The organism is Sinomicrobium endophyticum, assembly GCF_052983315.1.
Window position 1 is genome coordinate 57,672 of the sequence record NZ_JBRKIS010000069.1, and the last position, 57,671, is coordinate 115,342.

The following is a 57,671-nucleotide window of genomic DNA, read 5'->3' on the forward strand; positions in this document are numbered from 1 at the left end:
GAGGTAGTGGTATTGCCGCTTCCGGAGGTTTTGATATCCAGACTGCCGGAGATAAAAGCCTGATGCGCTTACTGCACAACGGCAATGTGGGCATAGGGACCATTACACCCGATGCCAGGTTGGCGGTAAACGGGATAATACACGGCAAAGAGGTCAAAGTTGACCTTAACGGCTGGAGCGACTTTGTCTTTGAAGAGAATTATGTCCTACCGACTTTAGAAGAAGTAGAACAACACATTAAAGAAAAAGGGCATTTAAAGGACATTCCCAGTACTAAGGAAGTAGAGAAAAATGGAATATTCCTGGGGGAGATGGATGCTAAATTGTTGCAGAAGATTGAAGAACTGACTTTGTATGCTATTCAGCAGCAAAAAAGAATGGATATACAACAAAAACAAATAGAAACGATCCTGGAAGAAAACCAACAGCTCCGTAAAGAAATCGATGCACTTAAAAAGCCGTAATATGAGAAATATATTCAAAAAAATATCAGAATATGTTCCCTCCCCCCGGGAGAGGGCCAGGGTGGGGGTATTATTCCTTTTACTCCCTTTTACTTTTTATGCCCAGACCAACACATTTCCCGCTTCGGGGAATGCAGGGATAGGAACAACGAACCCGCAGGGAGGATTACATATAAAGGATGAGAACGGACTGTTGATTGAAACATCAGGCTTCCCTGCCAGAATTCGTATGACGGATGGTTTTACCAATACTAATACAAAGGATGATCTTCTGTTTGAATCTGACGGGGCTTTTTTGTTTAAGCTGGATCAAAATGGTAACGGAATAAGCAATATTCCCGGCTTCGGAATTTTTGACAAGGATAATAAGATCATATTCTTTGCCAGGGATAATGGTAATGTAGGTATAGGCACGGTTACTCCGGATGCCAAATTCACCGTAAAAGGCAATATCCATACCCGGGAGGTCAAAGTAGACCTGGCAGGAGCCGTGGCCCCGGATTATGTATTTAAAGAAGAGTACCATTTACGTTCCCTGGAAGAAGTACAGGCCCATATTAAAGAAAAGGGGCATTTGCCGGGAATACCTTCGGCAAAAGAAATGGAGGAAGAGGGGATTAATCTCAAGGAGATGAATTTGAGGTTGCTGGAGAAGGTGGAGGAGTTGACGTTGTATGTGATAGAGTTAAAAGAAGAAATAAATTACTTGAAAGGAAAAGTAAAATGAAAGAATGTATTGCTTTAATCCTTATTAATGCGAGTCAAGAGCTGAATTTTTATTTTAATTAAAAATCAGGGGGTTCTGGTTTTTTTGAACTAAAACGAAGTCGATTTTATCTCTTATAAATCATTGATAATCAATAGTTTTTTTCAACCCTTGATTCGTATAAATCACGAACAAATTACTCATAAACAAATAATATGGAAACTAAATTAGTAAGTCAAAATATTTTTCTGTTGGCATTGTTTATTTTTTTTGAAATTGGTAATGCTCAAAACTATGAAAGTCAAAAATTTGTGCCAATAAGTCCGGAGGCGGCAGCGTTATCTAAAATGGTAAACTATCCGATAAACTACAATACAGGAATTCCTAATATTAATATCTCTTTTCATGAGATTTCAGTTGGGAACTTAAAACTGCCCATTGTATTGAATTATCATGCAGGAGGATTTAAAATTAATGAGAAGGCGACTAGGGTTGGTTTGGGGTGGTCTTTAAGTTGTGATCTACAAATCACAAGGTCGATTAACGGAAAGGATGACTTAGATCCACAGGGAGGGTATATTAATAATAATCTTGTAAAATCGCATAAAACAGATGGTTCCAATGCGTATCCTTTTTATAGTAGTTTAACGAATTATGACAATGCATATGATTTGGCTATAGGAGAAAAGGACGCCATGCCAGATAAGTTTAATTATAAACTCTTAAATAAGTCTGGATCCTTTTATTTTCAAAAAAATAATAGTGGAAACAATTATACTATTGTTCCTGTTCCTTATGACAATATAAAAATAACATGGAATGAGTCCAGTAGTACATTTACAATTGTAGATACCGATGGAACTGTTTACTCTTTTGGAGTACCGGGTGCGGTTTATTATAATGATTTGACCCATAGTCTGGATAATTTGGAAGCTGTTAAAAGGGAATATACAAATAATGCAGTAACATCTTGGAAGTGCGATAAAATTGTAAGTACGAACAATACAGATGTTATTGAGTTTAAGTATACGAGTAAATTAGCAGATGATATTATTGGTTATAATGATAAAGTGGAGTTTTTTAACAACACCTTCCCATGTTCTACCGGTAAACCTGTTTATGGATCGAACGAGTATCCTTTGAATTCTACTTCTGATTATAATGCTGGAAGTAACATGGTTGCAAATATTCCTTTTTATCAAATATCTTCGCCAAAATATATCAAATACTTTTGGAATAAAACAGAGCTACATGTACCTTATATAGATAATCAAGGGGTTGTCGATGAGATTTTTAGTTCTAATACGCCTTTAAGCAAATCAAGAAGTACAGTGTATGGACTTTCTTTATCGGAAATTATATTTAGAGGGGGGAAAGTTACTTTTAGTGGATCTGATCAATTGAATTTTATTAGAGTTTTAAATGATAAAAACATAGAAGTAAAATCATTAAGCTTATTTCAAAGTAAGAAAACCACTTATATAGATGGCACACCTACCGATGGGACACGATATCTGGATTCTTTGCACGTTAAGAATGGTATTGATGCTTTTCAAAGGTATAGCCTTTTATATACTTCAAAGTTTGATTATGGAAACCATTTAAAAGGGCATGATGCTTGGGGATATCTCAATCATAAAACCAGAGTGGTTAACCGGTATGTTAATGATTATTTAAGTATTCCAGAAAAAACAATTATTCAGAATAAGTTTTATAACCCTGATGAATCTTGCGCTGTCATTACACCGAACGTTGAAATTGAGATCGGAGGGCATGACAATTGGGCAGAAATGCCTAATGAAAATAATATAAAACAAGGTCTTTTAAAGCAAATAATATACCCAACAGGCGGGGTTGTAGATTTTGATTTTGAATCAAATAAATATCAAGAACATTTTTCTAGTAATAAATCAACGACATATAGCCAAAAACTTCCACAAATCGGAGGAGGGCTCCGCATCCGTAGTATAAATTATTTGGATGAAGAATCAAATTTTATAAAACAAAAGTATTATCGTTATGGGGACCTTGAAGAAGGTACCGGAATTTTAATGACCCATCCGGAACAGACAAGTAAGGTTAATTCCTATTATTTTGGTGTAGAGAGTTATGAGCAAAAAATATATTATTTAGAGGCGTGGAATGGACAATCCTCTTGTTCTGATCCAAACTGTCTTGACGAACTAGCAATAGAAACTAAAACGACATATCAGCCTTCATCTGCATTGAATTATACTTACCCTAATGGAGCGCCTATTTACTATACCAAAGTTACGGAATATCAACAAGATTTAGGAGACCAGACAGGTAAAACAGTTTATAGTTTTTATGATCCTACTTATTTTGAACCATTTCAAAATGACAGGAACCTTATTCCCAATACTAATATTCCTTACCTGAAAACTGATTGGTTTATGGGAGTACAAAAATCAATAGAATCTTATAAATACGATTCCGAAGATGGATATAGTCCCGTTAATAAAAAATCCTTTGAGTATACGAGGTATAACTTACAAAATCAATTAAAAGTAGCTTATGTTTTCCCAAAAAGTACATTCAAAATAGTTGGGGGAAATAGTACGGTTAGTCAAAGAGAATTATATAGCCACTATTACTATGATATTATTTCAGGGCAATATGGTATACCAATAGGAAAGTTACTATTGTCGAAGGAAACCGATACTATTTTTGAAGATACAGGAGTAATTACAATTGTTAAAGATTATCAGTACAATAAATTACCTTATTTGAACCCTACAAGTATAACCACTACAAATTCAAAAGACGAACCAATAAAAACTAATTATAAATACGCCTATGATTTTGATGGGGTTTATGACCAGATGGAAAATGCTAATATGGTAACCCAATTAGTTGAAGAAACCAGTATCAATACATCGAAAAACAGAGAGTTGTCTTGGAGAAAAATACACTATGAATATATAAATGAGGGTTCGGGATTTTTTGCTCCTAAAACAATACAAAGTTCTTTTAAAGGACAGTCATTGACAACTGATTTAATATATAATAAATATGATCTGTATGGCAATGTGCTGGAAATCATTGATAAAGTAGGTGCATCTACGTCCTATTTATGGGGGTATAAAGGGATGTATCCTGTGGCGGAACTTAAAAATGTACCGTATCAAAATATTTCTAGCTCGTTTACCTCCAATAATACTTTAGAAAACCCTTCAAGCGAAGCCTCCATTTTATCTGTTTTAGAGAGTTTAAGAAATACCTACAACAGCTCCAATCAAATGATAAATACTTACACTTACAAGAGGCAAGTCGGAGTTACAAGTATAACGGGACCAAACGGGGATGCTATGTATTATAAGTATGACCCAATTGGTAGATTGGTAAAACAAATTGATAACGATGGAAATATACTTAATACATATAAGTATCATACAGCTGATTATTTAGTAAACCAACCCCTGTTTTACTATAATTATCCAATAATGCGTACAATTAATAACGCTCATATTTGTAACGCAGATTTATCTTATAATAATATAGTGCCTGGAGGTACGTATGCCTATAGTTCAGATGTTATTGCAAATAACAATGCAGAATATTACCTAGATACTTTAGAGGATAGTTCGTCTGATTGTACTGGGGAAACTAATGGGGTGGTTTCTATTGAACTGTCATATGGCTACTTGGATTATTCAGGATATTATAATGAACCTGTATACAATACTCATCCAACAAAGGTGGAGTTAGATCTTATAAAAGATAATTCTATTGTAGCTACTCAAAAATTAACTCCTTATCATACGTACAACGATGTAGAAACCACTTCCAATTTACTTGTGAAAGAAGGGGAGTATCAATTAAGTTTTAGGATCAATGCTAACGTGAAATACGACTTGGGTTTTATTACAGATTTTTCAATAACTAACATTGAGATGGGTACAACTGAGTATATTAGTTCAGGTGATAGTTTTTATTTTGAGAATGGGAAACATTATAAAATTAATGTGGCCAACTTCAGATAAATTTTCAATATGCTAAAAATAATAAAATGAAAAAAATATTTATACTCTTGTTTTTATTGCCATTAACTATAATGTCGCAATCTGATGATAAAAACTATATAAAACAGACAGCCTATCAAGTAAAAACTACCGATGGAATTCATAAAGCGGGGACAACAACAGATTTACTACCCGATGACATAGTAGAAACAGTCAATTATTTTGATGGATTAGGCAGAGCTGTTCAGTCTGTTAATCAGAGAGCTGGAGGGCAGAATCAAGATGTTATTACTCATATTGAGTATGACGAATATGGAAGACAAATAAAAGAGTTTTTACCTTATGTTTCGTCTGCTAATGGAGGGATGTTTAGAACAGATGCTTTAAACAATACAAATAGTTTTTATAATACTTCAAAGTACGGAAATACATCAAACCCGTTTTCCGAAAAGGTATTTGAAACCTCTCCTGTCAATAGAATAATAGCACAAGCAGCACCAGGGAATGACTGGGAAAAAAAGACAGGTGGAAATAGTTGTTTTGATTCAAGTTCAAGTTATTATAACTCAACAGTATGTGTAGAATATAGAAATTCAGTTTATAATAATGTACCTTCAGGTTATGGAGGATGTTATGATCCAGATTATTGGGGTTATGATGAACCCGGATGTGTTGGTATAAGAGTGTCTTATCCTTTACCCCCTTCGCCCATAGAAAGTGATAATTATGGTCATACCATTCAGTTTGATAATCAGGTGAATTTAGGAAATGTGGTCCGCCGTTTTGAGGTCAATTTAAGTTTAGAGAATAATATATATATTCCCACGCTTACCGGAGGAAACATTTATTATAATGCAGAAACTCTTTATAAAACCATAATCAAAGATGAGAATTGGATAGGTGGCACTAACCATACGATCGAAGAGTTTAAGGACAAACAGGGGCATGTAGTACTAAAACGTACCTATGCCGATGTCTCGGGAGTGTCAACGCCGCATGATACTTACTATATATACGACGATTATGGAAACTTAACCTACGTGTTACCTCCTAACGCCATGGAGGTAATAGCCCCAGGCAATATACAGAGTTCCATCAATTCATCAGCCACGGTAGAAAACGGAAGTAGTCTTACGTTAACAGCTTCTAATTCTATTATTTTGTCAGATGGTTTTCATGCCCAATCAGGAAGTATTTTTACAGCTGCAATTGATAATACCCAATCGAAAATTTTAGATGAGCTCTGTTACCAATACATATATGATAGCAGAAACAGATTGGTAGAGAAGAAGTTGCCGGGAAAAGGTTGGGAGTATATTGTGTACAATATGCTGGACCGGCCTGTACTAACGCAGGATACCAAACTACAAGTCCAGAACAAATGGCTGTTTACCAAATACGATGTTTTTGGCAGGGTGGCCTATACAGGCACGCTAAACCATACGGGGAGCAGGACAGCCTTGCAAAACTCGGCCAATAACATTACCACATACGACCAATACGAGGTCAGGACACCTACGGCGAACACCTATGCGGGCACCCCGGTTTATTACAGCAATGAGGCGATCCCAAAGGGGCTTAATGATGAGATTCTTACGATCAACTACTATGACAACTACACTTTTGACCTTGCCGGGTTAACGGTACCCACTACGGTATTGGGACAAACCGTAGATACGCGGACCAAAACCCTGGCTACAGGGAGTAAGACAAGAGTATTGGGTACTAACCATTGGATCACCACGATCAGCGCCTATGATAAAAAAGGGAGGCTGATCTACACCGCTACCAAAAACCCTTACCTGAACACAACCGATATTGTAGAAAGCAAACTGGACTTTGCCGGGAAGGTATTGGAGACCAGAACCACCCATACCAAAGGAAGCAATGCTGCCATAGTTACGATAGACAAGTTCGAATACGACCATATGGGCAGGTTGCTTGTCCAAACCCAAAAAATAAACAACCAGTCGGAGGAGCTTATTGCAGAAAATGTGTATGATGAGTTGGGGCAGTTGGAGCAGAAAAAGGTAGGAAACACCCAAAGTAATCCCCTACAGACTACAGATTACAAGTATAATGTAAGAGGTTGGCTTACGGACATTAACGACGTGGACAATCCTGGAGACCGGCTGTTCAACTTCCAGATCAACTATAACATCAGCCGAAGCGGAACAGTCGCCCCATTGTTTAACGGTAACATAGCAGAAACGTATTGGAAAACGGCCAATGACAATACCATGCGGCGTTATGCTTATACCTATGATGCCTTGAACCGAATTACTTCCGGGAAGTTTAACGGCGGCGGGCAAACAGATCGTTATACGGTAAAGGATATTGCCTATGATAAGAACGGGAACATCATGAAGTTACAGCGAACCGGAGCTATTGTAGCAACCCCGGTACAAAGTAATGCTGCCAACTTCGGTCCAATGGATAACCTGACCTACGAGTATAATGCAGGTAACATAGGGAACAAATTACTCAAGGTAACGGATAGTGCCAACAAGACCTATGGATTTAAAGACGGGACCAATACCAATAACGATTATACCTATGATACCAACGGCAATTTGCTGACGGATGCCAACAAGGGAATCACCGGGGTTACTTATAACTATTTAAACTTGCCGACTCAGATCAGTTTCGGAAGCAATAAAATTGCTTATATTTACGATGCTTTGGGGATCAAATTGAAGAAGGAAGTTACCCAGGGAAGTTCTGTGACACGGACGGAGTATGCCGGGAATTACATTTATGAGAACGGTTCTTTGGCATTTTTTAGTCATCCGGAGGGATATGTAACTAAGGAGAACAATACCTATAAGTATGTGTACCAGTATAAAGATCACTTAGGTAACGCACGACTGTCCTATGCTAACATTGGAACAACAAGCTCCCCGCAACTGGAAATCATCGAGGAGAATAACTATTACCCATTCGGGCTTGAGCACAAAGGGTACAATAATGTCGTGAATGGACCGGAAAATAACTACAAAACATTCCAAGATCAAGAATTTACAGAAAACCTTGGTTTAAATATGCACGAATTTACTTTTAGGATGTATGACCCAGTGATTGGTAGATTTGCTGCAATTGACCCTATTGCTGATAGCTATCCTCATAACGGAACTTATAATTTCTCTGAAAATAGACCAATTGATGGAATTGAATTAGAAGGATTAGAATATGTTTCGCGCATCCATCTTATGGATGGAGATAAACATATCGCAACATTGGATATTAATTACTATCAAATGACAGAAGAACAAATTGAAGCGGCAGGAGGCACTTATCAAGGAGTGTATAATGCGGCTTCATATGGACCAGAGGGAAAAGGAGTAAAACATACATACTTTAATGTCGGTGAAACAGAGAACGAGTTGTATCAAAATGGCAATATAAGATGGGATTTTGGTGATGATAAAACTCGACACGGTTTATATTCTGGAGCGGGTTCAATAACAGATTATAGAGGTGGTGATAATTATGATTTTTCTTTCCAACCTATTGATTTAGCAGATGCAATAGCTAAAGAACACGATATAAACTATGCAAATGTTGCAGGGTCTAATTATAAAGGGTTTGCAGAAGATACAAGGACTTTAGGAGCAGATAACATAATGGTTAATAAAGTCAATGGTGTTTTAGGTTCTTCTGCACCATTAGCACGACAATTTGGCTTGGAAACCCCTTTTCGAGGTGGGTTTTCAGGAGAAATGTATAGTGCATTAGCCGGGCAAAGTGGGTTTATAGGAACTTTAGCGAATTATAAAGGATGGAAAACCAGTAGAATGCAAAGCTTAGGCTTAAGTCCTGACAAACCTCAGGATATGGCGAAAGTATCTATCTTAAAAACAGGAGATTTTTTACGTTATTCTGCTAATAGAGGTTTTGGAAGAGCAGCTATTATTAGAGCTGCGGAGAAAAGCCGCCTTAAAAATCAACAATAATGAAGAAGATATTATTTATATTGTTGCTAACTGTTTTATTTGGCAGTTGTAAGGACATAGAAATTACAAAAGAATATATTAAGAATGATTATTGGGACGATCATAATAATGCTATACAAATCAATAAAATGAAGGTAATAGATAGTACATTAAATGTTCTTGATCCTGATTTTGAAATAGAGCCAAATCATTCAAATATTGTTAATAAAATAGAAATGGACAGTTCTTTTTACGCTTCTTACGCAGGGTTGAATGCTTTTGCCTTAAATAAACCAAAGTTAAAAGGGAAAATTTATTTTAATAAAGATAATGGTTGGAAATGGTCATTCAATGGGCAAAAAAAAGAAATCATAGGTGAGTTGGAAAATGATACTTGGTACAAATTTTCAAGATTAACCAACGATGCTTATTATCTCTACGTTTATATTGACAGCACAGGAATAGCACATAAATATGGTGTTAATCTTGCAAATTATTAAAGAGAAGTAAAATCAAAGACCACTCTTCGGGGTGGTTTTTTTATGCAATAGATTTAAGTTTTACGTTTTTGATAAGGGCATCGAGGGTATAGAGAATATCCCGCTCTCCGAAGTGTCATATGCTATGCATTCTATGTTAAAAACCAAATAAAATATAATTAATTTTATGATGTAAATTTATATGTATCCACATATGGGGTTCCTTTATTGACAACAGGATGCTGAAAGCTTTCCAAGACGCTGGTGTAGATATAAAATATGAAAAAGTCGATTATAATAGTCTTTCAAAAGAAGATTTAGAAAAATTTACAACTACTAACGGAGGAACAAGTATTAGAGTAAGAGGACAGTAAAAAACAAAAAATATTATTATTATGGATGTTCACGAAATATCAGAAAAAATAGAAACAAAAAAGGACTTTGAAGAGTTTTTAAAGTTTTTAAAATTAGATTTTGAAACTAATAAGGCTGAATGGGAAAACGCTACTTTAAAAGATTTTTTAGAATCGTTACAAGCTTATACAGAAGATGTAGAGGGTTATTTTAATAATATGAATATACCTTTTGATGAAAAAAAGCCTACTTGGAAAATCTTCGCTCAACTGCTTTTAGGAGCCAAGGTTTATGAATAATGAAATTAAATTAGAGAAAGAGCCACAGCGAAAGTTGTGGTTTTTTTATTCGTAACCCACTCAACGAAGTGTTCCGGGCTCTGAATGTCTCTGACTCCCGCTCTTCGAAGTGTTGTATGCTTGCGAAGTTTGCAACTTCGCAGCCCACTGCACATCCATGACAGGCCAAATGCGTTGCGCTCCTCTCTGAGGGGCTTCCAAAACGGTGTTTCATAAGGTTGAACCACATTTTTGTAACTTGTTTAAAGCCTTTTGATTGACCAGGTCATTGCGGAAATAAATGAAGTAAGACTTGTGAGAAATTGGGATACACCTCAGAGAGGCGTTTTTCGTTTTTTTCTTTTTATCGAAGGTTTGAGCTGCGAAGTTGCAAACTTCGCAGAGCAGGTCTCCAGCATCATTCAATCCTAGGTTTCCAGTTGCAGGTGGTGGTATTTCTAGTTTTTCTGAAGCCTCTACATATGGGATTAAATCATATAAAGATCTTATACAGCTTGTCAAAGGTAAAGGATTACAGGCTCACCATTTAATTGAACAGAGATTTGCTAGTCTTCTTGGTCGTACACCTGGAAGTATGGAAGCTATTGCACTCACTAAAGTTGAGCATCAAGTTTTTACGAATGCTTGGAGAGCTAGAATTGGCTATAATGGGTCTAATGCCGCAGTAACCACTAGTACAGCAACTAGAGCACAAGTTGAAGGAGCTGCACGAGAAATTTATAAGAATTATCCTGAAATATAAAAAGCATTAGGTTTATGAAAATAATGTATCATTTAGCCCTAGATTGGACAGATGAAAGAATTAGAGTAATGAATTCGTTTAATCTCTATCCAAAAAAGGGGTTTACAGCAATTCAGATAGAAGAAGATAAATATCTAAAACTGAAATCCCATTTGAAAAAATGGGGAGATATAGGTGTTAGATACCCTGAATTTACAAATAAAGAGTTAAAAGAGTCTTTAGTTTCTGCAAAGATTAACGCTCATACACATGGATATCCAATGCCAGATATGGATTTTGGATATTTAGATTTAACTTATGATTTAAGTGATTATTGCGAAATCTGTGGAATAGGAAAAAAACAAAAAGATGCTTTTAGGTTAAAGAATATACCCAAAAAAGGTAAAAAAAAGCTTTTTAGCATTGGTTGGGTTTTTGATGAATATTTTGTTGAGAGAGAGCTTTATAATGAGGTGTTCAGGCCATTAGGCATTAAAAGTCGAGAAGTACTGAAATACACAGAAGATATTCCTTTTGAAGATACTGTACAATTAGTTTTAGAAGAAACAGAAGAACTATTAAATTTAGAAGACAACCCTATAGAGCGATGTGGTAAATGTGGTAGATGGAAGTATCAACCTATGCCTCAAGGCTTTTATCCCAAGTATAAAAATATTATTGCGCCAATGTTTAAGAGTAAAGATTATTTTGGCACAGGGACAGAAGCACGTAAAAGAATATTTGTGTCTCAAGAATTGAGAGAAATACTCATAGAAAAGAAAATCGATAGTCCAAAATGGTATACCCCAACCAAATAGAGTTATAAGAATTCTTAAACTACCTCCGCTCTACTAAGTGTAATCGGTTCTGCGAACGTCTCCGACCCGTTGGCCGAGGATTATGTTTATAACTCAACGTATGCCTTCCAGGAAAACAGACTCGGTATAGGAATTGTACTTGAAGGGTTAGAGGTAAGTAGGCATGAATGGTTAGACCCGTTCAACGAAGTGTCGCGTGCTCTGAATGTCTCCGACTTCGCAGCCCACCGCACATCTATGAGAGGTCAATCCGTTGTGTTCCTCTCTGAGGGCTTCCAAAATGGTGTTTCATAATATTGAACCATATTTTTGTAATTTGTTTAAAGCTTTTTCATTGACCAGGTCATTGCAGCAATAAATGAAGTAAGACTTGCGAGAAACTGGGATACACCTCAGAGAGGCGTTTTTCGTTTTTTTCATTTTATTGAAGGCTTAGGCAGCGAAGTTGCAAACTTGTGAGATATCCCTAATGTCCGCTAAAAATAAGTATACGTTCTTTGAACTCCTTGTACCCCATAGAGCTTACCACATTTTTTTATGACGTGGCGATCTGAATGGTATGAATGGCACCTTCCTTACTACTTCACCAGGTACGGACAGGTTTTTAAAGTTCTGCCTGTTTTCAAAAGACCGGGGTAGTCATTCTAAGCGTGTTTCTTTTCTATACACTCCTGTACCGGGGCCCACAGAAAAACGCTCCGTTTCTTTCCGTTTTTAAGCCCGGAAAACGGTCATTTAAGGGATTGCGTATACGCCGAACCGGACCCGGTATGCGGCTAACCTGTTTCCTTTAGCCGCTAACCGGGTTGCTTATGATATCCTACTTAACTACTTAAGCGGCTAACCGGGCTACGTTTACCGCTTAAGGGAACGGGTATGAAATCCTAAGGGATCCTGTTTGCCGCATACACAGTTCCTTTAACCGCTAAAGCAATTGCTTGTGAATTCCTGTGCAATTGCTTAAGCGGCTAACCAGTTTACGTTTGCCGCTTAAGGGGTTCAGTTGACCGCTTACCGGGTTGCTTGTGAAATCACACGCAATTGCTTTAGCCGCTAACCGGGTTACGTTGACCGCTTAAGGGAATGGGTACGAAATCGTAAGGGATCCTGTTTGCCGCATACGCAGTTCCGTTGACCGCTTACCGGGTTGCTTATGAAATCACACGCAACTGCTTAAGCGGCAAACCTGGTTACGTTTACGACTTAAGGGGATGGGTATGCGGCTAACCCAACCCGGTTCGGCGTATATGCAATCCCTTAAATGGCAAAAACCGGCCCCGGATCATCCGGCCGGGAATACGATATGCCGGTCCGGCGGCAAAGACAGGTGTACCTTTTCAGGGCGGCTGTCCATCCTGAATTTGCCTCAAGACTTGCGGTGATACCATCTGCCGAACGGTGCTATTACTGCCGGCACCTGGTTAGCAGAGATGCTTTTGGTTATAGCCCGGGGGTTTTACCGAACGCGGACAGCGAGGTCAGCGATATCCGGGCACACTTCCCTGCCGGATAAAACACCCGTAAAGAGCTGTTTCCGAATACAAATTACAATAATTTCAAAGAGCATGAATATACACAAGTGAAACCGACATGATGGAAACAATCTTTAAAGCACAGGCGGGAAATAGAGATTTTTGTTCTAAATTTTGGTTTTTTTGCTCCCGAATTATCGGGATGGAAAAAATTTAAACGAGTTCATTTATAAATGGAGGGTATAACTATGAACTCGTCTTGAGTTGTTGTATTTGAGCGAAAAGTCATGCTTTTGTTCACTAATGAAGTAATTTTGGAGAAGCATAGCAGCGCTACGGTTCGAGAGAATTACGAAATTAGGGGACAAAATGATGATTTTGTAGGTAATAGAACAACTCAAGACGAGTTCTATTTGTACAAAGCATTTTTTTACCTTATTATTGTGTGGTCAAAATTTATTTCGCAGGAATACGGAACTTCGCAAACTATATGATCTTTTATGATAGGAGAGGGTTCCTTTTTCCGGTATCGGGATAAATAATATAATCTTCCCCACCCCCCGGGATTACGATCGCATCGCCAGCCTGATACAGGAATTATGGTGAAAAATTGTTGTTGCCATTAAAATGCTTGCCGGAGTATTCCGGTATTTGATAAAAACCGGGGATATGATATCCGTATATAAATAACAACCAATGAAGAAATCTTTACTTTTTCTTATAATTACACCTGATTATTTTCAATATAGGTTCCGCAAGCGGAGATACCATTAAGTTCTGCACGGCCGGAGATACCGGTTATTGAAAAATTCCTATTTTTACCGGGGGAGTTCCGGACTTATTAAAAACCGTATTTATGAAATGCCCATGGCTAAATTTCCGGACGCCAACCGATATGATCATTAGGGCATTACATCTGACCTATGAAAAACAAATAAAAAAGAACAGATGAATAAAATATACTACTCTTTTTTACTTCTCGCATTATTTATAAGCTGCAAAAGTGTTTCTGTGAACAACCAGTTGCAGCGAACAACGGTGGAGCCTGTAGAACTGGGAACTATCGGTTTGCATGAAGATCACTACCCGTACGATCGCTTTTCCATTACCACGGTTCCTGCCCTGGACGGGAAGATCCGGGTGAAGGCGGTGAAGCATGTATTCAACAAAAGAAAATTCAATGCTTACGAAAAAGCTTCCCCGGAAAACAGGATGCAGTTGCAATATATAGATTCCCTGCCGGATAAGCCCGGGTATATATCATTGCAACTTATAGACAACGTAACCCATACGGAAATACTGAACCGGGATGCCGCCCTCCTGGATTATCTGAAGCCCCGGACCGATGCCTTTATGGTCACTTCCGTTGCGGCTGCACTGCACGGTACGCATATACAGGCGATCCACAATGCGGAAAGCGTTTTCCTGGTTTATGATACGGATATGAAAAAGTATTATCTGGAAATTAACAACAGGGATAAAACCACTTTAAAGATCCGGATGGAAGATATGGATATCTTTGCTTATGGCCTGTCTTTTTTCTGCTGGGGTGAGGATGCAAGACACCGTATAGAGATCAAAGATATTATAGAGGAGCATAACTCCTGCCCGGACGGAACGTATAAAAAGGCTTCCAAAGTAAAAAAAAAGGTCAACTATTTTAAGCTGTAGGCTATGGAAAGATTATGGAAAAACAGAAAGAAGAAGGTAACTATCCCCGGAATACTGCTGGTAACGGCGCTGGTCTTTACCACATGCGATGATATCGCGGAAGTGCCGGATATATCGGGTAAAGAAGTTGTTCTTATTGCTCCGGCCGATAGTGTCATAGTACAGGGAAACGCGGTGACATTTACCTGGCAGCCCCTGGAAGATGCGGAAGCTTATGTATTGCAGGTAGCCACGCCAAACTTTCCGAATGCCTCGCAGGTGGTGATAGACCATACGATAAAAAAAGATACCCTGGGAAATCCGCTGGCCACAACCTATGCGAAAGAAATGTTACCCAATACTTATGAATGGCGGGTAAAAGCGGTAAACAGCGGTTATGAGACCCCTTTTTCCACCAATAGGTTCGTGCTGACGGAAAGTGACGGTTTTTCCGGTAATACGGTTATTCTGAGTGCTCCCGAGGATGGTTTTGTGACGAACCAGGAAGAAGTAAGTCTATCCTGGAGCGCCATAGCGGAAGCTACCGGGTATCGTGTGCGGATACGAAATGAAGACGATAGTGTGGTACAGGAAGAAGAAGTTACCGAAACCGCGCTGGAAGTCACTTTTGAAGAGGGTAATTTCACCTGGCAGGTACGGGCGGAGAAAGATGCGGAGAGCACCCTGTACAGTTCCCGGGAAATACTGGTAGACCTTACGGCTCCCAATACGCCCGAACTCACATCGCCTGCAGATCAGAGCACGACCACAAATACCGAAATTACATTTACCTGGAGCAGGGGCAATATTGCAGGAAGTGCGGAGTATGACAAAATATTTATCTATAGTGACGAAAGCCTGCAAAACCTGGTTGAAGAGGAAGAAGTAAATAACAAAACGTATACCACCACATTGGACGAAGGGGTGTATTACTGGAATGTGAAAGGATTTGACAGGGCGGGTAACGAAGGGGGATCATCCGAAACTTTCAGCTTTACCATAAACTGAGGAAATGGGGAATAAACGCAATACCTATATATTGTTAATTGCTGTCCTGGCTATCTGGGGGATTATCGGGTACCGGGTACTGAAAACCCTGAACCCCGTGCAGGAAGAATCCGCCGTTATGGAAAAAGGAGTGTCCTTTCAGCCCGAAAAAATAAAAAAGCAGGAATCTTTTACTATTGCGGTCCGGGAACGCGATCCTTTTTTGGGGACCATAACAAGGCCCAAAAAGAAAACGGTAGCCAAATCGGCAGTACGCGAGGAAATGCCCCCGGAAATGGAGGTGCCTGTCTATTATTTCGGCGTGGTGAAGGATGGCAAATCCAGGGAAAAGATCTATTTTGTCCAGATTGACGGTATGCAGCAGTTAATGCGTATCCACGATGAAGTAAAAGGAGTAAAGCTATTAAAGGGCAGCGAACAGGAGATCACCGTTCTGTATAACGGAAAGCGTAAAGTTATTCCGATTAACGGGTAATCACCACACATAAGCCTCCCGGCTTTTAAAAGAACACTAAAAACAACGAAGTATGTATGTATGGCGAAAAAAAATACCTTCCGGCGCCCTGCAATTTGTTGTTTTTATCGGGGTGGTCATTGCCATTTTACTCGCGGCATTCATCATGCTGATCCACACCCGTACCCTTTTCAGGAAGCAATCCGGTTTTACCATAGAAACCGTAATAAACGCCAATTACGGCATAGACTACGCATTGTCCGGAGCAGTACCTTTACAGGATTCGGTAAAGGTTAACCTCTTTGATGAACCGTATAAGACCTTGTCCGTCCATAAAACGTACTGGGGAGTCCTGGAAAAAACCACGGCGGTCTCCCGGGTAAAAAACAAAGAATTTGTCCGCCTGGCACTATTGGGAGGCTATACCCCCCCGAAAGAAAGGGCTACGCTTTATGTAAAGGATAATAATCGTCCGCTGGTTGTCGTAGGCGATACCCGGATAGAGGGTATGGCATTTTTACCGGAAGCAGGCATAAAAGCCGGAAATATATCCGGTCATGCCTATTACGGGAGTGCCCTGGTCTATGGGAAAACTGCACAAAGCAGGACGGACCTGCCCGGATTGCCGGAAACCTTGTCCGGTTACCTGGAATCTGTTACCCGGGGGGATCTTCCCGTAAGTGAAGACCAGGTTTTATCCCCCGAAGAAGGCGGAGTATATAAAAATTCGTTTCTCGAAACGACAAAGTATTTATACACTCCCGGAGAACTTCGTCTGCAGGGGGTGAGCCTTATAGGGAATATTATAGTTTACAGCAGCACCAGGATCATTGCCGACAGGAGTGCCGTACTGAAAGATGTAGTGCTTATAGCCCCGGAAATAGTCATTGAAGACGGGACCAAAGGTGTTTTCCAGGCCGTAGCCACAAAAAAAATACGGACAGGGAAAAATTGTGCATTCGGATACCCTTCCGCGCTCGTCGTATGGGAGGAGGAAAAAGAGAATGCTGCGGAAAATATTTCCGGATCGGAACAAGGTACCGGAGATAGTGAAAACGGTATACGAATAGGGGAGGGAACCGTAGTTAAAGGCATTGTGATGTTCCACGGTGTCGAAAAGGAAAATAACTATACGCCCCAGATCGTCATGGAGGAGGGGACCAATGTATATGGTGAGGTCTACTGTAACCAGAATACCGAACTGATGGGCAGGGTGACCGGGTCTGTTTTTACCGGAAATTTCATTGCCAGTCAGTCCGGCTCCATTTACCAGAACCATTTGTACAATGCCGTGATAAGCGAAGCGGAACTCCCCGAAGAATATGTAGGGCTTATTATGGAGACCAAACAGAAAGGAGTGGTAAAGTGGCTGTATTAAAAAAGAAATACCGGAAGGTAAAGGCCTCTACCCTGATGGAGACCCTGGTGGCTACGGTGCTTATCGTAGTGATCTTTATGGTGACCAGCCTGGTGCTGAACAACCTTTTTTCCGGTAGTGTAAGTCAGGATACAAGGAAAATAGAAAACCGTTTAAGGGTATTGGGGTATATGGTACAGCGCAATAAAATAGAACTTCCCTATTCCGAAGATTTCGGGGAATGGAATATATCCGTCCTGGCAGAGGCACGGTCGGGGATGTACGGGGTCTCACCATCCGCGGTCAGCGGCTATAGGGAGGTCGTTGTAGAAGCAAAACAAAAGAACACAGACAAAAAGATAGTACAAAAGATCATCTGCCGAAATGAACCCAGACAAAGGTAAAATACCGTCTTTTACGTTGAGTGAGATGATGGTGGTTATAGCCATAACTGCTATTGTGGTAGCCATGGCATTTACTGTTTTGGGGCTGGTGCAGCGGCAGATGAAAGGAATTGAGATCAATTTTTCCGGGGATACCAGGCTGGAACTGCTCGAGCAATCCCTTTGGATCGATTTTAACCGTTACCAGACCGTAACGTTTAATGCTGCTATGGACGAAATCGTATGTAAAACAGCGCTGGATTCCGTATATTATGAACTCTATGAGGACAAGGTTATCAAATACCCGGATACGTTCCGGATCGCTTTTCCGGTAAAAACTTTTTATATGGATGGCAATGCGGTGGAGAACGGACGTATAGATGCCATACTACTGGAAACCTCATTGGATACCCTGAAAAATAAAAAATTGTTTGTCTGTAAAAAGAATGATGCCGCCCAATATATGGATTAGCCGGGCTGCTCATAAGAAATCCTGATAATATATTATGGCCTTTAAACTGGATAATACCCGAAAGAATAATACAGCTCCGACATCGCCGGAAGCTTTTAAGCAGGGAAACGGAAAGGCTTTCCGTGAAAAAGACCAGGGTGGTATATCCGGATTATTGCAAAAGGAGATCACCTTTTTCGGGAATACTTTTTCCAATAAGAAAAAGGAAGATTTTTATACGGAGGTCAGTGTTTTGCTCAAGGCGGGCATAACGCTTAAGGAAGCACTTACGCTTATAAAGGAAAATCAGAAAAAGAAAAGCCTGCGGGAATTTCATGCGGACCTGATAGAACAGCTTATCTCCGGTAAGAATTTTTCCGATAGCATACAGGGCAAAAAAGAGTTTTCGGAATATGAGTACCATTCCCTCAAAATAGGAGAGGAAACCGGTACCCTGGAGAGAGTTACCGAAGAACTGGGGAATTTCTTTTCCAGGAAAAACGAACAGCGCAGAAACCTGATCAGCGCGCTGATGTACCCGGTTATTATACTGGCTACCGCCGTACTCGTCGTGGTTTTTATGCTCCGGTTTGTAGTGCCGATGTTCCAGGATATTTTTACCCAGAATAATGTGGAGCTACCGGGAGTTACCCGGTTTATTATAAGCCTTTCCGGGTTCAGCCAGGGAAAAGGCTGGATGTTTTTGGCATTGGTGCTGATTTTTCTCGTATTGCGTAAAGCCTTGTCTGAAAAAGAATGGTATAAAAAGATCAAAGACAATGTTCTTTTGAAGTTACCTTTTATAGGGCCGTTCGTTAAAAATGTATACCTGGCCCAGTTCACACAGGCGGTGTCCCTGCTTACGGCATCAAAAGTCCCCGTAGTAAACAGTATTCGCCTGGTAAAAAAGATGATAAGCTTCTATCCTTTACAACAAGCGCTGGAAGAAGTCGAAGCCAGTATTTTACAGGGAAAAAGCCTCAGTGAAAGTTTGAAACAGGCCCGGATCTTCGACCATAAAATGGTAGCCCTGGTAAAGGTGGCCGAAGAGACAAACCAGACCGAGTTTATCTTTGACAGGCTTAACCGGCAATACAATATGGAAGTACAACAAAAATCCAAAATGCTGTCCACGATGATGGAACCGTTTATTATACTTTTCGTAGGGATTATCGTAGGTGTTATTCTTATAGCCATGTATTTGCCGATGTTTAAATTGAGCAGCGTATTGGGCGGATAGCCTTAACCGGTTGGTTCCGGGATAAAGGATTTTTCATTTTTACGGATTTCCATAAGGATTTTTGAATTTCGTTTATTTATTTTGTAATGCGGCCCTTCCCGGATGATGTACTCATGATAGATGTATGAGTTTGGTATTCAGTGTTTTTTGATTTTTTTGATGTACTGCATAAGAGATAAGGTACAACCGTGTATTTATAAATGGAGGGAACAAGTTTTTGTTTTTTATGTTACCTTTTTATAATATTACTTTAGTGTTCGGGTATACGAGTGTCGGGTATACGGGGATATGGATAGATGTTGATAACTCGTACACCCGGCCACAGGCATACTCTTATGACGAAATTAATTTTTGTCACGTACTAAAAAATCAAAGACTTAACCGAATATAGCATTCCGGATTGGGAATAAAGTTAAGAATAGCATACATTAGAAACGATTTAACAGATAGATAGCCAGTGAAATAAAAATTACGCTTCCCCCGAAAGCAGGCCGGAATACCGGTTTTCAAAAAATCAAATCCCCATTCTTAATTTCCTTCCCGTTTTCCGGGAAACAGGCGGGGCATGTCTTACTTATAATTAAAACAGAATAATTAAAATATCGCAACAGTTTATGAAACGAGTACTATTGGGCTTTATGTTCGTTCCTCTTATCGGTTTTAGCCAGAATAATACATTTCCGGCTTCCGGTAATGTGGGTATAGGAACAACTTCACCATGGACTACATTGAGTATTTATACTCCTGGCGGAGAGCCGGGCTACCCCACACTAACCAGTAAAGGAGATGCACAATTTATCCTCAGATCTTCCAATAACGACCTGGAAATAGGGACCTCCAGGAAATTAAATGACCGCACCACATGGTTCCTGGCCCGCCATTCCAGTATAACTACTTACGGGCAGTACTATTCCACATTACACCTGCAACCCGATACCGGGGACAAAAGCAGGTTCAAGGGAGTGGCAATAGGTTACCCTGCACAAACGTCCGTGCCTTTTGGTACGCATCTTGCCATTGCCGGTAACGTGGGAATAGGAACCGTGAATCCGGGGGACTGGAAACTGGCGGTTAATGGTAATATCCGAGCCAAAGAGGTTAAAGTGGAGACCGGCTGGAGTGATTTTGTCTTTGAAAAGACCTATAAACTGCCAACATTAAAGGAGGTAGAACAATACATTGAAGAACACGGGCATCTGAAAGATATTCCCAGTGCCGGGGAAGTAGAAAAAAACGGTATACTGGTAGGAGAGATGCACGCCCGGCTTTTACAGAAAATAGAAGAGCTGACCTTGTATACCATTCAACAGCAAAAGATCATGGAGGAACAAGGCAAAATGATAAACGGATTAAAAGAACAAATAGAAAAATTAACCGACTAACCTTAAATTACTTGTTTTTATGAAAAGACTGATTCTGATACCCGTATTTGTATTGGTGATGCACTTCGGGTTTGCCCAGGTGCCCAATGCCAATGAAGGAACTTTTCCCGTGGAAGGGAGCATATTAGAAGGCTCCTGGGGAACATATTTATTACAAGGACTTGCCTCGGAAAGAACTTTGCGATTTGGAGTTTCTAATGACGGTTATACCCGGGCGGAAATAGAGCTGGAAAATAATAATACCGCCTTGGGAAAGATCATTTTTAAAACTACGGCAAGTAACGGAGGGGCACAGGAAAGAATGGCTGTTTTAAGTAATGGCAATGTAGGAATCGGTACCATGACGCCGGAGGAAAAACTGGATATTGATGGAAATATCCGTTTGGGAGGATCCGGGGGAACAGTGATTGCTCCGCAACTTGATGTCAGTGACCTGAATCCGGGGGCAACTGCGGCAGCTGTAGGTATAAAAGGAAGAAAATGGGGACATTTTGTAGTGGATATTTACGGTAACGACAGTAAAGATGCTTTTGCGGTAAGGACAGACAGCAATAATGACGGGGTACTGGACAATATTCCTTTCCTGGTAAACAATGCCGGCAGGGTTGGTATAGGGACCATAACACCGGATTCCAGACTTTCCGTAAACGGGGTAATCCACAGCAAAGAAGTTAAGGTAGACCTGAACGGCTGGAGTGATTTTGTGTTTAAAGAGGACTATGATCTCCCCACCCTGGAGGAAGTAGAGGAACATATCCGGGAAAAAGGACATTTACAGGATATTCCCGGCGCCAAGGAAGTTGAAGAGAATGGTATACTGGTAGGGGAGATGAATGCTAAATTGTTGCAGAAGATAGAGGAGTTGATGTTGTATACTATAGAACAGGAAAAACGAATTAAAAAGCTGGAAGCGGAGATCGCCCACCTTAAAACATCTGAAAAATGAAAAAACTTTTACTTTTGTTATTTGTAGTTCCCCTCGTCTTTTATGGGCAAACAGTGACAAATTTAGCTTCCGGAAATCATGTGTCTGTTAACATACCGGCTACAGGACACACTGCATATACACGAGCTGTAATTTTATTGCATGCAATCTATGATGGAGAATTAATATCAAAAAACTATACTGTTGGTTCCCTGGTAGCTATCCGTGGATCCGGAAATGACCGTACTAATGTAGCCCATATTAATACCAGTTCGGGCCACAATGGAACACATGGTAGCGTGACCTCAGTAAACAATTATATAAGCTCATATTCCACAGAGCAATGGAAGTTGAAAAAAGTGAGGTATAATGGCGTATTATATCTCGCCCTTGAAGTGCCTTATAGAAATTACCAGCACAATGCCGGATTTCGTTTTACCGGTTGGATGACTTCAACCGCTCCCGAACAGATGAAACTGGTCTCTTATTATCATACCCAACAAAACACCGTACTCCATGAAGAAGTGTACAACAGCCTGGAGGATTTTATACCTAATAACGCGGAATACCACCAATACCAAAAATCCGTTTTTTCCGGGAAGGTAGCCATAGGTACGGATATGCCGGATGCAGAACTGACCGTCAACGGAAAGATCCACACCAAAGAAGTTAAAGTGGACCTGGATGGCTTTGCCGCTCCCGATTACGTTTTTGATGACAACTACGACCTGCGCTCCCTGGACGACGTAGAGAAGTACATCAAAGAAAACCGGCACCTGCCCGGTATTCCCTCTGCCGTAGAAATGGAGGAAGAAGGGGTGAACCTTAAGGGAATGAATATGAAACTGCTGGAGAAGGTGGAGGAGTTGACGTTGTATGTGCTTGAACTAAAAAATGAAAACCGGCAACAACAAAAGTTGTTAGAAGCTTTAATACGGAAAGATAAAATAAACGAAGGAGAAATCGATTCAAAAAAAGACTGGAGATGAGAAGAATAATTAAATTGTTTTTTGGCGTTTTTTGTTTAAGCGGTTACGGGCAGGACCTTCCGGAATCCGAACAATATTATATAAACTATAATAATATAGAACTTCCTCAAAGCCCTAATGCATCAGGGTTTACCGTTTACGGGGATATCCCGGTGAATATTTCGACGGGAGTTCCGGATATAACAATCCCCGTTTACACACTGGTAGAAGACGGGGTGGAACTTCCTATTGCACTGTCTTATCATGCCTCCGGTGTAAAAGTGGATGAATTGGCCACTACGGTAGGGTTAAAATGGACCCTGAATGCGGGAGGAGGATTTTTCCGGACGATAAAAAATAAGGCAGACGAAGATAATGGGTGGCTGCACCCCAATTATACTTCCATACCGGAAAGCTGGTATGCAGCCGATCAGCACCAGGTGAGCTGGCAGCACCAGACCGGGGTTAAGGCAGAGAATAACGATCACAACCCGGACGATTTCAGTTATTCCTTTCTGGGATATTCCGGGGATTTTGTATTCAAAAAAGACAGTACGGCTTTAATGAACAGGAAGGATCAGCTCGAACTTATTCCGCAATTCGGACCTCAAGGACTCGGTTTTATTGCCAAAGATATCCACGGGAATACTTTTTCCTTTGGCGGGGACAAGGAATTTGGCAGCAACTCTATTTCCTATTCCAGTGTCATAGAGGGTGGTAGTTATGATTATGACGGGTATGAATATGAAGATCACCCTACCGGGTGGATGTTGTCTCAGATTACGACCAAAAACAATAAAACCATACATTTCGAATACGAGCCATATAACCTCAGCTATGAACTTTTACAGACTGCACATCACCTGACCCTGGTCAGATCCTGTGATACGGGAAGTAATTCCAAAGGAAAAAAAAGCGCCACCTCCAATCACTATAATTACACCACCCAACTGGTCAAAAAGATTTATACCGACCAGATAGAGATCGTATTCGATTATTCCACGGACAACAGTGTATCTCATTGGAAGAAGAAACTGACCAGGATAACAGTAAACGACCGGCTGAAAGGAAGCAAACGGACATTTAATTTCACCTACGACAAATTTGGCGGGGACCCGCGGCTGAAACTTACCGGAGTTTACGAAACGGGTAGTAATAACAGTACCAAACCGGGATATACATTTCATTACGATACCAGACCATTACCGCAAAAAGCATCATTTTCAAAAGATTTTTTCGGTTATTATAACGGTATCACCAACAATCCGACTTTAGTGCACAGGAGCCCTGCCCTGGAATCCTTGTTCAGCAATAATCTGCAATACCTGGACAACAATGCCGGGGACCGTTCATTGAGTGAAGGGCATATCCAGGCCGGAATTTTAAAGAAAATAGAATATCCCACGGGAGGTAGTACCGAATTCACTTATGAACCCAATAAAGAAGGGGATAAATATTCGGGCGGATTGCGAATAAAAAGCATAGAAGACAAGGATACGGACGGAAAGAGCTACAACCGGAAACAATATACCTATTCCGGCCTTGCCGGTAATGACATGACATCGATGATCCACTTTACGCGAAAAGAAATCGGCGAATCGGTCTCCTACTATTCCCATTTTGTCGCGGCACCCCATCTGGCCCCTAGCGGGTATTATTATGAAAAAGTGATCGTGCGCAGCACCGACGGACAAACCTGGTTCGATGAAGAGCACAACTATATACCGGAACCCTATTACGGCCATCGTAATGCGGTTGCGAAAACAGTAAAAGCCTATAAAGGGACACAGACATTGCTGAAGATAACAGAACACGAATATGCAGCAGCCGGAACGGCGGGAACGATAAACTGGAGTGTGCTTGCAGATAAGATATGCATGAATATACCCGGGAGTGGTCCGGGTTTGCGTTTAGGGCATACCACTGGCTTGAATCAAACACGTACGGGAAATACAGCCTATCTTCCGGTGCGGACGGCCACCACGGAATTTTTAGATCACGAATCCGCATCTCTCCATCCCGTTACTTCCGTAACTACCTACGAATATAATGACATGTTGTTACCGAAAACCGAAATTGTAGATATGCGGTTGAGACGCTCCGTATCCGGTAACTCCGTAGATTATATTACCAATGACACGAATGCAGACAAAATCACGGTCAATTATACCTATCCCCGGGATTACCCGGATGAACAGAGCCTGCAAAACCTGCCCGCAGCTCTACCGGTGAGTAAACAGGTGTTCAGCGATAACCAGGGAAGCCTTGTCTACGGCCAGTATTTTGTCTATGATACCAACGGGAACATCAGTACATCTTATCATTACAACAAGGGACTGGGGAGCAATGACAATGCTCCCGGTTATGTTCCGGGTAATTATGAAAAAGAGGCTTCTTTCATCTATATGGAAGGTAAACCCGTAGAGGTTTCCAGGTCAGGTAATAGCGGGACCCCTGTTTCCAGTATATCGTATATATACGGCTATGGAAACCGATACCTCATTGCCAAAATAGAGAACAAGGCCTATGCCGCTCTCCCTTCCGGTCTTATAACTGCTGCAAGGAATGCATCCGATACCGGTACGGAATCCCAGCTTAGTGCGGCACTGGACAATATCCGTAATGCCTTGCCCGATGCACAGGTCACAGCATATATCCATAAGCCTTTGATTGGGGTCAGCATTATTATGGACCCGAGAGGGGAGAAGACCACCTATACATACGATCCCTTTTACCGCCTTGAATTTGTCCGCGATGGGGCCGGTAAATTGCTGGAAGAATTCCAATACCATTATAAAAACTGATGCTTCCCCGGCGTTTAAAAACAAGAATCATGCAAAAAGGAATATATGTCTTTATAGTATTGCTCGCCGCTTTACAGGCGGGTGCCCAAAACTACCAGATTTCCGGAGCCTCTACAGTGAATAACGGGAGTTCGCATTCCTACCTGATCTCCCCGGACGGCAGTAATTTCCCTACAGATGATATTACCAACACCACCTGGTATATTGAGGGGGGAACCATACAATCATCCGATAATATAATCGCTGACGTTACCTGGAACGGTCAGCAGTATAACAGTTCCATACGGGCGGAGTTCAGGGTCAACGGCCAGGGGCCTTATCTGGCGTTCTTACAGGTTACGGTAAACGGCGCTCCGCCTTCCGCACCTCCCGATCCTACGATAAGCAGCACGGGTTGTGAGGAAGTGGTTCTGCAACGTGTGGGGACACCTCCCGGCGGGGTAACCTGGTACTGGCAGGGAAAGGATGCCAATGGTACAAGTACGAGCAAAGGCTCCGGTGCGGGTTTTACCGCGAACGAAGGGAGCGGTACATATTATATACGGGCACGCGCAGGCACAACCTGGAGCACCGCTTCCGGTTCCGTCTATGTGGAAATACCGGATAATGCCCCGGCCATTCCCCCGGTGCCCACGATAACCAATAACTGCGATTCCACGGTGCTGACCCGGGGGATCCCCCCGGATGGGATAACCTGGTACTGGCAGAACAGTGCGGGGGGAACCGCCACTTCCAATGACTCCGGGAGCATAACCCGAACCACCGGTACGGTATACTACCTCAGGGGCCGGCACGATGCTTCCGGTTGCTGGGGTATTGCCAGAACGGTAAATTATACGGTTTCCGGAAAGGAAACCTGGTATGCGGACGTGGATAATGACGGTTTCGGCGACCCGGATGCCAGTGTGGAATCCTGTGATCAACCCCCTGGTTATGTAGACAATGCCGGCGACCTGTGCCCGGATGTCCCTGGAACTGACAATGGGTGCCCCGGGGAAGAGTATACCCCCGTAACCCTGAGCAATGAAAACTATGTCTATACCCGGACTTACCAGAAGGAGATGTCCGGCCCGGATGATATAGCGTATAACCGGGATATCATAGAACAAGTAACCTATTACGACGGTTTGGGCCGCCCGAAACAAGAGGTGGCCATACGACAATCTCCCTGGGGTATGCAGGATATGGTGACCCACATAAACTATGACGGATTTGGCCGGCGGGAGAAGGAATACCTGCCTTTTATCCCGGTGGATATACACCAGGGAGCCTTTCGTACGGGCGATGTGGAACGATTGACCCGGCAATACTATAAATCCCGGTATTCCGGGGACTTCAGCGGCATGGCAGAGCCGGAGGTCAATGCCTACACTCAAAAGAAGTTTGAAACATCGTCCCTGAACCGGGTAGAGCAACAGGCTGCCCCGGGTGAGGACTGGCGGCTTGGCGGCGGCCATGAGATCGGGTTTGATTATCAAACCAACGATGCCGGCGAGGTACGGTTGTTTAAGGTGAGTTTTACCAACGGTAACACGGAGCTGCCCCAACTGGTTTCCGGTACCGGTGATTATCACAGTGCCGGGCAGCTGTATAAAACCGTTACCCGGAACGAAAACCACAGCGGCACTACAAAAAACCATACGGTCGAAGAGTTTAAAGACAAGCGGGGGCGGGTGGTGCTGAGAAGAACATACAACGAAGGTACGGCCCACGATACCTATTATGTATACGACAACTTCGGCAACCTGACCTATGTGTTGCCACCCAAGGCGGAAGCCCATTTAGCCAAACCCAATGCTGCCGGGCTCAACGAGCTATGCTACCAGTATATTTATGACCGCAGAAATCGCCTGGTGGAGAAAAAGCTTCCCGGAAAGGGTTGGGAATATATTGTGTACAATGCCCTGGACCAACCGGTAATGAGCCGGGATTCTATACTTGCTGCAAATAACAAATGGCTGTTTACCAAGTACGACGCTTTTGGCAGGGTAACCTATACGGGTACCATAAACCACCAGGGAAGCAGGGTGGCCTTGCAAAACTCGGCCAATAATAGCTCTGCATATGACCAATTCGAAACCAGGACCCCAACAGCAAACACTTATGCGGGGACCCCGGTCTATTACAGCAATGCAGCCATTCCTAAGGGTTTGAATGATGAAATCCATACAATCCATTATTACGATGATTATAATTTTGACCTGGCCGGTTTAACGGTGCCTACAGAGGTATTGGGGCAAACCGTGGACAGCAGGACCAGGACCCTGGCAACAGGAAGTAAGGTACGGGTATTGGAAACAGAGCATTGGATCACGACAGTTCATGCCTATGACAGTAAAGGAAGGCTGATCTATACAGCAAGCAAAAACCCATATCTGAACACTACGGATATCGTGGAAAACAGGCTGGACTTTACCGGGAAGGTGACAGAAACCAGGAATACCCATACCAAAGGCAGCAACCCGGCCATAGTGACCATAGACAAGTTTGAATACGATCATTCGGGCCGGCTGAAAAGACAACTGCAGTGTATCGGGGGAGATTGTGGCGGAGAAACCACGGGAAGCGACCTTACCTTTAACACTGCCGTGACGGGAACCCGGCATGAAGTGGCCGGTAATTCCATTATCCTGCAACCCGGTTTTCATGCAGTGGCGACCGGTAGTGTGAGCTTTAGCGCATCGATAAGCCTTGCCGGGGAGCTGATCGCGGAAAATACCTATGACGAACTGGGGCAATTAAAGGAAAAGAAGGTAGGTAATACGCCGGGCAATCCTTTACAACGTATTGCCTATAAATATAATGTACGCGGATGGTTAACGGACATCAACAATGTGGACAATCCTTCCGATAAATTGTTTAACTTCCAGATCAATTATAACAAGAGCCGTAGCGGAACAGTACCCCCATTGTTTAACGGTAATATAGCAGAGACGTATTGGAAGACAAGCAATGACAATACCATGCGACGTTATGCTTACAGCTATGATGCCTTGAACCGAATTACTTCCGGGAAGTTTAACGGTGGCGGACAAACGGACCGTTACACGGTGGAAGGCATTACCTATGATAAAAATGGTAATATAGAAACCTTAACCCGCAGAGGCCATCTGAATAGTGGCGCCACTTCCTTCGGGGTAATGGATAACCTGTCTTATGACTATGATACGGGCAACAAACTTTTAAAAGTAACGGACACCGGGAACAAGACCTATGGTTTTAAAGACGGAACCAATACCAATAATGACTACACCTATGATGTTAATGGCAATTTATTGACCGATGCCAATAAGGGTATTACAGGTATTTCCTACAACCATTTAAACCTTCCTACCCAGGTTAGTTTTGGAAGCAATAAAATTGCTTATATTTACGATGCTTTGGGAGCTAAATTAAAGAAGGAGGTTACCCAGGGAAGTTCTGTGACACGGACGGAGTATGCTGGGAATTACATTTATGAAAACGGGCAATTACAGTTTTCCAGTCACCCGGAGGGGTATGTGACTAAGGAGAACAATGCGTATACGTATGTTTATCAGTATAAGGACCACTTAGATAATGTACGACTGTCCTATACAAACACAGGGACAACAAGTGCTCCGCAATTGGAAATTATTGAGGAGAATAACTACTACCCCTTTGGTTTAAAACATAGAGGATATAACGGTCAAACCTCTTCTCTTGGAAACAGTGTGGCGCAGAAGTGGAAGTTCGGAGGTAAAGAACTGGAAGAGAGTCTGGGATGGAGTACGTATGACTTTGGGGCGAGGAACTATGACCCTGCATTGGGCAGGTGGATGAATATGGATCCGTTGGCAGAAAAGATGCGAAGGCACTCGCCATATAATTATGCATTTGATAATCCTGTATTCTGGATCGATCCAGATGGTATGGAGCCTATGGTGAGTAACGGATATACGGAACGTCCATTATCGGTTTTTACCGGAGTCGTTGAGATTTATAACTTTGAGGATGTGGTGCAGGATGCTGATGCTGAGGAAAATGACTGTTGTGGTCCTTCTGCGCGGTTTAAAATGCATATAGCGCGTGCGCAGGCCGCAGGCTTACGTTTTGATCTTGTAGGCGAACAGGATCCTAAAGTCGTCCGCAGGATAAATATGCAAATAGGAGCTATCATAGGTTCGGCAAGTGATTCCTATGCGGCTGGTCTTGGGGCAAAACCTGAGCCCTGGGAAACCGGGTTGGATGTAGCGAGTCTTGGCGCATTTACCAAAGCCAAATTTTTAGGGAAGGGTCTTTTTGCTTTAATAAGCAGGGCTTTGGTTAAACATGGGGATGTGGCCACTAAGGGGGGAAAGAGTGTATTAAGTGCAGGTGAATTAGCAAGGATAGAAAATGCAGCTACAAGAATTAATAAACCAATTACAGTTGTTGGAAGCCGTGCAAGTGGTAAGGCAGGAGCCTATTCCGATTGGGATTATGTAATAGAAGGACTTAATAGCAAAAATTGGAGTAAGATTAAAAATTCTTTACCAGGCTCACGTTCGATATTAGATAATACTCCAAGGAATATTGACATTTTCAAAGGACCTGTTAATCCAAATTTACCTCACATTACTATTTACCCTCGCTAATACATATCAATATGAAATTGGAAGAAGAAATATTAATAAATAAATATGGGCAAGGATTAGCTGATAAGAAAGAGTTACTAAGCAACTTCAATGCCCTTGATTCAGAAAAAAGACGAGCGTTTTTAACTGATATGACATTTTTGATAATGCAGTCTAAACCCGATGATAATGATATTGAAACTATAATCTCAGATTCTAAACTGAAATCTACATATACGCCATGTATACTACTAAAGAAAGGAGTTGCTAACCATAATCTAAACAAGATTATTGCCTTGCCTGAAAATGAATTAGATAAAGTTTTTTTATTGTTTTTGAGCCTTTTTAAAATTCCTTATCAGAGAAGATTTAAAGAAGAAAAAAACCATCCTGATAAATGGTGGTATTGGGATTTGTCAGATGAACGCAAGGTTGAAATGATATTGAAAAGTTATAAATGAAACTATTTCATAAAATACTGTTTTTCACACTCGTTATATTTTCTACAAATATTAGCGAAGCGAAAATTATTATTCTTGAACGAATAGTATCAGAAATAAATAAGACTTTACATTTCGATCTTCAAGTAGCAACGCATAAAGGGGTACCTACTTCACATATCCAACAATCTTTACCCAATGTGAATCCTAAAACAGGTCAAGTGTTCTGGAATAAAGATAGGCAATGGGTTCAGCCAATGACTCAGCAAGACATAAGAATTATAAGAAATTATCTAAAAAGTCAATAAGATATGAACATTAAAGAGATTTGGTCAGAAGCAGATTTTGAAGAGATGGGATGGCATGATAGCCATATTCATGCTATTTCTTTTCCCAATAACGATTTAGAACTTAGTTTAGATATTGATTATTTATTCAAATCGATACTGGATGATACATCCAGTCTATACAATTTTTGGGTGTCCCCCTGTATATTACTTTTTTTCAATGTTCTAAACTTAAAAATTTCTATAGATTTTCAAAATACCATTGGGTTAGATATTTTGGATATAAATAGGCTGAACCCTCGTTTGTCTCCAAATGGGAAAATGACCTTATGGGATTTCGAGATTGTAACGGAGAAGGGGTATATCAAATTTGAGTCTTCAGGGTATAGACAAGTTGTTAAAAAGCAACCAATGCTTAGCCAAAGTCAGGTTTTAAATAGAGAAAAATGGTAATGCCGCCGCTAAGACGGGAACGAAGCTGTTAACCCAATTTTCGACACGTACTATTGATGATGCTGTAGGTCTTGTAATGAAAAATAGCAATGATGTTAAACATCTTTTTGCTGCAAAACATAACCTTGGTGGGGTCGTGTCAAAATTGGGTGGTCAAGAAAATACAGTCCGTACTGTTCTAAATGCGGCTAACGGCAAACTTCCTTCAAGTGGAGTATTTAATAATATCCCAGTAAATGTAGGCGGTCAAACAATATTTATTAGGGGAAATGTAATCAATGGCGTACCACGACTTGGGACAATGTTTATTCCTTAAAATGATAGATTATGAATTGGAAAAAACAATTAATAGAAATAGAAAAAGACTTTGGCTTTCATAAAAAAAGGGATTGGAAACCAGCAGTTAATTTAGTTAATAAGCTATTAGCTGAAGATCCTGATGATGTTGAACTAAATATCAGAGCCATATACATATTGCACAATATTTTAGTGGAAGAAGAATATCCTAATGAAGAGCAAGATAGAATGATTGATTTGTTGCAAGAATGGTTTAATAAATCAAAGCAGAAGTTTTTGGAGAATGCAGAGTACTTATTCTTTATTGGCAAAATACTTCATATTGCTGAATGGTATTTTGGTTTAGAAGATAATGGGTTAGCTGTAGAGTTTCAAAAGAGAGCAATGGAGAAAGAGCAAGGAAACTTGTTGTACGAATGGGCTTATCGTCTTTCCTGTCAAGGGGATATAGTAGAAGGGTATTTAGCCCATCAAATAATTACATATGATAAGGATAAAATTAGTTGGCTTATAACGAAAGGATTTCCAGGTGATTATGTATTAGAACACTTAACAATGAGCAACGAAGAATATTTGAAAAAAGAAAATTAGAATGAAGTTGTTTATTAAAATATTGCTATTTGTTTTTGTTGTAATTGTTGTCAATGTGAACATAACAAGTGCAAGCCATTACTTTTCCAAATATCCAGAAAGCAACAGCTTCTTTTTTATTTCAGAATGAAGTGCCAAAAGTGGTTTTCAAAGTAGTTGAAAATGATTTGGCAGATTGTTGTCAAAATGGAAATGATTTAGTAGCTTAAAAGAGGATGGGGTACAGGAATTGAAGCGGTTGCCACTAAGACGGTACCTACCGTTACAGAGCAAGCCGCAAACCGCTAAGGGGGGAAGTAACTGGTTGCAGGGAGGTAAAACATTTGCTCAATATAAAGCAGCAAGAGGTGGAACTGAAACTATAGCAAAGATTTCAACTTCCACAGGTACTCAAAGAATCAGTACAGAATTTCACCATGTTTTTCTAACTCAACGTATGCAAAGAGCTTATAACTTGCCTAACTGGGCTGTAAATAATAGGTTGAATGTTTGGAAGTTAAACACAGTTCAACATTCGCTTATTGACTCATATCGATACAACTTTTTGCGAGCTGGCTTTAAGTCTGATGTTGGTTGGTTTGGAAAGTATAACTGGTTTACAAAATTTTAAAATAATTAGAGAATGTTCGGACTATTCAAAAGAACTAAAATAGAGAATTGGGAGACAGATTTGCTTCGAAAAGTAATAATTAAGCTTCCTTCTGAATACTCAAGCTTAATAGATCAAATAAATGATGGTTTGTTTAGGGGAGTACTTGTAGATGTAAGCGACATACCTGGATACGTAGCATTTACTTTTAATGCCAACGTGCTGAAAAAATATGATAAAGATAGTGAACGAGATTTTAAGCTCACCAATATAAAAGTATATGATAATAAATCATTAGGCTTTATTCCTTATGAGGTTTATGTTTCAAGCGGTACCATCAGTGGATATTCCTTGGGTGGAAGCAATAAGAATAATATCGATGTAAATAAGATAGATGTATCAGGTTTTAAGAAAGAATTTATTGGTGAATCTGATTACAACCGAATTATGCATGTCCTTAATGAAGAAGAAAAGAAGCTTTTAAATCCCTCGGAGGTTTATTCGATCTTTGTAGCTGACAAAGAATACTTCCATCTCAAAGATTTAGAAGATGGAGATTTTATTGGAATGGATGAAAGTAAAGTTGTTTATAAAATTGCTCATGATCCCATGGAAGCTGTGGTAATCAATAAAAAATTATCAGAGGTCTTAAAAGAGCAATAATTAGGGTTTTGCCGCTAAGACGGGAATTGCAAATTCAAGAGCTTTAGGTATAGCGGGAGAACAAGCGGTGGGTTTATCTGGAGCGAAAACAGCTATTCAAGTTAGTGGCAGAACTAGAATACCCGATGCGTTGAGTGATTTTGCTTTAACGGAAGTAAAGAATGTTAAATCACCCCGCTCTACGAAGTGTTCTGTGCTCTGCGAACGTCTCCGACTTCGCAGCTCACTGCACATCCATGATAGGCCAATACGTTGCGCTCCTCTCTGAGGGGCTTCCAAAATGATGTTGAACCACATTTTTTTAACTTGTTTAAAGCCTTTTGATTGACCAGGTCATTGCGGAAATAAATGAAGTAAGGCCTGTGAGTGAGAAACTGGGATACACCTCAGAGAGGCGTTTTTCGTTTTTTTCTTTTTATTGAGGGTTTGGGCAGCGAAGTTGCAAACTTCGCTGAGCGGGTTGGATGTAGCGAGTCTTGGCGCATTTACCAAAGCCAAATTTTTAGGGAAGGGTCTTTTTGCTTTAATAAGCAGGGCTTTGGTTAAACATGGGGATGTGGCCACTAAGGGGGGATATACATTTACTAAATCAGCAGGTAAGCATTTGACCGAAGTAGTGAAGCGTGGAGAAAACGCAGGACAGCTTGCAAGACCTTATATGAAATCTCCTTTGACTATTCAAGAAATTATGTCAACGGGTAAAGGTATTCCTGATGCAACCTTCAAAGGCGGAATGAATTGGAAAGTACCAGGTACGTTTAGAGGCTCTGAGGGAATTTGGGAATTAGGTATCAATCCTAAGACGAATGTTATTTATCACTTTAATTTCGTTCATTGATTATGAAATTCCTTATAGAATATACTGATACAGTAGAGCAGAAAACTTTAATATATGATATTGAAGAATGTTCTTTTGATACTAAACCAACAGTCCAAGAAATTAATTTTGATGTTGTTATTAACAAACTAAATCTTACAGCTATTGACGATGATAATAGGATTGTCCAAGTATGGGGATTTTGTGGATACAACGAATGGATTAAGTCCAGCTATGAAGTTCCTGAAAGAAAAAAAGGTGTATTAAAAGTATTGGATGACTTAACATCAGGAGTAGGCTCTTTTTCAATATATAAAGAAGATGTTCCAATGTATGTCAATGTTCAAAGCGGTTGGGTCTGCATTGGAAACCCTGAAAAGAAAGGCAATGCAGTTGAGTTTATAAATAACTGCGTAGCTGTAATAGATGATAACAGGGACTTTGTATCGCTTTGGCTAAAGCCCGAAACATTGCCAGATATTTAAAATGAAGTTGTTTATTAGAACATTGCTGTTTGTTTTTGTTGCACGCCGCTAAGGGGGGAAGTAGGGTTTTCGAGGTAGGCTCATATAATACTTTGAAAGGTGTCGAAGCAGGTTTGGAAGCTCATCATGTTGGACAGAGAGCACTAATGAAAAAATTCGTTCCAGGTTATAATGCAAATACAGCACCTTCTATTTTGGTGCCAAAACAAGGTCATACGTTAGGAAGTGGTGTTCTTTCAAGAGGAACCTCAGGTTTTTCAAATGCACGACAAGTGTTAGCAAGAGACATTTTTGAATTAAGACGTGTGTATCCAAATGTGCCAAATAGTTCTTTGCAACAATTAATTCAAATGAATAAAACAATGTATCCAGGAGCATTTATTAAGTAATGATATGAGAAACGGAGAAATAACAGATAAATATTATAAAGAAGTAGTAACAGGATTGAATGAAACTATTCTGAACGACAAAGATCTTTGGTATAGTTACGTTATTAATTTACCACTGCATCTTCAAATTGTATATACGATAGTCGTTTTTCATCAGCAAGTATTTAATGGTGGTTTACATCAATATTTTTTCAACTCATATGGGCAATTTGCATATTTAACTGTTGAACAATTAAAGCTGATAAAGGCATTTAAAACTTCCAGTATTTTGGAAAGAGCAATAAGGGAAGTGAATATTGAAAATTTTAGTATAGATGAATTTAGAGCAAAGATATTTAATAGAGAGATTGATAGAATAGTTGATTTTGATGAAAAGCTAAGTGAATTTTTAGAATTGTTGGATAATGAATATGATGATTTAGATGAAGATTTAGAACAACTGTTGGTAGATTACTTAGAAAGCCGCTAGGTCGAGTACGCAAGGTGGATTGAACCTTTTCAAATGGGGAGAAGCAACAACTACAATCCCGCTCTACGAAGTGTTCCATGCTCTGCGAACGTCTCCGACTTCGCAGCCCACTGCACATCCATGACAGGCTAATACGTTGCGCTCCTCTCTGAGGGGCTTCCAAAACGGTGTTTCATAAGGTTGAACCATATTTTGTAACTTGTTTCAACCTTTTCCTTGACCAAGGTCATTGCAGCGATAAATGAAGTAAGGCTTGTGCGAAACCGGGATACACTTCGGAGGCGTTTTTCGTTTTTTTCTTTTTATTGAAGGTTTGGGCAGCGAAGTTGCAAACTTCGCTGAGCGGACTAGCTTGCAAACCACGGCCAATAATACGGAGACTTATGAGCAATATGTCACCAAGACGGAAACAGCGAGCACCTATGCCGGTACTCCTGTATATTACAACAATGCGGCTATTCCGCAAGGCATGGCGGAGATCCATACCATTAATTATTATGACAACTACACTTTTGACCTTGCCGGGTTAACGGTACCCACTACGGTATTGGGACAAACGGTAGATACGCGGACCAAAACCCTGGCTACGGGGAGTAAGACAAGAGTATTGGGTACTAACCATTTGATCACCACGATCAGCGCCTATGATAAAAAAGGGAGGCTGATCTACACCGCTACCAAAAACCCTTACCTGAATACTACAGATATTGTAGAAAGCAAACTGGACTTTGCCGGTAAGGTGTTGGAGACCAAAACCACCCATATCAAGGGCAACAATGCCGCCATAGTAACGGTAGATAAGTTTGAATACGACCATATGGGCCGGCTTTTGACCCAAGCCCAAAAGATCAACAACCAGGCCGAAGAACTGATTGCGGAAAATGTCTATGATGCCTTGGGGCAATTGGAGCAGAAGAAAGTAGGAAATACCAAAAGTAAACCTTTGCAGACTATAGATTATACCTATAATGTACGGGGATGGCTAAAAGGCATTAACAATCCGGCTACTTTGGGCAATTCGCTGTTTGCTTTTAGAATAGGCTATAACGAAGGCAGCAATCCCTTATACAACGGTAATATAGCTTTGACCCAATGGAAGACGAAAAACCAGGACCAGGGATTAAAGACCTACAATTACACCTATGATGCCTTAAACCGGATAAAGACAGCCATCCATGGCAACAATAACTACAGTTTATTGAATGTCAACTACGACAAGAACGGCAACATCACGGCCTTAAAGCGCAATGGCCATGTCAATGCCGGGGCCACTTCCTTTGGGTTGATGGATGACCTGAGCTATACCTACCATAATGGGGGCAACTTTCTGGTAAAAGTAAGTGATGCTGCCAACACGGTTTATGGTTTTAAAGACGGCACCAATACGGATAATGATTATGCCCGGGATGCTAATGGTAACACAACTCGAGATCGGAACAAGGGGATTACGGGTATTACCTACAACTATCTGAATTTACCAACCCAGGTTAGCTTCGGCAGCAATAAAATTGCTTATATTTACGATGCTTCGGGAGTCAAGTTAAAGAAAATGGTTACCCAGGGAAGTTCTGTGACAAATACGGAGTATGCGGGGAATTACATCTATGAAAACAGGCAATTACAGTTTTCCAGTCATCCAGAGGGGTATGTGACTAAGGAGAACAATGCGTATAAGTATGTTTATCAGTATAAGGATCATTTGGGTAATGTACGATTGTCCTATGCCAACACAGGGAGTACAAGTGTTCCACAACTGGAGATCATTGAGGAGAACAACTATTATCCTTTTGGCTTACAGCACAAGGGTTACAACAATGTGGTCAATGGTACTGAATACAACTACAAGACATTCCAAGGTCAGGAACTTCACGAAGACCTCGGTTTAAATGTAATTGAATTTAAATGGAGAACTCACGACCCTGTAATTGGTAGGTTCTGGCAGATAGACCCATTGGCAGAAGATTTTACATATAACTCGCCTTATGCTTTTTCTGAAAATAGCCCTATTGCTTTTGTTGAGTTAGAAGGATTAGAGAAAGTATTAGCTATTTATTATCACGGAGGACCAACAGGTGGTGGTCAACCGACTACTGTTGATAAAGCGGGATATACAGGGCAATATTATCAAAGTACACAATCATTTGCCCAAAGCTCGGGCAGAGAATTTTCAGGAACAATTATAGCACCAGGTTTAACTTCTGCATCGGGAGTTGAAACAGGGATGAATTTTGTAAATGATAACTATGAAGCTGGCGACCAAGTAATGGTGTATGGTTATAGTTATGGTGTTGACGTTGCTGTTGATTTAACAGAAAGCTTAAACGAAGCAGGTATAAATGTAGATTTGCTTGTTACGGTTGATGGTTCAGATGGGCCGCTACAAAATACAACTGTAAATACAGACATACCTGAAAATGTAGATACGAATTTAAATGTTTATCAAACTGACAATTCTGGAACTTCAAGTTCTTCAAGGTCTACAGGAGCATCTTCTTCAGGCACATCAAGTGGAAGTAGTAGTAGCAATAGTGGTTCGAGTAATTCCCCAGGTTCTAATGGAGGTCCTAATAGCGCAGTTAATCCATCGAAAACCAATGTTGTCAATAAAAATATTACGGGACCTGGTGTTAACCACGGAAACATACAACAAAAAGCGCAAAATACAATACAACCATTAATCAACACAAGGATAAACAACTATCCTAAAAATCAAAATTAAGAGCGATGAAATACTGCTATATGATATTTATCTTTTTAAGTTTTCTGTCTTGTAATAAAGATGTTCAGGATATTACTGTGCAAGGAATTGTTGAGAATGCCAATACAGATGAGCCAATAAAAAATGTAGATGTAACTATAATTTGTTGGAAATACGGGAATAGTCCTGACCAAAGTTATTCAGAGAATGAAACCAAGACAGTTACTACTGACAACGAAGGGAAATATAAGGTTAGTTTTGACAAAGGTGCTTTTGTAGAAGTAAAAGTTTCTTTGGATGGTTATGCTGATGGGCACGAGACGAAGGAAATCTACCAAAAAAAGAGTACAGTAAATATATCTTTAAAAAAAGAATAAATCAAAACCACCTTCGGGTGGTTTTTTTATGCATTAGCTTTTTTGGTCTTGGTATGATGGATAAAGGCATCAATGATTTTAATGACAGTAGTTTTATACTCTTCAGTAAGTCGCTGAATCTCTTTCATACAGTTGAGCATATCAATGTCCACGACCTCTAAACTGTCATCTTCCGAAACCAAATAATCCAAAGAAACACCTAAAACCTGTGCAATTTTATAGGCGTTCTCAACGGATGGAATAATATCGTCACGCTCATATTTAGAAATGGGATCACGGGAAACACCTGCTCTACGAAGTGTTCCGTGCTCTGCGAACGTCTCCGACTTCGCAGCTCACTGCACATCAAGGACAGGCCAAATACGTTGCGCTCCTCTCTGAGGGGCTTCCAAAACGGTGTTTCATAAGGTTGAACCACATTTTTGTAACTTATTTAAAACCTTTTCATTGACCAGGTCATTGCCAGCTATAAATGAAGGAAGACTTGTGAGAAATCGGGATACGCCTCAGAGAGGCGTTTTTCGTTTTTTTTCTTTTCATTGAGGGTTTGGGCAGCGAAGTTGCAAACTTCGCAGAGCGGGGTAGATGCCGCTGCATTAGGATTAAAGAGGCCAGAGGTTGTATATTGGAGTTTAGGTACAGGGATTGGTAAGTCTATAGTAGAAAGGAGTTGGTATTTTAATGCAGTTCATAATGCCCCAAATTGGTAAAAATTTATTAAGTATGTGGTATCATTATTTTTTTTACACGCAATTTAAATATTATTCTAATTCTAAATGGAAAGATGAATCAGCTCCACCACTGTTCTCAACTATATTATTTATTTCAGCGTTGCAGATGATGAATTTTTTAGTCATACGAGATTTAATAATTTTTCATATTCAGAAAAGCAGGTATGTATATTTTTCTAATGAAACATTAATTGTTCCAACTATTTTTATAACGTTTAATTACCTATATTTCACCTACAATAAACGTTATAAAGACATAATTGAAAGGTTTAGTAAACGGACAAAAGAAGAAAATCATTTATTCAGACTTTTTAGTTGGGCATATATAATACTTTCAACTGTAGTTGTGATATTGATGGGATATTCTGTTCGTAATAATATTAGGTGGTGGTAACTTTCTTAGTATATAAGATAATATTAGTAGAGCTGATTATACTTTTAATGCTTTTCTCGGCTCTACGGAGTGTGCTCTTGAGGAATCCCGCTCTACGAAGTGTTCTGTGCTCTGCGAACGTCTCCGACTTCGCAGCCCACTGCACATCCATGACAGGCCAAATACGTTGCGCTCCTCTCTGAGGAGTTTCCAAAACGGTGTTTCATAAGGTTGAACCACATTTTTGTAACTTGTTTAAACCTTTTCATTGACCAGGCCCCACTGGCCCTCGTTTGAGCAAAGCGGAAACGAGGGCCTATCGTTCCGGGCGTTTGCAACGCCCGGGAAAGGACTTGTTAAGACAGCCAGGAAGAAATAGACAAAACCCGTTCTACGAAATGTTAAAGGCGAATGTCTCTGATCCCGCAGCCCCCTGCACGTCGATGACCGACAAATACCTTAAGTGCCTTTCTGAGGGGCATCCAAAACTGTATTTTGTAAAACAAACAAGACTAGCCGCCCCTCGTTTAAGCGTAGCGGAAACAGATGCCTGCCTATCAGGGCGTTTGTAACACCGTGTAAACATTCTTCTATTATGCGTTATATATATATCAAAGTGAGTTCGATTTAAGACAAGACCAAATATGCTGGTTATAAGGTTCTTGAGTCAAAATAGTGCTGTCACCTCTAGCCCTTCGACTTGGCTCAGGATACCCGCCTGCCGGCCAGGAACTAAAGTCGAGAGGTTTTGGGGGATTAACTCCTATAAAAGAGGTCTCGACTGCGCTCGACCTGACGGGGTTAAGTTAACCATCTGTTATTCTGTATGATATAAATCGAAACTCACGTTACCTTAATAAGCACAAACCATGAAGGTACAGGTACACTTTTTGAACCTATTCATAATATATACATAACAAAACTTTGCCCGTAAAAGATTATATTGCCTTAAAATCTTATTACTTAACCAATAATTTATAACAACCCAAAAAACAGAACATGACCTGCTTAAAACAAAACCTATGGCTGGCCGTTGTTGCCATGACCACACTTTTTTCCTGTACACAGGAAGATGAATTACCCGTAAACACTTTAAAAGACGGGATGTTAAACCCGGAAGAGATTTCTCATGTTACCGTTTTCAATGAAGAAGACGTGGCAAACTGGATGTCTTATTTACCCGATGCCGTTTCTTTGAACAGCCTAACAATACCCGGAACACACGATAGCGGTGCACGACACGAACCCGTTAGCGGAACTGCCAAAACCCAGTCGCTTTCCATTTCGGAACAATTACAGGCCGGGGTTCGCTTTCTGGATATCCGTTGCCGGCATTACCAGGATGCCTTTGTTATCCATCACGGTTCAATATACCAGCACCTGAATTTCGACGATGTACTGAATGCGTGTAAACAATTCCTGCAACAGCATCCGGATGAAACGATTATTATGAGTGTTAAGGAAGAATATAATGCCGAAGGTAATACGATGTCTTTTCCCGAAGAATTCAATACCTACGTACAGCAGGATGCCGCACTCTGGCACCTGGCTCCCGGTATTCCCACGTTGGGAGAAGCCAGGGGGAAAATAGTATTATTCCGAAGGTTTGGCGCTAGTGAAAATATCGGAATGAATGCAAGCCATAACTGGGCGGACAAGGCTACTTTTACCATCAATAACGGCAATTATTCACTACGCGTACAGGATGAATACGTGGTGAGTAATAATACTACCAAGTTTGATAAAGTTGTCCAGGTTATGGAAGAAGCTTTTGAAGGAGAGGCTACGGACAATACCCTTTATGTCAGCTTTGCCAGCGGTTATAAGCAAATATTATGGGCCATACCCAATATACCGGGAGTATCGGATGAAATAAACCCTATGCTGAACAGCTATTTTTCCACGGCGGATAAAGGACGTTACGGAATAATCCCGGTAGATTTTGTTACTTCAGAACTGGCTGCAAATATGGTGAGGTCTAACTTTTAGCTAATTGGAAAAAGTTTAAAGGTCGTTTCAGTACATGAAAAAATTCAAAGGAGCGAAATACAACTGGTGCGTTAAAATTTTAGTTGTCGAGGTGATTTTAACTTTTGATATCATCGCTTAAAAGCTCCACTCTTCATCCCGATGATTATCGGGAGAAGAAAGGTGTTTCCGGTCTTTGACCGGAGGCGGGGAGTTTGACCAAATCCAAGCCTCAGGTTTATTCCTAAACGTCAATGTTTTCCTATGGCCTGGGCTTTCTAACCCTCCGTCACACCTTATGGTGTGCCACCTCCCTTTATCAAAAGGGAGGAGCTCGGTGAGACTTTAAAAATGATATACCTAAAATAAAATCAAAAAAAACAAAATTTCTTTTAAGGGATTAACATCTTTTCTGAGTCTCTGTTAAAAAGATAGAGAGCTTGCTGCCCGGCAGTAAAAGGTGGAAATATGGAATGGTTTTTTAGTTTTGCTTACGACAAAAGTTTTTTTGACAAGCTGATAGAACAGTCCGGTAAATACAACTTGGACCGTCATATCTACGTCAGGGATAACTGGATGGTAGCGAGATTCCCCAATGCTCATATGGAATGTGCCTATGAGGAGATAGAGCAGGGGCTTATCCTGAACTTTGCCCGATACAGCAGTACGGACCAGCTACCGGAAAATTCCCTGATCTGGTTACCGTCTCCCGGGGAAGAGTATTATTTCCTTAAACTGGAACTTTCCGCCCATCCCGCTACGGTATCGGCATTTGAAAAAGTGTTGTCGAAAACAGGGTCCGGTATTCCCCAATCTTTCCTGGTTTCTTCCGGATCCTATTTTAAGGTTAAGCTCGAAGGAGGGATAAAACAGGATTCTCTGCTTATCGGTATATCCATGAGCCGGGATTTTCTGCTGTACTATCTCGATCATCTTTTTCCGCCCGGTCACCCGGTGCTGACCGAAATAAAATCTGGCCGGTTCCGGTATCACCGGATGCAGATCAACCAGGCTATTTTTGAGGAAATGGATAAGTTGAATAAAAGCGATGTCCTGTCCAAAAATGATAAATTTGCGATCAAGGCATGTGTTTACAGCCTGCTGGACCGGTATTTCAAAAAACTCCTGGTGTATTCGGAGGAAGAAGATGCACCGGTATCGCGCTATTACATGGAACAGATGTCTTATGCGCGGGAACAATTACTGGCCGCGGTGGCTTCTGAAACATCTCCTCCGGCCATAGCCGAAATTTCCAGAACACTGGGAATGAGCGAACGAAAATTCGAAGCTCTCTTCAAATCCGCCTATGGTATAACGTACTATAATTTCTATCTGCAATCCCGTATGAACAGGGCAGGCGAGCTGCTAGCCCAGGGCAGGTATTCCGTATCTGAGGTAGCCCGGATGGTAGGTTACCAGCACCTCGGGCATTTCAGCCGTATTTTTAAAAGGTTCCACGGTTGCCTGCCCAAAGAATTCAAAGTCTTTTGAAATTTTTTAACGGGTAAAAGCCCGGAACCCGGGGCTTCGATACATTCCGGCGGAGCCGGAACACTCAGCCGCCTACGCTCTGGGCCAAACTTGGAACCTGCAACCCGGTAGCTTCGATACAACAGTCTGCGACCGTCACTCAGCCACCTCGCTTTATGCCAAACATGCAAGAAACCTACAACCTGCAACTTGTAACCTGGGCTTCGATACACCCATCGTTACGCTTGGGCACTCAGCCGCCTAGGCTCTGGCCCAAACATGCAAGAAACCTGCAACCTGCAACTTGTAACCTGGAACCTGGGCTTCGATACACCCATCGCTGCGCCTGGGCACTCAGCCGCCTACGCTTTGGCCTAAACCTACAACTTGTAACCCAACAGTCCCCGTTGCGTTTTTGGGACAAAGGTTTGCGAAAAGGGGATAAAATGTCCGTTATTTTATGAATACTTTTGGATTTTAACAGGTTAATTCTTCTTGTATAAGGAGAAACCATTTCGCGAAAGAAGGTTTTTATCTATCCGGAAAAATAGGAACCAAAATTACTGAAACCTGTATGAAGTCGCTCCGCGATGTCCTTAACTTAACTAAAATTTAAACTATGATCCAAGTATTTTTAATGCGTGCCCGTTATCCCCCGCATAACTTCCTGCCGGGGTCCGGTTGCCTGAAGGCTATGTCCGGATGTAATACCGCTAAAAAAGCGTAATAATCATTTTTTCTAAACACCAATAAACTCAAATATGACCTAAAATGAAAAATATTATAGCCCAGATCCGATTGAAATACACCATACCCGCAGTCTGTACGGCATTTATGCTCGTAGGTTGTGAAAAGGAAGACACTGATGTGATGGACAACAGCACCCGAATGGAAATCAGTGACGAAGAAAAAGAAAACATATTCCTCGCCGGTTTTTCTCCCGAAGGTGTCATTAAGACCGACGGCGGATACCTCGTGGAAGGAGATATCTTTTTAACCGCCGAAGCTATAGAATACCAGAAAGAACTCATGTACAATACCATTACCGGAACCCCTTCTCCGGAGCAGTACAGCAGTCCTTTTAAAGTAGATGTAGGAAGCAGTACCCGTACGCTGAAGATCAAGGTAGATGCCGGGGCACAGCAAACCTATTTTTACAATTCGACGGAAGAGGCCATAGCGCGGTTTAACGAACTGGACCTGGTTCTCGATTTTGAACTGCTCGACGCCAATTCTACGGAAACTCCCGATATTGTAATTAAAGGAAGGCAGTTTGAAAATGGAGATGTATTAGGACAATCTTACGGTTTTCCCGATGCCGACGGAAACCCGGCCCCCCAGATCGACCTCAGTATAGATCATTACAACCCACAGACAAACCGGGCGGATTTTGTGACTACCATCGCCCACGAAATAGGACACGCCATCGGTTTCCGCCATACCGATCTGCACGATCGCAGCCTGAGTTGCGGTCAGTACATCAGTCCGCTGCAAGCTCTTATTCTTCGTTTCCAGTATGGAATAAACAATCCGTATGATGAAACCGAGCTCGATCCGGGTGAAGTTCCGTATCATATTACAGGAACCCCGACCGGGGCAGATCCGCAGTCCGATCCGTCCTGGATGCTCGCATGCTCTGATGGTACCAACCGTCCTTTTACTCCGAATGACCTGATAGCCATAAAACATCTCTATCCGGAGTTGTAATAAAACAGATGCTGATTTAGAGAGTAGTTATCTGAGAAGCCCGGGCAATAGGAGGTAGTTTGCCCGGGTTTCGATTTTTATATTTCCTTTCTTCCTTTTTCTGGTCTTAATTTGGACCAGGTTTGAAATTTATATCCTAAAAATATAGTTTTTAGCAGAGACCGTCCGGGTTTCGAAGTTGATGAGTTCAGAAGATGTTCATCGCAACGCAGAAAACAATCTTTCCTGATTTCCAAACATTATCATAGCGTAAAAAATCCGGATTACAAGCACTTGTACCTATATATGAAAGCCCCGAAATTCTCCGGCCTGTAAGCAATCTATTCCTCTTAAGCCTGTCCGGGAACAGGTTAATCTCCCCACAGGATTTTCAAAATACCATTACACTACTAACAATTTGTATGGTGTTTTGTCCATACATACAGTTATGCTGTCTTTCCGCAATTTTATTCCGTATCCTTTTTTATAACACCCTTCAGGCATTTCTACCGGACCTGATAAATATCATGTTATAAGATTTCCTTTCACCCCATTTTTGTCCTGTAAATAAAGACGAGGTAAAAGACCTTATAAAAATGTTACTATGATGAAATGAGCCATAACAATGCGAGTTGATACCTCCCGATCCCGATAATTATCGGGACTATCGGGACAAAATGTTCAATGGCGAATTACATCTGACCAATTAAAAACAAATAAAAAAGAACAGATGAAAAAAACAAAACTATTAAAAGGAAAAATAGCAGGAGCTTTGCTGGGAATTATTCTCTTCTGTCCGTTTGCCACGGCGCAGGAACTTCACGTAGTATCTTCCGAAAGTAAGTTACAGGTACTGGGTACTTCCAATCTGCACGACTGGGAACTCGAAGCAACATCTTTCCAGGGAAAAGGGACCATTTCGGCAGAAGAAAACTTGTTGAAATCCGTGGAGAACTTATCGTTTACCCTTGCCGTAGAAGGTTTGAAAAGCGGAAAGGGCGGAATGGACAAAAACACGTATAAAGCCCTTAAAAGTAAGGATCATAAGGAAATATCTTTCCGTTCGGACAAAGCTACGGCTATAAAAGAAACCGGGACAGGACAGTACCAGGTTGAAATACCGGGTAATCTGACCATAGCGGGAGTAAGCAAAAAAGTATCACTTACATTAACAGTAGTACTCCAGGATAAAATACACCTTTCCGGCAGTACCGATATAGTGATGACCGACTACGGCGTGGAACCGCCTACGGCACTCCTGGGAACCGTAAAAACAGGAGAAAAGGTTACGGTGAAATTTGAAATGACCTATAACTAAGTACAGATAATATTTTTTAAACAAACAATCATGAAAAAATTAACGACTATTGGATTACTGGCCATATGTGGTATGTTTACCGTGACGGTAAGTGCCCAGCAGAGAAACCCGGACAATTACAGGAGTCCGGACAAAAACGGGATAAACGTTTTTGAAAGTCCTAAAGATACCATATCTACCTTTGACGGGGTAAGGGTACGTATAGGAGGAGCGTCCACCCTGCAGTTCCAGGCCCTGGATCACAGTAACAGCGGTAGTATAGCGCTGAAGGAAATAGGAGATAACTTTAACCTGGCAACAGCCAACCTGGACCTTGATGTGGCCCTTTTTGACGGTGTGCGCATGCATTTGAGGACCTATCTCTCTTCCCGCCACCACCCGGAACCTTATGTAAAAGGAGGTTATTTCCAGATTGATAAACTGGACTTTATAAGTCCCGGGTTCCTGGAAGATGTAATGAAATACGTTACTGTTAAAATAGGGCATATGGAGAACAACTACGGGGATGCACATTTCCGAAGGTCAGATAATGCCCAGGCCATCTATAACCCTTTCGTAGGAAACTATATTATGGATGCCTTTACCACGGAAGTAGGTGCCGAAGTATATTACAGGAAAAACGGTTTTATCTCCATGTTGGGGATATCCAACGGAAAGCTTAACCAGGCCGTGGACCAACCGGGTAAAACCAGTCCGTCTTTCCTGGCAAAACTAGGATACGACAAACAGGTACAACCGGATTTGAGACTACGCCTTACAGGATCTTTATACCACACGGCCCATTCTTCCAGGACGTATTTATACGCCGGAGACAGGGCAGGGTCCAGGTATTATTTTGTAATGGAAAACGAAGAAGCTACATCTAAAGGTAATTTTACTTCCGGAAGGTACGACCCCGGATTTAACAGCCAGCTTACGGCGGTGATGATAAACCCCTTCGTAAAATACAACGGGCTGGAATTCTTCGGGATGTACGAAAGATCTTCCGGTAAAGCTGCCGGGGAGACCGATACGCGGGTGTGGAACCAGTATGGAGCAGAACTCCTGTATCGCTTCGGAAATACGGAGAACTTCTATATAGGTGGAAAATACAACCTGGCAACAGGAGAAGAGACCCTTTCTTATAACGATGTGGATATTACCAGGTTTCAACTCGGTGCAGGATGGTTTATGACCAAAAATATACTGGCCAAACTGGAATACGTGAACCAGAAATACGATGGTTTTGACACTGCAAGCATCCTGAACAACGGTAAATTCGACGGATTTATGGTTGAAGCGGTAATCAGTTTCTGATCGGAATTCATAAAATAAATCACTTTGGACTACAAGTCCGGAGGTTAGGAAGCGGCAATCCTGCCCGTCCCGCAGGCGGGGAAATAGCCATAGTTAATAGGTTAGTGAGTGTTGACTAAATAACTTAATAACCCAATAACCTATTAACTTAACTACCAGCAAAGTTAAAGTCTACAGAAACCAAAGTAGCTGCCATGGATCCGGATTCCGATAGATCGGGACTATTGGGGGCAGGATTTTAAAATAAATCAAAGCTGTTCCGGGGAGCCATAGCCATGGTATCCGAAAAGCCCGGCACTCCGGAAACAGCTTTGTAATTTGTTAAAACAATAGAAATGATCTTCCGGATAAGTATAATACTGATGTTTACCCTGTTCTGGTCGGGTAACCCTTTTTCCGAAGAGAAATGTGTGGTACGGATAGGGAAGGGAAGCGAACTGTACTTAAAGGGCTCTGCCAATGTACGCGATTTTACCTGTGTTTATGATCGTGAACTCCTGGAAACATCCGTTCCCGTTAGCTTTAGAAAAAAACAGGACAGAATGATTTTTGACCAGGCCCTGATCCGGTTGGAAAACAAAGGATTCGGGTGCGGGGGAAAAGGTATCAACAGAGATTTTCACAGTCTTTTGCAAACCGAAACCTACCCGTACATAGATTTGAACCTGAAGGAAGTAACCTATAAAACCGGGAAAACGACCGCCCTTATTTCCATTACTATTGCAGGGGTGATCAAAACGTATAATATTCCCGTACAACTGGATACGGAGGGGAGATTGCAATGTTCGGGGATCTTACCACTGGATATCCGTGATTTCGGATTGCAGCCACCGAAAAAGATGCTCGGACTCATTGTTGTGGATGAAAAGATAGATATATATTTTGATTTGTCCCTTAAAATCGCTAAATAAACCGAGGTCTCTGCCGGGGGAGAATAATAGAAAACAGATTGTTTAAATTTATATAGACATGTTACATTACACTACAGCAGAAGAAGCCGTTGCCCTGGTAACCTCGGGGAGCCGGATGTTTTTTCAGGGAGCGGCAATGACCCCTAATACCTTGATAAGTGCCCTTTGCAAGCGGTACAACGAATTGGAGAATATAGAGATCGTGCAGATGCATACCGAAGGAGAGGCCCTTTATACCAAACATCCGTATAGTGAAACCTTCCGCATCAACAGCTTTTTTGTAGGGGGTAATGTCCGTCCCGCAGTAAATTCCAGTCATGGCGATTACATTCCTGTGTTTCTGAGTGAGATACATCTTCTTTTCCGGCAGAATCTCTTGCCTATAGATGTGGCCTTCGTCCAGGTTTCCCCGCCGGACAGGCACGGGTATTGTTCCCTGGGAACTTCCGTAGACATCACGCTTCCGGCAATCAGTGCCGCTAAGAAGGTTATAGCACAGGTGAACCCCAATGTACCCAAGACACACGGGGACGGCATTATCCATAGCAATAAAATAGATGCCGCCATATTTGCGGACGAACCCATATATTGTACGGAAATGAAGGAGCCCTCAGAAATAGAAAAACGTATAGGTTATCACGTAGCCGGACTGATAGAGGACGGCGCTACGCTGCAGATGGGAATAGGAGGAATTCCCAACGGGGTTCTGAGCCAGCTCGGAAACCATAAGAGGCTTGGTGTACATACCGAAATGTTCTCTGACGGTATCCTGCCCCTGGTAGAAGCAGGGGTGATCACCGGGGAAGAAAAGTGTATCAAACGCGGAAAGCTGGTTACGTGCTTTGCCGTAGGATCGCCGGCCCTGTACCGTTTCCTGGACGACAACCCCGTTGTGCATTTCAAGGAAGCGGCGTATACCAACGATACGGCCATTATCCGGAAGAACCCCAAAGTAACGGCTATTAACAGCGCTATTGAAATAGACCTTACCGGGCAGGTATGTGCCGACAGTATTGGGGCCATGCAATATTCCGGAGTGGGCGGGCAGATGGATTTTATCCGGGGAGCATCCCTTTCGGAAGGCGGAAAGGCCATCATAGCATTGCCGTCGATAACCACAAAGAACATATCCAAAATAGTTCCCTTCCTCAAACAGGGGGCCGGGGTTACCACCACCAGGGCACATGTACATTATGTAGCTACGGAGTACGGCGTGGTGGACCTCTTTGGCAAAAACCTGAAAGAAAGAGCAAGAGCCCTGATTTCCATAGCGCATCCCGATCACAGGGAAGCACTGGAAAAAGCAGCTTTTGAAAGGTTTGGAAGTAACGTTACGGCAATATCCCGAACGATATGAAATGGCGAAAAATCAGATAACAATCATTTTTAATATTTGAGCGGAACGGGAGAGACTGCTATTTTCTCCTGTTCCGCTTTTTGTTTTATATGTCAGTTTAAAAAGATACATCTATTTTCAGGTTTACTTTAAATCCCTATCTTTGAAAGCCCTGGTATAGTAAATATGGTAGTCTGCTTAAACTTTTGTAAATACAGGTAAATTGTGATGAAGTTTTTCCAACAGGAAGAAGATGTTTTCGGTATTCTTCTCGAAACCATATCGGAAGGTATTCTGGTGGTGGACGGGGAAAAAAATATAGTGGCGGTCAACTCTACCCTGGAAAACATGTTCGGTTATGTAAAAGACGAACTGGTCGGCAAAAAACTGGATATACTTATTCCTTCGAACTATCATCACAATCACGATACACATTTCAGCAATTATTACGAAAAGTCCAGCAAACGCAAGATGGCCGCGGGAAGGAACCTGTGGGGAATTCGCAAAGATGGTGCCCAACTCCCCGTGGAGATAGGGCTTAACCCGTTTACCGCAAACGACAAAAAGTTTGTGGTGGCGCTGGTCATGGATGTTACCGTGAGCCGGGAAGCCGAAAACAGGATCCGGCAGCTGAATGAAGAACTGGAAGAAAAAGTAGAAATCCGCACCGAAGAACTTAAAGAATCCGTAAGCCTGCTGAAAAAGGAAGTGAAACGAAGGACAGAAGCGGAAAATAAAATCAAGAACGCGCTTCGGAAAGAAAAAGAACTCAACGAACTGAAAACCAAGTTCCTTTCACTCGTTTCCCATGAATTTAAAACTCCTTTGAGCAGTATCCTTGTTTCGGCTACACTTATAGGGAAATATACGGAAGGCGAACAACAGGAAAAACGGGAAAAACACCTGGAAACCATTAAAAACAAGGTCCGGTACCTGAACAATATACTGAACGATTTTCTTTCCGTAGAGCGTATAGACGCCGGTAAGGAAAAATACACGTTTGCCCCTTTTCATATTACCAGGGTATTCAACGAGGTCATATACGACGCCAATATGCTGCTGAAAACAGGGCAAAGGATCAATTTCCCCGATGATATAGACGATTATGTTATTTGCCAGGACGAAAAAATACTGGAACTCATCCTTTCCAACCTGGTGCGTAATGCTGTCAAATATTCCCCCGAACATACCGAAATAGACATCAGTGTGGAACAGGAGGGAAACCTGTTTGTCTTTAAGATAAAAGACCACGGCATAGGCATTCCGGAAGAAGACCAGAAGTATATTTTCAGCAGGTATTTCCGGGCCAGGAATGCTATCATAGACCAGGGTACGGGAATAGGTCTTAATATTGTGAAAAGCCACCTCGAAAACCTGGGCGGAGAAATAGATTTTAATAGTGAAGAAGGAAAAGGAACGACATTTACGGTAAAACTACCTGACCATGAAAAAAATATTGCTTATTGAAGATGATCCTGTTTTGCGTGAAAGTACGGCAGAATTACTTGAGTTATCCGGATATGAAATACTTACGGCCCCCAATGGTGTAAAAGGGGTGTCCCTGGCAGTGGAGGAAACCCCCGATATTATCGTATGTGACATTATGATGCCCGAACTGGACGGATATGGTGTACTGGAAGCGCTTTCTGCCAATTCCGGAACCAGGCAGATTCCGTTTATATTCCTTTCGGCCAGAACCGAGCGGAAGGAAGTGCGAAAAGGGATGGACCTGGGAGCCGATGATTATCTGACCAAACCTTTTGAAGAACAAGAGCTGGTAAGTGCCATAGAAAGCAGGCTGGCCAAAGTATCCCTTCTTAAAGAAAGTACGATATCCGTACCGCCTGCGGAAGAAGATGAAGAAGAAATACGAAACATTAACGAACTCAAAAATTTCTTTACCGACGAAGGCGAGTATTTTACCTTTGAAGAAGGAGATATCATTTATTCCGAAGGTAATCACGCCAATTTTATTTACCTGGTGGAAAAGGGCATGGTAAAAACACATCGTATCGAAGAATACGGTAAAGAACTGATTACGGATATAAGCAGGGATGACGATTTTTTCGGATACTACTCCTTTACACAGAACATCCCTTACGAAGAATCTGCAACGGCACTCAAAAAGACCACACTCTATGGCGTGCGCAAAGATTCCTTTGCCGGAATATTAAAGAATAACCACCAACTGGCTGTGGAGCTGGTAGAATTTCTTGCCGGCGACCTCTCCGGTGTTAAGGAGAAACTGCTGCAAATGGCATATGGCTCCGTACGAAAAAAAACTGCGGGTACCATCTTGCGGTTTGTAGAAAAGCTTCAGCACCAGCCCGAACACGAAATCCGTATTTCGCGCAACGACCTGGCAAGCGTGGCAGGAATAGCCCCCGAGAGTTTTATCCGTACGCTGTCCGAACTAAAAAAAGAAGGCCTCATAGCTATAGAAGGCAGAAATATAAAGGTATTGGATGTAGCCGGACTGGAAAAAATGCGTTAAAAAAACAGGAAGCGGAGCTTCGATACAACAGCCTGCGGCTGTCACTCAGCCACCTCGTTTTTTAAACTGTAACCTGCAACCTGCAACCTGTAACCTGAAACCTGTAACCTGAAACCTGAAACCTGAAACCTGAAACCTGAAACTGAAACCTGAAACCTGAAACCTGAAACCTGCAACCTGCAACCTGCAACTTGTAACCCATAACCCATAACCCATAACCAGTAACCCGACCGTTATCCCGGTTGATATTTATCATATTTTATTCTGTTCCTTCCGCATACTTTTGTCCGTGATAGATAAGAAATGTGATGAAAAATATCCTTATCCCGACGGATTTTTCCGAAAACTCGTGGAATGCTGTCCGATATGCTATGTTACTGTTCGATACTTCCGGATGCAATTTTTACCTGTGTAACGTGGTGGAGCCATATGTATATGCAGGTGGAGGAATGCCGCTGGTAGCCTTGCCCGAAGAGTATGACACCGACGCCCGCACACGATCACAGGGAGAGCTGGAAAAAATGGCATTATGGATGAAGAAGGAACTTCCGGAAAGCAATTCGGATTTCATTCCGCTACCGGAATATGACTTTTTTATAGAAGCCGTAAGAAAACAGGTCAAAGAAAAGAATATAGACCTGATTGTAATGGGAACAAAAGGGGCTTCCGGATTCAGGGAAATGATCGTGGGAAGTAATACGGGTGACGTTATTACTAAGGTAAAATGCCCGGTACTTGTAGTGCCGGAAGACACGGTCTTTCACTTACCCGAACAGATCGTTTTTCCTACCGATTATACTATTCCCTATTCATCTAAGGTGCTGGATACGATGTTTTTCCTGGCAGACAAATTTTCTGCCGCCGTAAGAATATTGCACGTTGTGAAGAACGAACATGAAAACCTGGGAGAAGAACAGAAAATAAATAAAAAGCATCTCGAAGATTATCTTCGTGGCAGGGAGTACAGTTTTCACCGTATGGTCCGTAAAAACCTGGGAGAAGCCATAGAAGAATTCTCGGAAAGTACAGAAATAGACTGGATAGCCATGATGGCCAAGAAACTGAATTTCTTCCAGCAAACTCTCTTCAGACCCACCGTGGCCCGGATAAGTTATCATACGAGGATCCCCTTTTTGGTACTCCACGAATAATAAACCGGTAAAAAACATCGTTTTGTAGCTGATTTCGGACCGGAACTAAAGGGGCATGGACCATTATTTACAGAATATTCGTGATATGTGATTCCTAAAACGTATATTTGTTTTTCCATTTCGGGAAGGAAAAGTCTGTTCACCGTAGTATTTTCTTCCCGGATATTTTTCCGGATGTAGCCCCTTCAAAAATTCCGGAAGTATGCAACCAGTCTTTTGTTTTTCAGATTAACCAACCGTTGCCGGATGACAAAATATTGTATTCTTCTGTTTTTCCTGTTTCTGTTTGCAGAAAAGGCAAAGCCGCAACAACGAGATGCTTTTGATAGCATTTACTATTGTTTGTATACGGCCAATAAAGATCTCGGTTACGGGATCCACACGGCGGATTCCCTTTACCGGGCCTCCGTAGGAGAACTTCAGAAAGTAAAATCCCTGCTGTTGCTGTCCAGTTTATACAGACGTAAAAAAGACAAGAAAAAAGCCCTTGAATACTTACTGGAAGGGGAGCGCCTGGCTTCCAAAGCCGGAATTTACGAATGGCAGGCGAGGGCCTGTGGAGCATTGTCCAGTCAATACAGGGAATCCGGTTTACCCGAAGTGGGAATGCGTTACCTGGAAAAAGGTATAACAATAAGTGAAAAAATCAGGGAGGAAGAGATATCTAACGAATATCGGGGCCTTTTGTACCAGGAAAAAGCGTATTACGCAATAGCTGAAAATAATTTTCGGGAAGCCGTGCAACTGGAACATAAGGCCGGTACCTGTTTTATTTTGCTGAAAGATGACTTTCGAAGGAACCTTCACCTGGCGACCACACAGAAAGCTCTCGGAGAAAATTATCACAGGCTGCACAAAAATGATTCTGCCCGGTACCACTATCGCAAAGCCCTGGATTTTATTGCCGGTACTAACGGAGTGCCCATACAGGAAGGAATGGTTCACCTGGGGCTGGGGAAAATTTTTATGGAGAAAAATGATTATTCTCTGGCTCTTAATCATCTGGAAAAAGCCCTTGGTTTTGCCGATGCTTCCGGAGATGTATCCCTCAAGGGAGAAGTTTACCGGGCTTTGTCAAACTATTACAAAGCGGTAGAGGATGTGGAGAAATATGCCTTCTACAATGACCGGTATCTGGAAGTAATAGACAGGGAAATAGAGGCCAGGCAGGAAACCTACAGCCAGGCCGTCAACCAGGTTTATAAAGAACAGGTAAAGACATCTCAGGTGTACTACGGTATCATTGCCCTGGTTTCCCTGTTGCTGTTGGTGGTAGTTTTATTCCTATTCATAAATCGTAAGCGGCAAAAGGAAAAGTACAGGAAATTCAGGAAAATACTAAAGAAAGTAAGGAAAAGGAATCCCGGGCCATCAATACCTGCGGAAAAAAGGGGAAATACGATAAGGGAGACGGAACTGATGCCTGAAAAAACCGAGAAATTATTGATGAACAAGTTATCGCGTTTCGAGGAATCCGGAAAATTCACGGAGCGGAATATTTCTTCTTCTGTACTGGCAGCAAGGATAGGCACCAATACCAAATACCTATCTTATATTATTAACAAGTACAAAGGGAAAGACTTTAATACATATATTAACGAACTCCGGATACACTATATCGTTAAAAAACTGGAAGAGACGCCCGATTACCTGAATTATAAGATCAGCTACCTGGCCAAGGAGTGTGGGTTTTCATCCCACAGTAAGTTCAGTACGGTATTCCGAAGTATTATAGGGCTGCCTCCTTCCGAATTTATGGCACATCTCCGGGAGAAGAAAAAGGTAGTGTAAAATATTTGTATGTTATTGACATTTTTGATTTTCAGGGATGGTAAAAAACGCTGTTAACGGTTATAAATATTGAAGGAAATGGGGAGGTATTCCTTGTCTGAATTCCCGAATATGAAAAGCCAAAAACTTCCCTGAAGACCAGTATTTCTCTATTTTCGTGAGGTATGTGAGTTTTCCAGACTTATGTGTTTCTACCCCGGAAATAAGAGAAAAGACCGGTCCTGTATTGGGACCGGGTATTTTCTTGATTTTTTTTAATTTTATGCCCTTTTCTTAACATGATAAGAACACTGTTTGCCAGCGAGGTAGAATTTCAAAAGAAAATCGAAAGGTTCCGGAGTACCGGAGCCCTTCATAAGCACCCCTTTTTAGGGTTTTATTATACCGAAGGAGTAAAATATGTGATGTGCGACCTGTTTAAAACGCAGAAACTCTTATTGCGTATAGCCAGGGAAGCATCCTGTATTCCCGAAACTTCCTTTATATCTATCCGGATATACGGTACCTGTATCGAATTCCGGGACAGGGACGGTCGTGTACTGCAAAAAAAGAATGAAGACCACCCGGTCCCGTTGCCGCGGGACACGTCTTTTTGCCTATACTGGATAGGGAGAACCCTGCTTTTGCCTACAGAATATTAAAGCGCAAAACTTTTTGTAAAAATACCACTCGGGAAGTTCAATACCCGGAACCGGATACATTTCTGCTTTTGTAGAAGCATTTAGTCACTTCAGTTGGAAAATACTAACCGGAAGCTTCAAGCCTGTATATGGCACAACTTTTCATCCGGTCACCGTATTCCCGGGGTAAATACATCATAGCATTTTTGATTGTAATTCCGGTATTTGCAGGCGATTCTTCTTTACCCTGGTCCTAAATGACATTGCCGTTAAGAGAGGAAAAAAATCCTTGATTATAAAGAGCTTTATTCCATAACATCCGGATGAAACAAGGAATAGTTTTATATGCGTTTATCCACCTTATTCTCTTAATTCTTTTGTGCTACATGGTTGCATTTGTCAGAATGTTTATATATTTGCAATAAAGTTGCATTTGTTGAGATGAAAAGAAATACCGAAAAATTACCGGTAACCGTGTTAAGCGGTTTCCTGGGAGCAGGGAAAACTACACTGCTCAACCACATATTGCACAACAGGGAAGGATTGAAAGTTGCTGTAATTGTCAATGATATGAGCGAGGTAAATGTAGATGCCCGGTTAGTGGAAAACGAGAATGTTCTTTCCCGAACGGAAGAAAAACTGGTGGAAATGAGCAATGGCTGCATTTGCTGTACGCTTCGGGAGGACCTTATGATAGAAGTAGAGCACCTGGCCCGGGAGGGAAAATTCGATTACCTGCTTATTGAAAGTACCGGGATAAGCGAACCCGTTCCCGTAGCACAAACTTTTTCGTATGCGGACCCGGAAAACGGTATAGACCTTTCCGCTTTTAGCTATATAGATACTATGGTAACCGTAGTAGACAGTCATAATTTTCTGAAAGATTTCGGAACGGACGAATTGCTGGCAGACCGCAAACTTACCGACATGGAAGGAGATTACCGTACGATAGTGAACCTCCTCACGGACCAGGTGGAATTTGCCAATGTTATTATACTGAACAAAACCGATCTTGCCGGCGAACAAACCATAGGATTGCTGCGTGCTGCCATAGGTAAACTCAATCCTGCTGCCAAAATAGTAGAAGCTGTCTTCGGAAAGGTAGATCCGAAAGAAATTTTAAATACCGGTCTTTTTGACTTTGAAGAAGCCCAGGCATCCGCGGGATGGCAAAAAGAACTGGAAGCTGAACAACACACCCCGGAAACCGAGGAGTACGGTATAGGATCTTTTGTTTTTCGTAACGCGAGACCTTTTCATCCGCAGCGTTTGTGGAAATATCTGAACGAGGCATATCCCGGAAACGTTATCCGGGCCAAAGGACTGTTCTGGCTGGCTTCCCGTCCCGATGAAGCCCTGAATTTCTCCCAGGCAGGAGGATCATCAAGACTGGAGAGGGCAGGGGTATGGTGGTGCAGTATGCCTTTTGCCGACAGGATCCGCTATCCTTCTTACCTAGATAACCGCGATATTATAGAAGACAGGTGGAGCAAAAAATGGGGAGACCGCATTAACGAACTCGTGTTTATAGGACAGGATATGGACAG

47 protein-coding genes and 1 pseudogene (2 of these 48 cut by a window edge) are annotated in these 57,671 nt (G+C 41.6%); 47 read left to right on the forward strand and 1 reads right to left on the reverse strand.

All coding sequences use genetic code 11. From position 1 onward, the window contains the following. From ACVBDU_RS23425 to ACVBDU_RS23595, 34 genes are all read left to right on the forward strand, one after another. On the forward strand, positions 1 to 464 hold the 3' portion of the coding sequence (locus ACVBDU_RS23425; protein WP_447182096.1) for a hypothetical protein. 448 nt of this gene lie to the left of the window's left edge; 464 of the gene's 912 nt are visible here — the last part of the coding sequence; its start codon lies off the left edge, out of view; it ends in the stop codon at positions 462 to 464. Position 465: 1 nt separating this feature from the next. Then, on the forward strand, positions 466 to 1,191 hold the full coding sequence (locus ACVBDU_RS23430; protein ID WP_447182097.1) for a hypothetical protein: 726 nt from the start codon (positions 466 to 468) through the stop codon (positions 1,189 to 1,191). Between the two features lie 194 nt (positions 1,192 to 1,385). Beyond that, positions 1,386 to 5,174: an RHS repeat domain-containing protein gene (locus ACVBDU_RS23435; protein WP_447182098.1), complete on the forward strand. Its 3,789-nt coding sequence runs from the start codon at positions 1,386 to 1,388 to the stop codon at positions 5,172 to 5,174. Between the two features lie 26 nt (positions 5,175 to 5,200). Continuing rightward, a complete protein-coding gene (locus ACVBDU_RS23440) occupies positions 5,201 to 9,106 on the forward strand; it encodes a DUF6443 domain-containing protein (protein WP_447182099.1) in 3,906 nt (1,301 codons plus the stop codon). Beyond that, complete coding sequence (locus tag ACVBDU_RS23445) at positions 9,106 to 9,585, forward strand: hypothetical protein (protein WP_447182100.1); 480 nt, start codon at positions 9,106 to 9,108, stop codon at positions 9,583 to 9,585. Before ACVBDU_RS23440 ends, ACVBDU_RS23445 begins: the two co-directional genes overlap by 1 nt. Before the next feature lie 218 nt (positions 9,586 to 9,803). After that, a complete protein-coding gene (locus tag ACVBDU_RS23450; protein WP_447182101.1) occupies positions 9,804 to 9,938 on the forward strand; it encodes a hypothetical protein in 135 nt (44 codons plus the stop codon). Positions 9,939 to 9,959: 21 nt separating this feature from the next. Beyond that, positions 9,960 to 10,217 (forward strand): DUF7660 family protein, encoded by a 258-nt coding sequence (locus ACVBDU_RS23455; protein ID WP_447182102.1) that lies wholly within the window; start codon positions 9,960 to 9,962, stop codon positions 10,215 to 10,217. Positions 10,218 to 10,584: 367 nt separating this feature from the next. Next, the gene (locus tag ACVBDU_RS23460) at positions 10,585 to 10,959 is read left to right on the forward strand and encodes a hypothetical protein (protein WP_447182103.1); all 375 of its coding nucleotides are present in this window, start codon (positions 10,585 to 10,587) and stop codon (positions 10,957 to 10,959) included. Between the two features lie 14 nt (positions 10,960 to 10,973). Then, complete coding sequence (locus ACVBDU_RS23465; RefSeq protein WP_447182104.1) at positions 10,974 to 11,756, forward strand: hypothetical protein; 783 nt, start codon at positions 10,974 to 10,976, stop codon at positions 11,754 to 11,756. Between the two features lie 1,261 nt (positions 11,757 to 13,017). Then, positions 13,018 to 13,269 carry a hypothetical protein gene (locus ACVBDU_RS23470; protein ID WP_447182105.1) on the forward strand — a complete coding sequence of 84 codons (252 nt, stop codon included), beginning with the start codon at positions 13,018 to 13,020 and terminating at the stop codon, positions 13,267 to 13,269. A gap of 907 nt (positions 13,270 to 14,176) precedes the next feature. Further along, positions 14,177 to 14,899, forward strand: a complete 723-nt coding sequence (locus ACVBDU_RS23475; RefSeq protein WP_447182106.1) for a hypothetical protein — start codon at positions 14,177 to 14,179, stop codon at positions 14,897 to 14,899. A gap of 3 nt (positions 14,900 to 14,902) precedes the next feature. Beyond that, positions 14,903 to 15,886 (forward strand): hypothetical protein, encoded by a 984-nt coding sequence (locus ACVBDU_RS23480; RefSeq protein ID WP_447182107.1) that lies wholly within the window; start codon positions 14,903 to 14,905, stop codon positions 15,884 to 15,886. Between the two features lie 4 nt (positions 15,887 to 15,890). Then, positions 15,891 to 16,361: a hypothetical protein gene (locus ACVBDU_RS23485; protein ID WP_447182108.1), complete on the forward strand. Its 471-nt coding sequence runs from the start codon at positions 15,891 to 15,893 to the stop codon at positions 16,359 to 16,361. A 52-nt stretch (positions 16,362 to 16,413) separates the two neighbouring features. Next, entirely contained in the window at positions 16,414 to 17,718 is a 1,305-nt protein-coding gene (locus ACVBDU_RS23490) for a hypothetical protein (protein ID WP_447182109.1), read from the forward strand. Further along, entirely contained in the window at positions 17,706 to 18,101 is a 396-nt protein-coding gene (locus ACVBDU_RS23495; RefSeq protein ID WP_447182110.1) for a hypothetical protein, read from the forward strand. The genes ACVBDU_RS23490 and ACVBDU_RS23495 overlap by 13 nt, the downstream gene beginning before the upstream one ends. Continuing rightward, entirely contained in the window at positions 18,082 to 18,552 is a 471-nt protein-coding gene (locus tag ACVBDU_RS23500; protein WP_447182111.1) for a PulJ/GspJ family protein, read from the forward strand. Before ACVBDU_RS23495 ends, ACVBDU_RS23500 begins: the two co-directional genes overlap by 20 nt. A 34-nt stretch (positions 18,553 to 18,586) precedes the next feature. After that, a complete protein-coding gene (locus ACVBDU_RS23505) occupies positions 18,587 to 19,771 on the forward strand; it encodes a type II secretion system F family protein (protein WP_447182112.1) in 1,185 nt (394 codons plus the stop codon). 614 nt (positions 19,772 to 20,385) lie between these two features. Further along, positions 20,386 to 21,153, forward strand: a complete 768-nt coding sequence (locus ACVBDU_RS23510) for a hypothetical protein (RefSeq protein ID WP_447182113.1) — start codon at positions 20,386 to 20,388, stop codon at positions 21,151 to 21,153. 19 nt (positions 21,154 to 21,172) lie between these two features. Next, on the forward strand, positions 21,173 to 22,099 hold the full coding sequence (locus ACVBDU_RS23515; RefSeq protein WP_447182114.1) for a hypothetical protein: 927 nt from the start codon (positions 21,173 to 21,175) through the stop codon (positions 22,097 to 22,099). Continuing rightward, positions 22,096 to 23,067 carry a hypothetical protein gene (locus ACVBDU_RS23520; RefSeq protein ID WP_447182115.1) on the forward strand — a complete coding sequence of 324 codons (972 nt, stop codon included), beginning with the start codon at positions 22,096 to 22,098 and terminating at the stop codon, positions 23,065 to 23,067. Before ACVBDU_RS23515 ends, ACVBDU_RS23520 begins: the two co-directional genes overlap by 4 nt. Continuing rightward, the gene (locus tag ACVBDU_RS23525) at positions 23,064 to 25,850 is read left to right on the forward strand and encodes a hypothetical protein (protein ID WP_447182116.1); all 2,787 of its coding nucleotides are present in this window, start codon (positions 23,064 to 23,066) and stop codon (positions 25,848 to 25,850) included. The genes ACVBDU_RS23520 and ACVBDU_RS23525 overlap by 4 nt, the downstream gene beginning before the upstream one ends. Before the next feature lie 29 nt (positions 25,851 to 25,879). Next, complete coding sequence (locus ACVBDU_RS23530; RefSeq protein WP_447182117.1) at positions 25,880 to 30,445, forward strand: DUF6443 domain-containing protein; 4,566 nt, start codon at positions 25,880 to 25,882, stop codon at positions 30,443 to 30,445. A gap of 11 nt (positions 30,446 to 30,456) precedes the next feature. Next, positions 30,457 to 30,885, forward strand: a complete 429-nt coding sequence (locus ACVBDU_RS23535) for a DUF5958 family protein (protein WP_447182118.1) — start codon at positions 30,457 to 30,459, stop codon at positions 30,883 to 30,885. Further along, the gene (locus ACVBDU_RS23540) at positions 30,882 to 31,172 is read left to right on the forward strand and encodes a polymorphic toxin type 24 domain-containing protein (protein WP_447182119.1); all 291 of its coding nucleotides are present in this window, start codon (positions 30,882 to 30,884) and stop codon (positions 31,170 to 31,172) included. Before ACVBDU_RS23535 ends, ACVBDU_RS23540 begins: the two co-directional genes overlap by 4 nt. A 3-nt stretch (positions 31,173 to 31,175) precedes the next feature. Continuing rightward, positions 31,176 to 31,604: a hypothetical protein gene (locus tag ACVBDU_RS23545; protein WP_447182120.1), complete on the forward strand. Its 429-nt coding sequence runs from the start codon at positions 31,176 to 31,178 to the stop codon at positions 31,602 to 31,604. Between the two features lie 76 nt (positions 31,605 to 31,680). Further along, on the forward strand, positions 31,681 to 31,920 hold the full coding sequence (locus tag ACVBDU_RS23550) for a hypothetical protein (protein WP_447182121.1): 240 nt from the start codon (positions 31,681 to 31,683) through the stop codon (positions 31,918 to 31,920). A gap of 11 nt (positions 31,921 to 31,931) precedes the next feature. Next, positions 31,932 to 32,492 carry a hypothetical protein gene (locus tag ACVBDU_RS23555; RefSeq protein ID WP_447182122.1) on the forward strand — a complete coding sequence of 187 codons (561 nt, stop codon included), beginning with the start codon at positions 31,932 to 31,934 and terminating at the stop codon, positions 32,490 to 32,492. 622 nt (positions 32,493 to 33,114) lie between these two features. Continuing rightward, positions 33,115 to 33,744, forward strand: coding sequence for a hypothetical protein (locus ACVBDU_RS23560; protein ID WP_447182123.1), 630 nt, complete (start codon positions 33,115 to 33,117; stop codon positions 33,742 to 33,744). Between the two features lie 460 nt (positions 33,745 to 34,204). Beyond that, entirely contained in the window at positions 34,205 to 34,582 is a 378-nt protein-coding gene (locus tag ACVBDU_RS23570) for a hypothetical protein (RefSeq protein ID WP_447182124.1), read from the forward strand. Positions 34,583 to 34,584: 2 nt separating this feature from the next. Then, positions 34,585 to 35,046 (forward strand): hypothetical protein, encoded by a 462-nt coding sequence (locus ACVBDU_RS23575; RefSeq protein ID WP_447182125.1) that lies wholly within the window; start codon positions 34,585 to 34,587, stop codon positions 35,044 to 35,046. Positions 35,047 to 35,138: 92 nt separating this feature from the next. Then, on the forward strand, positions 35,139 to 35,435 hold the full coding sequence (locus tag ACVBDU_RS23580) for a hypothetical protein (protein ID WP_447182126.1): 297 nt from the start codon (positions 35,139 to 35,141) through the stop codon (positions 35,433 to 35,435). Positions 35,436 to 35,439: 4 nt separating this feature from the next. After that, on the forward strand, positions 35,440 to 35,904 hold the full coding sequence (locus tag ACVBDU_RS23585) for a DMP19 family protein (protein ID WP_447182127.1): 465 nt from the start codon (positions 35,440 to 35,442) through the stop codon (positions 35,902 to 35,904). A 253-nt stretch (positions 35,905 to 36,157) separates the two neighbouring features. Further along, positions 36,158 to 38,623, forward strand: coding sequence for an RHS repeat domain-containing protein (locus ACVBDU_RS23590; protein WP_447182128.1), 2,466 nt, complete (start codon positions 36,158 to 36,160; stop codon positions 38,621 to 38,623). Positions 38,624 to 38,628: 5 nt separating this feature from the next. Beyond that, positions 38,629 to 38,979 (forward strand): carboxypeptidase-like regulatory domain-containing protein, encoded by a 351-nt coding sequence (locus tag ACVBDU_RS23595; RefSeq protein ID WP_447182129.1) that lies wholly within the window; start codon positions 38,629 to 38,631, stop codon positions 38,977 to 38,979. Between the two features lie 26 nt (positions 38,980 to 39,005). On the opposite strand, the pseudogene ACVBDU_RS23600 reads toward ACVBDU_RS23595, so the two are convergent. Continuing rightward, positions 39,006 to 39,263: pseudogene (locus ACVBDU_RS23600) on the reverse strand (helix-turn-helix domain-containing protein); the annotation flags it as partial. Between the two features lie 1,819 nt (positions 39,264 to 41,082). On the opposite strand from ACVBDU_RS23600, the gene ACVBDU_RS23605 reads away from it, so the two are divergent. The 13 genes from ACVBDU_RS23605 to ACVBDU_RS23665 all read left to right on the forward strand — a co-directional run. Next, a complete protein-coding gene (locus ACVBDU_RS23605) occupies positions 41,083 to 42,072 on the forward strand; it encodes a phosphatidylinositol-specific phospholipase C (RefSeq protein WP_447182130.1) in 990 nt (329 codons plus the stop codon). Positions 42,073 to 42,519: 447 nt separating this feature from the next. Then, the gene (locus ACVBDU_RS23610) at positions 42,520 to 43,542 is read left to right on the forward strand and encodes a helix-turn-helix transcriptional regulator (RefSeq protein ID WP_447182131.1); all 1,023 of its coding nucleotides are present in this window, start codon (positions 42,520 to 42,522) and stop codon (positions 43,540 to 43,542) included. Between the two features lie 750 nt (positions 43,543 to 44,292). Next, positions 44,293 to 45,228, forward strand: coding sequence for a M57 family metalloprotease (locus ACVBDU_RS23615; RefSeq protein ID WP_447182132.1), 936 nt, complete (start codon positions 44,293 to 44,295; stop codon positions 45,226 to 45,228). A 709-nt stretch (positions 45,229 to 45,937) separates the two neighbouring features. After that, complete coding sequence (locus tag ACVBDU_RS23620; RefSeq protein ID WP_447182133.1) at positions 45,938 to 46,525, forward strand: YceI family protein; 588 nt, start codon at positions 45,938 to 45,940, stop codon at positions 46,523 to 46,525. Between the two features lie 30 nt (positions 46,526 to 46,555). After that, positions 46,556 to 47,821 (forward strand): hypothetical protein, encoded by a 1,266-nt coding sequence (locus ACVBDU_RS23625; protein ID WP_447182134.1) that lies wholly within the window; start codon positions 46,556 to 46,558, stop codon positions 47,819 to 47,821. 335 nt (positions 47,822 to 48,156) lie between these two features. Continuing rightward, positions 48,157 to 48,732 carry a hypothetical protein gene (locus ACVBDU_RS23630; RefSeq protein ID WP_447182135.1) on the forward strand — a complete coding sequence of 192 codons (576 nt, stop codon included), beginning with the start codon at positions 48,157 to 48,159 and terminating at the stop codon, positions 48,730 to 48,732. 58 nt (positions 48,733 to 48,790) lie between these two features. Then, a complete protein-coding gene (locus ACVBDU_RS23635) occupies positions 48,791 to 50,089 on the forward strand; it encodes an acetyl-CoA hydrolase/transferase family protein (RefSeq protein WP_447182136.1) in 1,299 nt (432 codons plus the stop codon). Between the two features lie 207 nt (positions 50,090 to 50,296). After that, on the forward strand, positions 50,297 to 51,535 hold the full coding sequence (locus ACVBDU_RS23640; RefSeq protein ID WP_447182137.1) for a PAS domain-containing sensor histidine kinase: 1,239 nt from the start codon (positions 50,297 to 50,299) through the stop codon (positions 51,533 to 51,535). Then, a complete protein-coding gene (locus tag ACVBDU_RS23645; RefSeq protein ID WP_447182138.1) occupies positions 51,513 to 52,562 on the forward strand; it encodes a response regulator in 1,050 nt (349 codons plus the stop codon). The genes ACVBDU_RS23640 and ACVBDU_RS23645 overlap by 23 nt, the downstream gene beginning before the upstream one ends. A gap of 308 nt (positions 52,563 to 52,870) precedes the next feature. Further along, positions 52,871 to 53,713, forward strand: a complete 843-nt coding sequence (locus ACVBDU_RS23650) for a universal stress protein (protein ID WP_447182139.1) — start codon at positions 52,871 to 52,873, stop codon at positions 53,711 to 53,713. 246 nt (positions 53,714 to 53,959) lie between these two features. Beyond that, positions 53,960 to 55,504, forward strand: coding sequence for a helix-turn-helix domain-containing protein (locus ACVBDU_RS23655; RefSeq protein WP_447182140.1), 1,545 nt, complete (start codon positions 53,960 to 53,962; stop codon positions 55,502 to 55,504). 278 nt (positions 55,505 to 55,782) lie between these two features. Continuing rightward, positions 55,783 to 56,145, forward strand: coding sequence for a hypothetical protein (locus ACVBDU_RS23660; RefSeq protein ID WP_447182141.1), 363 nt, complete (start codon positions 55,783 to 55,785; stop codon positions 56,143 to 56,145). 420 nt (positions 56,146 to 56,565) lie between these two features. Next, positions 56,566 to 57,671, forward strand: the 5' portion of a protein-coding gene (locus tag ACVBDU_RS23665) for a GTP-binding protein (protein WP_447182142.1). The gene runs 106 nt beyond the window's last position; only the first 1,106 of its 1,212 coding nucleotides appear in the window; it begins with the start codon at positions 56,566 to 56,568; its stop codon lies off the right edge, out of view.

What these genes read in the sequence shown, in the direction of transcription:
- ACVBDU_RS23430 (WP_447182097.1), top strand. Translation starts at nt 466, where the DNA reads ATGAGAAATATATTCAAAAAAATATCAGAATATGTTCCCTCCCCCCGG.
- ACVBDU_RS23435 (WP_447182098.1), top strand. Translation starts at nt 1,386, where the DNA reads ATGGAAACTAAATTAGTAAGTCAAAATATTTTTCTGTTGGCATTGTTT.
- ACVBDU_RS23440 (WP_447182099.1), top strand. Translation starts at nt 5,201, where the DNA reads ATGAAAAAAATATTTATACTCTTGTTTTTATTGCCATTAACTATAATG.
- ACVBDU_RS23445 (WP_447182100.1), top strand. Translation starts at nt 9,106, where the DNA reads ATGAAGAAGATATTATTTATATTGTTGCTAACTGTTTTATTTGGCAGT.
- ACVBDU_RS23450 (WP_447182101.1), top strand. Translation starts at nt 9,804, where the DNA reads ATGCTGAAAGCTTTCCAAGACGCTGGTGTAGATATAAAATATGAAAAA.
- ACVBDU_RS23455 (WP_447182102.1), top strand. Translation starts at nt 9,960, where the DNA reads ATGGATGTTCACGAAATATCAGAAAAAATAGAAACAAAAAAGGACTTT.
- ACVBDU_RS23465 (WP_447182104.1), top strand. Translation starts at nt 10,974, where the DNA reads ATGAAAATAATGTATCATTTAGCCCTAGATTGGACAGATGAAAGAATT.
- ACVBDU_RS23470 (WP_447182105.1), top strand. Translation starts at nt 13,018, where the DNA reads ATGGCAAAAACCGGCCCCGGATCATCCGGCCGGGAATACGATATGCCG.
- ACVBDU_RS23475 (WP_447182106.1), top strand. Translation starts at nt 14,177, where the DNA reads ATGAATAAAATATACTACTCTTTTTTACTTCTCGCATTATTTATAAGC.
- ACVBDU_RS23480 (WP_447182107.1), top strand. Translation starts at nt 14,903, where the DNA reads ATGGAAAGATTATGGAAAAACAGAAAGAAGAAGGTAACTATCCCCGGA.
- ACVBDU_RS23485 (WP_447182108.1), top strand. Translation starts at nt 15,891, where the DNA reads ATGGGGAATAAACGCAATACCTATATATTGTTAATTGCTGTCCTGGCT.
- ACVBDU_RS23490 (WP_447182109.1), top strand. Translation starts at nt 16,414, where the DNA reads ATGTATGTATGGCGAAAAAAAATACCTTCCGGCGCCCTGCAATTTGTT.
- ACVBDU_RS23500 (WP_447182111.1), top strand. Translation starts at nt 18,082, where the DNA reads ATGAACCCAGACAAAGGTAAAATACCGTCTTTTACGTTGAGTGAGATG.
- ACVBDU_RS23505 (WP_447182112.1), top strand. Translation starts at nt 18,587, where the DNA reads ATGGCCTTTAAACTGGATAATACCCGAAAGAATAATACAGCTCCGACA.
- ACVBDU_RS23510 (WP_447182113.1), top strand. Translation starts at nt 20,386, where the DNA reads ATGAAACGAGTACTATTGGGCTTTATGTTCGTTCCTCTTATCGGTTTT.
- ACVBDU_RS23515 (WP_447182114.1), top strand. Translation starts at nt 21,173, where the DNA reads ATGAAAAGACTGATTCTGATACCCGTATTTGTATTGGTGATGCACTTC.
- ACVBDU_RS23520 (WP_447182115.1), top strand. Translation starts at nt 22,096, where the DNA reads ATGAAAAAACTTTTACTTTTGTTATTTGTAGTTCCCCTCGTCTTTTAT.
- ACVBDU_RS23525 (WP_447182116.1), top strand. Translation starts at nt 23,064, where the DNA reads ATGAGAAGAATAATTAAATTGTTTTTTGGCGTTTTTTGTTTAAGCGGT.
- ACVBDU_RS23530 (WP_447182117.1), top strand. Translation starts at nt 25,880, where the DNA reads ATGCAAAAAGGAATATATGTCTTTATAGTATTGCTCGCCGCTTTACAG.
- ACVBDU_RS23535 (WP_447182118.1), top strand. Translation starts at nt 30,457, where the DNA reads ATGAAATTGGAAGAAGAAATATTAATAAATAAATATGGGCAAGGATTA.
- ACVBDU_RS23540 (WP_447182119.1), top strand. Translation starts at nt 30,882, where the DNA reads ATGAAACTATTTCATAAAATACTGTTTTTCACACTCGTTATATTTTCT.
- ACVBDU_RS23545 (WP_447182120.1), top strand. Translation starts at nt 31,176, where the DNA reads ATGAACATTAAAGAGATTTGGTCAGAAGCAGATTTTGAAGAGATGGGA.
- ACVBDU_RS23550 (WP_447182121.1), top strand. Translation starts at nt 31,681, where the DNA reads ATGAAAAATAGCAATGATGTTAAACATCTTTTTGCTGCAAAACATAAC.
- ACVBDU_RS23555 (WP_447182122.1), top strand. Translation starts at nt 31,932, where the DNA reads ATGAATTGGAAAAAACAATTAATAGAAATAGAAAAAGACTTTGGCTTT.
- ACVBDU_RS23560 (WP_447182123.1), top strand. Translation starts at nt 33,115, where the DNA reads ATGTTCGGACTATTCAAAAGAACTAAAATAGAGAATTGGGAGACAGAT.
- ACVBDU_RS23575 (WP_447182125.1), top strand. Translation starts at nt 34,585, where the DNA reads ATGAAATTCCTTATAGAATATACTGATACAGTAGAGCAGAAAACTTTA.
- ACVBDU_RS23585 (WP_447182127.1), top strand. Translation starts at nt 35,440, where the DNA reads ATGAGAAACGGAGAAATAACAGATAAATATTATAAAGAAGTAGTAACA.
- ACVBDU_RS23595 (WP_447182129.1), top strand. Translation starts at nt 38,629, where the DNA reads ATGAAATACTGCTATATGATATTTATCTTTTTAAGTTTTCTGTCTTGT.
- ACVBDU_RS23605 (WP_447182130.1), top strand. Translation starts at nt 41,083, where the DNA reads ATGACCTGCTTAAAACAAAACCTATGGCTGGCCGTTGTTGCCATGACC.
- ACVBDU_RS23610 (WP_447182131.1), top strand. Translation starts at nt 42,520, where the DNA reads ATGGAATGGTTTTTTAGTTTTGCTTACGACAAAAGTTTTTTTGACAAG.
- ACVBDU_RS23615 (WP_447182132.1), top strand. Translation starts at nt 44,293, where the DNA reads ATGAAAAATATTATAGCCCAGATCCGATTGAAATACACCATACCCGCA.
- ACVBDU_RS23620 (WP_447182133.1), top strand. Translation starts at nt 45,938, where the DNA reads ATGAAAAAAACAAAACTATTAAAAGGAAAAATAGCAGGAGCTTTGCTG.
- ACVBDU_RS23625 (WP_447182134.1), top strand. Translation starts at nt 46,556, where the DNA reads ATGAAAAAATTAACGACTATTGGATTACTGGCCATATGTGGTATGTTT.
- ACVBDU_RS23630 (WP_447182135.1), top strand. Translation starts at nt 48,157, where the DNA reads ATGATCTTCCGGATAAGTATAATACTGATGTTTACCCTGTTCTGGTCG.
- ACVBDU_RS23635 (WP_447182136.1), top strand. Translation starts at nt 48,791, where the DNA reads ATGTTACATTACACTACAGCAGAAGAAGCCGTTGCCCTGGTAACCTCG.
- ACVBDU_RS23640 (WP_447182137.1), top strand. Translation starts at nt 50,297, where the DNA reads ATGAAGTTTTTCCAACAGGAAGAAGATGTTTTCGGTATTCTTCTCGAA.
- ACVBDU_RS23645 (WP_447182138.1), top strand. Translation starts at nt 51,513, where the DNA reads ATGAAAAAAATATTGCTTATTGAAGATGATCCTGTTTTGCGTGAAAGT.
- ACVBDU_RS23650 (WP_447182139.1), top strand. Translation starts at nt 52,871, where the DNA reads ATGAAAAATATCCTTATCCCGACGGATTTTTCCGAAAACTCGTGGAAT.
- ACVBDU_RS23655 (WP_447182140.1), top strand. Translation starts at nt 53,960, where the DNA reads ATGACAAAATATTGTATTCTTCTGTTTTTCCTGTTTCTGTTTGCAGAA.
- ACVBDU_RS23660 (WP_447182141.1), top strand. Translation starts at nt 55,783, where the DNA reads ATGATAAGAACACTGTTTGCCAGCGAGGTAGAATTTCAAAAGAAAATC.